At 58.3% G+C, this 54,553-nt stretch carries 66 protein-coding genes and 1 tRNA gene (2 of these 67 cut by a window edge); 44 read left to right on the top strand and 23 right to left on the bottom strand.

Going from position 1 to position 54,553, the window contains the following annotated elements; genetic code table 11:
• The 6 genes in view from FD715_RS16485 to FD715_RS16460 are tightly spaced (at most 1 nt apart) and all read right to left on the bottom strand, a layout consistent with a single transcriptional unit that may run on beyond the window.
• On the bottom strand, positions 1-605 hold the 5' portion of the coding sequence (locus FD715_RS16485) for a fumarate hydratase C-terminal domain-containing protein (RefSeq protein WP_147112219.1). 61 nt of this gene lie to the left of the window's left edge; the window shows 605 of its 666 coding nt (coding positions 1-605); the start codon lies at positions 603-605; its stop codon lies off the left edge, out of view.
• A complete protein-coding gene (locus tag FD715_RS16480; protein ID WP_147112216.1) occupies positions 602-1,558 on the bottom strand; it encodes a fumarate hydratase in 957 nt (318 codons plus the stop codon). Before FD715_RS16480 ends, FD715_RS16485 begins: the two co-directional genes overlap by 4 nt.
• A complete protein-coding gene (locus tag FD715_RS16475; protein ID WP_147112213.1) occupies positions 1,555-3,312 on the bottom strand; it encodes an L-aspartate oxidase in 1,758 nt (585 codons plus the stop codon). Before FD715_RS16475 ends, FD715_RS16480 begins: the two co-directional genes overlap by 4 nt.
• 1 nt (position 3,313) lies before the next feature.
• Positions 3,314-3,664, bottom strand: a complete 351-nt coding sequence (locus FD715_RS16470) for a succinate dehydrogenase (RefSeq protein WP_147112210.1) — start codon at positions 3,662-3,664, stop codon at positions 3,314-3,316.
• Positions 3,661-3,993, bottom strand: coding sequence for a succinate dehydrogenase (locus tag FD715_RS16465; protein WP_147112207.1), 333 nt, complete (start codon positions 3,991-3,993; stop codon positions 3,661-3,663). The genes FD715_RS16470 and FD715_RS16465 overlap by 4 nt, the downstream gene beginning before the upstream one ends.
• Entirely contained in the window at positions 3,993-4,706 is a 714-nt protein-coding gene (locus tag FD715_RS16460) for a succinate dehydrogenase/fumarate reductase iron-sulfur subunit (protein WP_147112204.1), read from the bottom strand. The genes FD715_RS16465 and FD715_RS16460 overlap by 1 nt, the downstream gene beginning before the upstream one ends.
• A gap of 124 nt (positions 4,707-4,830) precedes the next feature.
• On the opposite strand from FD715_RS16460, the gene FD715_RS16455 reads away from it, so the two are divergent.
• On the top strand, positions 4,831-5,658 hold the full coding sequence (locus FD715_RS16455) for a nitroreductase family protein (RefSeq protein WP_147112200.1): 828 nt from the start codon (positions 4,831-4,833) through the stop codon (positions 5,656-5,658).
• Positions 5,659-5,662: 4 nt separating this feature from the next.
• On the opposite strand, the gene FD715_RS16450 is transcribed toward FD715_RS16455, so the two are convergent.
• The 3 genes from FD715_RS16450 to goxA all read right to left on the bottom strand — a co-directional run bounded on the left by FD715_RS16450 (position 5,663) and on the right by goxA (position 9,879).
• Positions 5,663-6,697, bottom strand: a complete 1,035-nt coding sequence (locus tag FD715_RS16450; protein ID WP_147112197.1) for an alcohol dehydrogenase catalytic domain-containing protein — start codon at positions 6,695-6,697, stop codon at positions 5,663-5,665.
• Between the two features lie 75 nt (positions 6,698-6,772).
• Positions 6,773-7,855 carry a glycine oxidase maturase GoxB gene (gene goxB / locus FD715_RS16445; RefSeq protein WP_189799520.1) on the bottom strand — a complete coding sequence of 361 codons (1,083 nt, stop codon included), beginning with the start codon at positions 7,853-7,855 and terminating at the stop codon, positions 6,773-6,775.
• The gene (goxA, locus tag FD715_RS22555) at positions 7,852-9,879 is read right to left on the bottom strand and encodes a CTQ-dependent glycine oxidase GoxA (protein WP_189799519.1); all 2,028 of its coding nucleotides are present in this window, start codon (positions 9,877-9,879) and stop codon (positions 7,852-7,854) included. The genes goxB and goxA overlap by 4 nt, the downstream gene beginning before the upstream one ends.
• A gap of 330 nt (positions 9,880-10,209) precedes the next feature.
• Here goxA and FD715_RS16440 point away from each other — a divergent pair, with 330 nt between their 5' ends.
• From FD715_RS16440 to FD715_RS23070, 4 genes are all read left to right on the top strand, one after another.
• Positions 10,210-11,178 (top strand): site-specific integrase, encoded by a 969-nt coding sequence (locus FD715_RS16440; protein WP_147112191.1) that lies wholly within the window; start codon positions 10,210-10,212, stop codon positions 11,176-11,178.
• A 92-nt stretch (positions 11,179-11,270) separates the two neighbouring features.
• Entirely contained in the window at positions 11,271-11,954 is a 684-nt protein-coding gene (locus FD715_RS16435; protein ID WP_147112186.1) for an IS1595 family transposase, read from the top strand.
• Between the two features lie 342 nt (positions 11,955-12,296).
• The gene (locus FD715_RS16430; protein WP_223274932.1) at positions 12,297-14,756 is read left to right on the top strand and encodes an N-6 DNA methylase; all 2,460 of its coding nucleotides are present in this window, start codon (positions 12,297-12,299) and stop codon (positions 14,754-14,756) included.
• A 9-nt stretch (positions 14,757-14,765) separates the two neighbouring features.
• Positions 14,766-15,029 carry a type II toxin-antitoxin system RelE/ParE family toxin gene (locus FD715_RS23070; protein ID WP_147112180.1) on the top strand — a complete coding sequence of 88 codons (264 nt, stop codon included), beginning with the start codon at positions 14,766-14,768 and terminating at the stop codon, positions 15,027-15,029.
• Positions 15,030-15,269: 240 nt separating this feature from the next.
• Here FD715_RS23070 and FD715_RS16420 read toward each other — a convergent pair whose 3' ends face one another.
• From FD715_RS16420 to FD715_RS16385, 8 genes are all read right to left on the bottom strand, one after another.
• Positions 15,270-15,545, bottom strand: a complete 276-nt coding sequence (locus FD715_RS16420) for a helix-turn-helix domain-containing protein (protein WP_147112177.1) — start codon at positions 15,543-15,545, stop codon at positions 15,270-15,272.
• Complete coding sequence (locus FD715_RS16415; protein ID WP_147112174.1) at positions 15,545-15,868, bottom strand: MazG-like family protein; 324 nt, start codon at positions 15,866-15,868, stop codon at positions 15,545-15,547. The genes FD715_RS16420 and FD715_RS16415 overlap by 1 nt, the downstream gene beginning before the upstream one ends.
• The gene (locus FD715_RS16410) at positions 15,865-16,230 is read right to left on the bottom strand and encodes a hypothetical protein (RefSeq protein WP_147112171.1); all 366 of its coding nucleotides are present in this window, start codon (positions 16,228-16,230) and stop codon (positions 15,865-15,867) included. Before FD715_RS16410 ends, FD715_RS16415 begins: the two co-directional genes overlap by 4 nt.
• Positions 16,230-16,886 (bottom strand): hypothetical protein, encoded by a 657-nt coding sequence (locus tag FD715_RS16405; RefSeq protein WP_147112168.1) that lies wholly within the window; start codon positions 16,884-16,886, stop codon positions 16,230-16,232. The genes FD715_RS16410 and FD715_RS16405 overlap by 1 nt, the downstream gene beginning before the upstream one ends.
• Before the next feature lie 12 nt (positions 16,887-16,898).
• Entirely contained in the window at positions 16,899-17,210 is a 312-nt protein-coding gene (locus FD715_RS16400; RefSeq protein ID WP_147112164.1) for a hypothetical protein, read from the bottom strand.
• A 561-nt stretch (positions 17,211-17,771) separates the two neighbouring features.
• A complete protein-coding gene (locus tag FD715_RS16395; RefSeq protein WP_147112161.1) occupies positions 17,772-18,071 on the bottom strand; it encodes a hypothetical protein in 300 nt (99 codons plus the stop codon).
• A complete protein-coding gene (locus FD715_RS16390) occupies positions 18,068-18,388 on the bottom strand; it encodes a hypothetical protein (protein WP_147112158.1) in 321 nt (106 codons plus the stop codon). Before FD715_RS16390 ends, FD715_RS16395 begins: the two co-directional genes overlap by 4 nt.
• Before the next feature lie 362 nt (positions 18,389-18,750).
• Positions 18,751-19,086: a helix-turn-helix transcriptional regulator gene (locus FD715_RS16385; RefSeq protein ID WP_223274929.1), complete on the bottom strand. Its 336-nt coding sequence runs from the start codon at positions 19,084-19,086 to the stop codon at positions 18,751-18,753.
• A gap of 346 nt (positions 19,087-19,432) precedes the next feature.
• Here FD715_RS16385 and FD715_RS16380 point away from each other — a divergent pair, with 346 nt between their 5' ends.
• Positions 19,433-19,876 (top strand): hypothetical protein, encoded by a 444-nt coding sequence (locus tag FD715_RS16380; RefSeq protein WP_147112155.1) that lies wholly within the window; start codon positions 19,433-19,435, stop codon positions 19,874-19,876.
• A 256-nt stretch (positions 19,877-20,132) separates the two neighbouring features.
• Here FD715_RS16380 and FD715_RS16375 read toward each other — a convergent pair whose 3' ends face one another.
• Together FD715_RS16375 and FD715_RS16370 are read right to left on the bottom strand one after the other, a co-directional pair.
• Entirely contained in the window at positions 20,133-20,618 is a 486-nt protein-coding gene (locus tag FD715_RS16375) for a hypothetical protein (RefSeq protein ID WP_147112152.1), read from the bottom strand.
• A 15-nt stretch (positions 20,619-20,633) separates the two neighbouring features.
• Positions 20,634-20,981 carry a hypothetical protein gene (locus FD715_RS16370; RefSeq protein WP_147112149.1) on the bottom strand — a complete coding sequence of 116 codons (348 nt, stop codon included), beginning with the start codon at positions 20,979-20,981 and terminating at the stop codon, positions 20,634-20,636.
• Positions 20,982-21,232: 251 nt separating this feature from the next.
• On the opposite strand from FD715_RS16370, the gene FD715_RS16365 reads away from it, so the two are divergent.
• The 32 genes from FD715_RS16365 to FD715_RS16210 all read left to right on the top strand — a co-directional run bounded on the left by FD715_RS16365 (position 21,233) and on the right by FD715_RS16210 (position 45,953).
• A complete protein-coding gene (locus FD715_RS16365) occupies positions 21,233-21,754 on the top strand; it encodes a hypothetical protein (protein WP_223274927.1) in 522 nt (173 codons plus the stop codon).
• 44 nt (positions 21,755-21,798) lie between these two features.
• Entirely contained in the window at positions 21,799-22,089 is a 291-nt protein-coding gene (locus tag FD715_RS16360; RefSeq protein WP_147112143.1) for a hypothetical protein, read from the top strand.
• Positions 22,090-23,148 carry a DNA polymerase III subunit beta gene (locus FD715_RS16355; protein ID WP_147112140.1) on the top strand — a complete coding sequence of 353 codons (1,059 nt, stop codon included), beginning with the start codon at positions 22,090-22,092 and terminating at the stop codon, positions 23,146-23,148.
• Positions 23,145-23,801, top strand: coding sequence for a hypothetical protein (locus tag FD715_RS16350; protein ID WP_147112137.1), 657 nt, complete (start codon positions 23,145-23,147; stop codon positions 23,799-23,801). Before FD715_RS16355 ends, FD715_RS16350 begins: the two co-directional genes overlap by 4 nt.
• Positions 23,802-24,024: 223 nt before the next feature.
• Complete coding sequence (locus tag FD715_RS16345) at positions 24,025-24,675, top strand: hypothetical protein (protein WP_147112135.1); 651 nt, start codon at positions 24,025-24,027, stop codon at positions 24,673-24,675.
• A 35-nt stretch (positions 24,676-24,710) separates the two neighbouring features.
• Positions 24,711-25,478 carry a hypothetical protein gene (locus tag FD715_RS16340; RefSeq protein WP_147112132.1) on the top strand — a complete coding sequence of 256 codons (768 nt, stop codon included), beginning with the start codon at positions 24,711-24,713 and terminating at the stop codon, positions 25,476-25,478.
• 77 nt (positions 25,479-25,555) lie between these two features.
• Positions 25,556-25,810: a hypothetical protein gene (locus tag FD715_RS16335; protein WP_147112129.1), complete on the top strand. Its 255-nt coding sequence runs from the start codon at positions 25,556-25,558 to the stop codon at positions 25,808-25,810.
• A 4-nt stretch (positions 25,811-25,814) separates the two neighbouring features.
• Positions 25,815-26,180 (top strand): HNH endonuclease, encoded by a 366-nt coding sequence (locus FD715_RS16330; protein WP_147112126.1) that lies wholly within the window; start codon positions 25,815-25,817, stop codon positions 26,178-26,180.
• A 110-nt stretch (positions 26,181-26,290) separates the two neighbouring features.
• Positions 26,291-26,788 (top strand): hypothetical protein, encoded by a 498-nt coding sequence (locus FD715_RS16325; protein ID WP_147112123.1) that lies wholly within the window; start codon positions 26,291-26,293, stop codon positions 26,786-26,788.
• Positions 26,789-28,516: a terminase TerL endonuclease subunit gene (locus FD715_RS16320; protein ID WP_223274925.1), complete on the top strand. Its 1,728-nt coding sequence runs from the start codon at positions 26,789-26,791 to the stop codon at positions 28,514-28,516. It abuts the gene before it with no gap.
• Positions 28,513-29,748: a phage portal protein gene (locus tag FD715_RS16315; RefSeq protein ID WP_147112120.1), complete on the top strand. Its 1,236-nt coding sequence runs from the start codon at positions 28,513-28,515 to the stop codon at positions 29,746-29,748. Before FD715_RS16320 ends, FD715_RS16315 begins: the two co-directional genes overlap by 4 nt.
• Entirely contained in the window at positions 29,745-30,608 is an 864-nt protein-coding gene (locus FD715_RS16310) for a head maturation protease, ClpP-related (protein WP_147112117.1), read from the top strand. The genes FD715_RS16315 and FD715_RS16310 overlap by 4 nt, the downstream gene beginning before the upstream one ends.
• Positions 30,609-30,629: 21 nt before the next feature.
• A complete protein-coding gene (locus tag FD715_RS16305; RefSeq protein WP_147112114.1) occupies positions 30,630-31,949 on the top strand; it encodes a phage major capsid protein in 1,320 nt (439 codons plus the stop codon).
• Between the two features lie 67 nt (positions 31,950-32,016).
• A complete protein-coding gene (locus FD715_RS16300) occupies positions 32,017-32,628 on the top strand; it encodes a hypothetical protein (protein ID WP_147112111.1) in 612 nt (203 codons plus the stop codon).
• A gap of 65 nt (positions 32,629-32,693) precedes the next feature.
• Positions 32,694-32,972 (top strand): head-tail connector protein, encoded by a 279-nt coding sequence (locus FD715_RS16295; protein WP_147112109.1) that lies wholly within the window; start codon positions 32,694-32,696, stop codon positions 32,970-32,972.
• Positions 32,969-33,316 (top strand): phage head closure protein, encoded by a 348-nt coding sequence (locus FD715_RS16290; RefSeq protein WP_147112106.1) that lies wholly within the window; start codon positions 32,969-32,971, stop codon positions 33,314-33,316. Before FD715_RS16295 ends, FD715_RS16290 begins: the two co-directional genes overlap by 4 nt.
• The gene (locus FD715_RS16285; protein WP_147112103.1) at positions 33,300-33,749 is read left to right on the top strand and encodes an HK97-gp10 family putative phage morphogenesis protein; all 450 of its coding nucleotides are present in this window, start codon (positions 33,300-33,302) and stop codon (positions 33,747-33,749) included. The genes FD715_RS16290 and FD715_RS16285 overlap by 17 nt, the downstream gene beginning before the upstream one ends.
• Positions 33,746-34,153, top strand: a complete 408-nt coding sequence (locus FD715_RS16280) for a DUF3168 domain-containing protein (protein WP_147112099.1) — start codon at positions 33,746-33,748, stop codon at positions 34,151-34,153. Before FD715_RS16285 ends, FD715_RS16280 begins: the two co-directional genes overlap by 4 nt.
• Entirely contained in the window at positions 34,150-34,551 is a 402-nt protein-coding gene (locus tag FD715_RS16275; RefSeq protein ID WP_147112096.1) for a phage tail tube protein, read from the top strand. Before FD715_RS16280 ends, FD715_RS16275 begins: the two co-directional genes overlap by 4 nt.
• 41 nt (positions 34,552-34,592) lie before the next feature.
• Positions 34,593-34,961, top strand: coding sequence for a GTA-gp10 family protein (locus FD715_RS16270; RefSeq protein WP_147112093.1), 369 nt, complete (start codon positions 34,593-34,595; stop codon positions 34,959-34,961).
• Positions 34,962-35,038: 77 nt separating this feature from the next.
• The gene (locus tag FD715_RS16265; protein WP_189799517.1) at positions 35,039-35,281 is read left to right on the top strand and encodes a hypothetical protein; all 243 of its coding nucleotides are present in this window, start codon (positions 35,039-35,041) and stop codon (positions 35,279-35,281) included.
• Positions 35,278-37,377: a phage tail length tape measure family protein gene (locus tag FD715_RS16260; RefSeq protein ID WP_147112088.1), complete on the top strand. Its 2,100-nt coding sequence runs from the start codon at positions 35,278-35,280 to the stop codon at positions 37,375-37,377. Before FD715_RS16265 ends, FD715_RS16260 begins: the two co-directional genes overlap by 4 nt.
• Positions 37,374-37,727, top strand: coding sequence for a phage tail protein (locus FD715_RS16255; RefSeq protein WP_147112086.1), 354 nt, complete (start codon positions 37,374-37,376; stop codon positions 37,725-37,727). Before FD715_RS16260 ends, FD715_RS16255 begins: the two co-directional genes overlap by 4 nt.
• On the top strand, positions 37,727-38,488 hold the full coding sequence (locus FD715_RS16250; RefSeq protein ID WP_147112082.1) for a phage minor tail protein L: 762 nt from the start codon (positions 37,727-37,729) through the stop codon (positions 38,486-38,488). Before FD715_RS16255 ends, FD715_RS16250 begins: the two co-directional genes overlap by 1 nt.
• A 5-nt stretch (positions 38,489-38,493) precedes the next feature.
• The gene (locus FD715_RS16245) at positions 38,494-39,273 is read left to right on the top strand and encodes a C40 family peptidase (protein WP_147112080.1); all 780 of its coding nucleotides are present in this window, start codon (positions 38,494-38,496) and stop codon (positions 39,271-39,273) included.
• 46 nt (positions 39,274-39,319) lie between these two features.
• On the top strand, positions 39,320-39,910 hold the full coding sequence (locus tag FD715_RS16240) for a tail assembly protein (protein WP_147112077.1): 591 nt from the start codon (positions 39,320-39,322) through the stop codon (positions 39,908-39,910).
• Positions 39,907-43,161, top strand: a complete 3,255-nt coding sequence (locus FD715_RS16235) for a host specificity protein J (protein WP_189799516.1) — start codon at positions 39,907-39,909, stop codon at positions 43,159-43,161. The genes FD715_RS16240 and FD715_RS16235 overlap by 4 nt, the downstream gene beginning before the upstream one ends.
• 35 nt (positions 43,162-43,196) lie before the next feature.
• A complete protein-coding gene (locus FD715_RS16230) occupies positions 43,197-43,898 on the top strand; it encodes a hypothetical protein (RefSeq protein ID WP_147112073.1) in 702 nt (233 codons plus the stop codon).
• A 2-nt stretch (positions 43,899-43,900) separates the two neighbouring features.
• Positions 43,901-44,335, top strand: a complete 435-nt coding sequence (locus FD715_RS16225) for a hypothetical protein (protein ID WP_147112071.1) — start codon at positions 43,901-43,903, stop codon at positions 44,333-44,335.
• Between the two features lie 75 nt (positions 44,336-44,410).
• On the top strand, positions 44,411-45,022 hold the full coding sequence (locus FD715_RS16220; RefSeq protein ID WP_147112069.1) for a holin-associated N-acetylmuramidase: 612 nt from the start codon (positions 44,411-44,413) through the stop codon (positions 45,020-45,022).
• Complete coding sequence (locus FD715_RS16215) at positions 45,013-45,606, top strand: holin family protein (RefSeq protein WP_189799515.1); 594 nt, start codon at positions 45,013-45,015, stop codon at positions 45,604-45,606. Before FD715_RS16220 ends, FD715_RS16215 begins: the two co-directional genes overlap by 10 nt.
• A 71-nt stretch (positions 45,607-45,677) precedes the next feature.
• Complete coding sequence (locus tag FD715_RS16210; protein WP_147112066.1) at positions 45,678-45,953, top strand: hypothetical protein; 276 nt, start codon at positions 45,678-45,680, stop codon at positions 45,951-45,953.
• Positions 45,954-46,013: 60 nt separating this feature from the next.
• On the opposite strand, the gene FD715_RS16205 is transcribed toward FD715_RS16210, so the two are convergent.
• Together FD715_RS16205 and FD715_RS23065 are read right to left on the bottom strand one after the other, a co-directional pair.
• Positions 46,014-46,331 (bottom strand): HigA family addiction module antitoxin, encoded by a 318-nt coding sequence (locus FD715_RS16205; RefSeq protein ID WP_147112063.1) that lies wholly within the window; start codon positions 46,329-46,331, stop codon positions 46,014-46,016.
• Positions 46,321-46,611: a type II toxin-antitoxin system RelE/ParE family toxin gene (locus FD715_RS23065; protein WP_147112059.1), complete on the bottom strand. Its 291-nt coding sequence runs from the start codon at positions 46,609-46,611 to the stop codon at positions 46,321-46,323. Before FD715_RS23065 ends, FD715_RS16205 begins: the two co-directional genes overlap by 11 nt.
• A 528-nt stretch (positions 46,612-47,139) precedes the next feature.
• On the opposite strand from FD715_RS23065, the gene FD715_RS16195 reads away from it, so the two are divergent.
• On the top strand, positions 47,140-48,018 hold the full coding sequence (locus FD715_RS16195; protein ID WP_147112056.1) for a hypothetical protein: 879 nt from the start codon (positions 47,140-47,142) through the stop codon (positions 48,016-48,018).
• A 1,182-nt stretch (positions 48,019-49,200) separates the two neighbouring features.
• On the opposite strand, the gene FD715_RS16190 is transcribed toward FD715_RS16195, so the two are convergent.
• Positions 49,201-49,287: transfer RNA gene (locus FD715_RS16190), tRNA-Leu, on the bottom strand.
• Between the two features lie 204 nt (positions 49,288-49,491).
• Here FD715_RS16190 and FD715_RS16185 point away from each other — a divergent pair.
• Complete coding sequence (locus FD715_RS16185; protein WP_147112053.1) at positions 49,492-50,472, top strand: complex I NDUFA9 subunit family protein; 981 nt, start codon at positions 49,492-49,494, stop codon at positions 50,470-50,472.
• Here the strand turns inward: FD715_RS16185 and FD715_RS16180 are convergent.
• Positions 50,469-51,272, bottom strand: coding sequence for an undecaprenyl-diphosphate phosphatase (locus tag FD715_RS16180; RefSeq protein ID WP_147112050.1), 804 nt, complete (start codon positions 51,270-51,272; stop codon positions 50,469-50,471). The two genes, FD715_RS16185 and FD715_RS16180, sit on opposite strands and share 4 nt — an antisense overlap.
• Positions 51,273-51,484: 212 nt before the next feature.
• On the opposite strand from FD715_RS16180, the gene FD715_RS16175 reads away from it, so the two are divergent.
• From FD715_RS16175 to gltB, 4 genes are all read left to right on the top strand, one after another.
• The gene (locus FD715_RS16175; protein ID WP_147112047.1) at positions 51,485-52,924 is read left to right on the top strand and encodes an NAD(P)-dependent oxidoreductase; all 1,440 of its coding nucleotides are present in this window, start codon (positions 51,485-51,487) and stop codon (positions 52,922-52,924) included.
• A gap of 103 nt (positions 52,925-53,027) precedes the next feature.
• A complete protein-coding gene (locus tag FD715_RS16170) occupies positions 53,028-53,465 on the top strand; it encodes a GFA family protein (protein ID WP_147112044.1) in 438 nt (145 codons plus the stop codon).
• Complete coding sequence (locus FD715_RS16165; protein WP_147112041.1) at positions 53,462-54,166, top strand: hypothetical protein; 705 nt, start codon at positions 53,462-53,464, stop codon at positions 54,164-54,166. The genes FD715_RS16170 and FD715_RS16165 overlap by 4 nt, the downstream gene beginning before the upstream one ends.
• On the top strand, positions 54,163-54,553 hold the start of the coding sequence (gltB, locus tag FD715_RS16160) for a glutamate synthase large subunit (RefSeq protein WP_147112038.1). Its footprint extends 4,139 nt past the window's final position; only the first 391 of its 4,530 coding nucleotides appear in the window; it begins with the start codon at positions 54,163-54,165; its stop codon lies beyond the right edge, outside the window. Before FD715_RS16165 ends, gltB begins: the two co-directional genes overlap by 4 nt.

Genomic DNA, 54,553 nt, shown 5'->3' with positions numbered 1-54,553 from the left:
GTCCCCTCGTAAACGCGGGCGACGTTTTCGGCAATCTTGGCGTTCTCACGTTCGAACAGGCAGTCGCCGTTCATGTCCGACGCCACGATGAACGGCCCCATCTTGTTGCATTTGATGACCCACATGGCCTGCGCTAGCCCAAGCTCCTCGTTCCAATGTACGGCTTCGACATTTTCGACCCCGCGGCCCAGCAGAGCGCCGGTGCCATATCCGACGGTGGACAGGTATACGGCACCGTTCGGAACGAAGTATTCCTTGTAGTCTTTCGAGGACATCCCGCCTTTGCCCACAATCAGCTTGGCCCCGGTCTTGGCCATCCATTCGGGCAGCCACTTGGCAAAGCGGAAAGACGCCGTGGCGGTGACGGCCCCCATGTCAAAGCTGCCGTCGGGATTGATCCGCGCCGCAGGCGAGCAGTGGAAGTTGGCGGCCGACTGGCTGGGCAATTCCATGGGAATGTTCGCCTTGTCCTCAAGCGCGCGCATGTAGACGCCCTCGCGCGCCGTATACATGAGGCCTTCGAGGTAGACGACATCGCCTAGGCGCAGATCGGCAATGGCGTCGTCCGTCGGTGTCGTCGACAGGCGAACTTCGCGAGGGCTCATTCTGCGGCCTCCTTCTGTGGTTCCCATTCGACCGTCTCGCGGCGCTGGTAATCGGTGAACCAGTCCGGGTCCGTACGGTGTTCGACCCGTCCGTCGGCGTGGATGCGCGCGACGGCGCGTCGGGAGGAGAGACAGAAGGCGTGGACCGACATGGGCATGCCGCCAGTGTGGCAATACCCGACCTCGATATTGCAGTCGATCACCATATTCTTGCCCACAAACCCCATGGCACCCATGCCGATGGAGTTGCCCAGTTCCTTGAATTCATCCTCCATCTCGGCAATCCGCGGGTCCGAGTTGCGGCTGCCTACTGTGCGCAGGATGGATGCTCGTTTGCCCAGGCACATGCAGATGTCCTTGGACCCGCCGAGTCCAATGCCGATGATCGCAGGCTGACAGGCTAGGCCACGCTTGCCGAAGGCCATGAGCGTGTCGAGGTAGAACCGCTTGATCCCTTCCATCCCGTCCGATGGGAAGAGCATGCGGTAATCGGTACCAAAAAGACCGCCCTTGTGTACCGTGATCAAGTCGATCCATTCGCCTTCCGGTTCAAACCCGTACTCGATCTCGGGCGCGCCGATGCCCACGTTGTTGTCGTGATCCGTGCGCCAAAGCGGGTGTACGCGGTTGGGGCGTAGGGGTACGCCGTTGGTGGCGTTTGCGGTGGCACGGCGTAGGGCGGCTTCGAGCGCGACCATGCCCCCCTCGACCCGCGCCTCGTTCCCCATTTTGACGAACCAGCGCGGCACGCCGGTGTCGCCGCACATGGCGCGGCGGTCTTCCTTTGCCGCTTCGTAATTGTCGAGCATGGCCTTGAGGACGAAGGAGGACAGGTCACCGTCTTCGGTCGCGGCCGCGTGTTTCAGGCCGTCGAGGTAGTCCTGCGGGATCTCGATAGCCGCCTTGTCCATGAGGGTTTCGGCGGTGGATTGGATGAGGGAGATGGGGATCATTGCGCGGCCACCAGAGTTTCGGGTTCGCCTTCCGGCAGGATCGTTTCGCCGGGACGGACGATTGTGAATTGGACGGGTTCGCGGGTCACGTTGACTTTTCCGTGGTCGAGCGTTGCGACTGTGTAGTCGCTGTTCTCCAGCCCACCATCTTCGGGGAAGTCCTCGCGATAGTGCGCCCCGCGTGAGTTTTCGCGGGCGATCCCAGCTTTGGTGATCACTTCGGAGATGTCGCAGAGCGAGCGGAGGTTCAACCAGTCGTGCCAGGTGAGGTTGAAGGCGAGGTTGCTGGCTTCGACGCCAATGTCCATCAGCGCATCTGACACGTGCGCGATGCCCTCCAGGCCGCGTTTCATACCGGCCTCGGTTCGCATCACGCCCACCTCTTCCCACATTAAATCCTGCAGCTGTTTGCGCAGCGGCAAGATCAGGTCCGGTTTGCGGGTCAGGGGATATGTGGCGCGTTCGAATTCGGCGGCCAGCACGTCTTCGTCCGGGTCGTGTCGCGTCATGTGCGCCACGTCGCGCCCCATCGTGTCGCCTGCGATGCCGCCATAGACGGTGGAGTTCGCAACGCCGTTACCGCCAAGTCGGTTAGAGCCATGCGCGCCGCCTGCATCCTCACCAGCGACATAGAGCCCTTCCATCGCGGTGCGCGTGTCCACATCGACCACCACACCGCCCATGAAGTAATGGGCGGTCGGCACCACCTCGACCTTTCCCGCGGCCAGATCAAACCCGCTGTCGGCGCAGCGTTTGACCATGCCCTTGAATTTCTCCGCCACCCATTCGGGGCCGAGATGGGACATGGAGATGAACACGCCCTCCTGGTCCGGATTGTTGTTCTTGCGCATCTCGGCATAGATGCCGCGGCTGACGACATCGCGTGTGGCGCGCTCACCCTTGCCGTCATAATCGAACATGAAGCGCTGACCGGCCTGGTTGATCAGCTGTCCGCCTGCGCCGCGCAAGCCTTCCTCGAGCACGGTTCCGGTCATCCGCGTATGGTCGCCCGCCAGCAGGCCGGTAGGGTGGAACTGTACCATCTCCATATCGCGCAGTTGCAAGCCAGCCCGCAGCGCCATGGCGAGGCCGTCCATCGTCTTGTCGCCCGACGGCGTGTGGTATTTGTACATTGTCGGGCCGCCGCCCGTCGCCATCAGGACCGTCTTGGCCCGGACCAAGCGGAAACCACCAGTGCGCATGTCGATCATCAGAACCCCGGCAAGGGCGCTGCGATCTTTGGTCGGGATCAAGCCGACGGCGCGGTGTTCCTGCAGTTTCTCGACGCCGCTCGCCAGCACCTTTTCCATTAGGCGGTTGATGATCTCGATTCCGGTCAGGTCACCCTTGTGAACCGTGCGATCCGCTGTCTGGCCCGCGAAGGCCTTTTGGTGCAGTGAGCCGTCGGGGTTGCGGTCAAAGAAGCAACCGACCTCGTTTTCTAGCTCGCGGATGCGCACAACGGCCTGTTCGCACAGCCGCCACGCCATGTCCTGGTTGGGCAACCATTTGCCGCCTTGGATCGTGTCCATGAAGTGTCGCTCGACCGTATCGCCGCCACCCAGCGCGACGTTGTAGCCGCCCTGAACCATGCGCGTGCAGCCGCATTTGCCGATCAGTCCCTTGACGGCGATGGTGATCTTGGTGCCCGCAGGCGCAGTCTGTTTGGCGTGCAGCGCTGCGAACAGCCCTGCGCCCCCGGTGCCGAGGATCAGGATGTCGGTGTCGTGGCGTTCGATGTCTGAAAGCTTCATGTCATACCGCCTGCATCAGAAATAGCGTGGCAATCAGGAAAGACAGGGCCGTTGCGCCTGCGGCCAGAGTCTTTTGCGGGGGCGTCCACGGCAGCCATTCCAGCGCCATCAGCCGGAGCCCGCCAAACATGTGGACGGCGAGCAGGAACACGAGGCCGAACTCGGCCAGTTTGACGGCGCCGATCTCGGTAAAGGCAAGGAAGCCGTCGAGCCGCGCCGGGTCCGTCAGCGCCAGCGACAGGATCCAAAAGTGGAACGGCAGGAACAGCGCAAGGCCCAGACCCGACAGCCGATGCAGGATGTAGGCGAGCCACAAGGGATGCGCGCGGGATGTGATGCCGGCCGTTCTCATGCGAATGTCACGGCCCAGACGGCGCGTGCCCCAAGTGCAAACAGTCCGACGCCCACGACCCACATGAAAGCTTCGAGCGCGGCACCCTTCAAACCGCCCCATTCATGCGCGACGGTGCGCAGGCCGATGGCACCGTGGATCGACACCGCCACGACAAACAGGCCGTAGAACAGGAACCAGGCCATGGATCCTTGGGTGCGGCCCAGAATTTCGGCGGCGCTCAGGCCCCCTTGGATCGCGTAGATCATCGTCGCGAGATGGCCGAGGACCAGCGGAGCCATCAAGAGCGCGGTGATCCGTTGCAGCATGTAAAGGCGCAGGCTCAACATCAGCGGCCCCTTCTGAAGAACGACTTGGCCGTTTCCCGTTTCAGGCCCGCGATGGCGGACATCGGGTCTAGCTCATTGGGGCAGTAGGTGGTGCACGACCCCATCGAGTGGCAGTTGTGGCAGCCGCCCGAGCCAGAGACGGCATCAAGGATGGCAAGCCGCCCATCGTCCTTTGCGTCGTTCAGCAGGGTCCAGGCGCGTTGCAGAGCGGCAGGGCCGAGGTAATCGGGGTTGCCTGCGACCGTGTCGCACGCGGCATAGCAGACCGAGCAATTGATGCATTCGATCCCGGCATTCGCCTCGACCCGCGCCGCGCTTGTTTCATCGACGGCGGCGATCGGATCGTCACGGGTTAGAGTGCCGTGGTGCACGCCCTCTGCCCCCACCCATTTGTCAAAGAATGGGTCCATGTCGACCACCAGATCCTTGACCACCGGCAGATTGCGCAAGGGGCCGATGTGAACTGCGCCGTCCTGAACAACTTTCGAGACATGTGTCCTGCAGGTCCAGCGCGGCACGCCGTTGACCATCATCGCACAGCTGCCGCACATGCCGACACGGCACGCAAAACGGTAGCTGAGTGTCGGGTCCGCGTTCTGCTGAACCCACGAGACTACATCAAGCACGGTTTGATTGTCATGTCCGGGTACATCGAACGTATCCGGTCCGGGTGCACCGCGGTCAATGGTCACCGAGAGCGTCTTCGAAGTCATACTGCGCGTGGTCTTTCATGCGGATGTAAGTTGATGCAGAGTATAACGGACAGGATTTCTTAAGAAATACGAATTTCCATGAAGGTTTCTGTCAGTTTTTCTTACGAAAGGCGCGACGTCCACCATGAGCCAAACTGATCTTACCCAAGCCTTCGCAGCGCGCTATTCGGACGCGCCAGCAGCATGCGCCGATGGCGCGGCGCTTTTGCAGTCCATGGCGGCGCGTGGATCGTGCCGTGCTTTTGAAGACCGGGCCGTACCGCAAGATGTTTTGGACAGCCTGTGCGCCATCGCCATGGCATCGCCGACCAAAAGCGATTTGCAGCAACGGGATATCGTCATGCTGAGGTCGCCGGACCAGCGCCAACGGCTGGCAGCGCTTGTGGCCGGGCAAGCCTGGGTGGCGCAGGCGCCGATGCTGCTGGTGTTTTGCGGGAACAATAGGCGGCAGCGTCTGCTGCACGATTGGCACGAGGTTCCCTTTGCCAATGATCATCTGGATGCACTCATCAATGCCGCCGCAGATGCCGCGATTGCCTTGGGTGCTTTCGCCACGGCGGCAGAGGCGATGGGTCTGGGATGTTGCCCGATCAGCGCTGTGCGCAACGATGCAGGGGCCGTATCCGACCTGTTGGGTCTGCCTGATCATGTGTTTCCCTTTGCCGGTCTGGCCTTGGGGTATCCTGCGGCCCCGGTGACCTTATCCAAGCGGTTGCCGCTGGGCGTCACGTGCCATGTCGACCGATACAAAGAGGAAGAACTGCGCGCGGCGGTCGAGGCATACGATAAGGATCGCGCGGCCACGCAGCCTTATGGCAAGCAGCGGTTTGTGGATCGGTTCGGGCAGGCTGACACCTATGGCTGGTCCGACGACAAGGTCCGCCAGTACAGCGCACCCGAACGGGCAGAGTTTGGTGCTTTCATCCGCAAGCGGGGCTTTTGCCTGGACTGAGCGCTCAGTTCTGCAGATCGGTAATGACGGCCGTGCCCGGTGGTGTTGGCCCGTGCATCGCGCGCAGTTCCGCGCTTGCCCCGGACAGAGGCACCTCGCGAGCGACCATCGGGTTCAGGTCAACATCCCCCCTTTCAATCATCTCAAGCAGCGTTGGATACTTCCACGCGGGCATTCCCCGGGTGCCGAAGAAAGACAGCTGCTTAGTATAGATGCCGCGCATGTTGATCTCCATCATGCCGGACCCGGCCGGCATGCCAACGTGGACGTGACGGCCTAGTATGCGCAGGCAGTCGATGGAGGCGTTTGTGGTCGCCGCGATCCCCAACGCCTCGACCGAGACATGGGCACCGCCGCCGGTGATGTTGCGGATGGCATCGGCGGCATCGGTGGTGGTCGCATTGACGGCGGCGTCGGCGCCAAGGCCGGTGGCGTGGGCCAGCTTTTCATCGACCACGTCCACCACGACGACCCGCGCGCCCAGCATCTTTGCCAAAAGAAGCGTGGCAAGTCCGATACCTCCGGTTCCATGGACGGCAACCCATTCACCCGCCCTGACATTGGCCCGGTCGGTCAGCGCATGCCAGGCCGTGGTCACGCGGCAACCCAGACCCGCTGCCAATGCGGGCGACATGGTGTCGGGCAGGTGGACCAGATTGTGGTCAAAGGGCACCGCCACATATTCCGCATAGGCGCCCGGCGCGCCAAAGCCTGGCACGACCTGATGTGCGCAGGTGTTGGACACACCCGTGTGGCAGGCGGGACAATCCCCGCAGGACAGGATGAAAGGCGCAATCAGCCTGTCGCCAATCTTGTGCTTGGCACGTTTTCCGGTTGCGACGACCGTGCCGCAATATTCGTGCCCCAGGACCGACCCGTGCTGCACCTTGGGATGTTCGCCGGTCCACCCATGATAGTCCGACCGGCACACGCCACAGGCGGCAACCTCGAGCACGACGCCGTTGTCCGGGCAATTGGGATCGGCAACGGTTTCGATAGACAAGTCTTTGCTGAACGCGCGCACCACGGCTGCTTTCATGGGCTCCCCTCCCTTATCCGGCCTTGATCGCAGATGTACGCGTGCGTTGTCGAAACGCAAAGCGATTTGGGTGGCTTAACCGGCGGGCTGTGCTGCGGGGGTGTGCGCAGTTGCATGCCGCCGCGCCCAGAAGGGACTGTTCGGCCAACGGGTTTCCCGCGCGTAGACAGCGCTACGGGCCGAGAGGTAATCCCGCACGCCCTTCGCCACGCTGTCTGCGTATTCCTGCATCTTCTGTCGGTCGCGCGCGATAAAGGCATCGGTGGCCGCGATGGCAGACCACAACGCCGTTGTCATCCCGTGCGACGACAGCGGGTCAAAGGCTGCGGCAGCGTCCCCGATTGCGACCCATCCCGGACCGATGGCAGGGGCGATCCAGGTACTGTTGGTGGTCAACCGTGCAGGGCGCGATAACATGCGGTATCCGTGCTCGGTCAGGTATGTGGCGATCGCTGTCGTCCTGTGCGCGTGCGATTCCAACTCTGCATTGTCAAAGCTGGACAGGTCCGTGTCGGTGTAAAAGTTCAGAACGACCTGGCCATTGGCAAGCAGTGACATGTACCACCATCCGCGTTCCTCCGCCTCGATCAACGTGACCGGGCGAGGTGCGGTTGTTTCCGTGGTTTTGAACAGCGCGTATTGGCACCCCAACTTGTCCGCTTGAAAGCGGGTCGCGTGTTTTGAGGCCACCACGGCGGTGCGCCCCGTCGCATCAAAGACAAAGCGTGCGGTCACCGGATCGCTGTTGGTCCCGATGTGCCAAGTGTCTTCGTGGATGCGTACATCTCTCACCGTTTCGTAGGTTCGTCGCGCGCCGGTCTGGATGGCAAGCGCGGTCAGGGCATCCTCAAACGCGCTGCGGTCCAGCACTGTCGGCGGCCCTTCAAGCTGCACAATCGCATTGCGTTCGATCAACAGATGGCTGCCCCAGGCGGAATATGTGCTGTGCGCGTGGCGGTGCACCTGGGACTGCAGGATCGCGTCGGATCCAAGCGCCTTGAGCAACGGCAAGGCGGCAGCGCTCAGGTGTTCGCCTGGTTTGAAACCGTCGCCTTGCGGCGGGGCGATCCAAAGTGGTTGCAGTCCCGCCTGTGCAAGCCGCAGGGCGGCGGTCGCCCCGGCGATACCGCCGCCAAGGACCGCGACATCATGGATCAATTCGGCAGCATCCCCTGACCCGGGTTCCAATCGAACCGGGTTTCCATGTTGTCGGCATGCTGCATTTCGACAAATACATCGCCGTCCGGCGCGGGCATGCGTACGACGAAGCCCATGCGCTGCCACACCGAAATCATGTTGGTGATGCCGTCCCAATAGCTGGAATTCGCGTGGTAGCCGATACCTGCGACGCCGCGGGACCAGTTCACGCGGCTGGACAAGAACTTGGCCCGTTCTTCTTCCGAAAGACTCTCATCCAGCGCTGCGGTGTAATAGGGTTCCGGCAGGACGTCGATGGGCAGCAGGGCGGGCCACCAGACGGCGGTTGGGTAGTTCTGCTGCATCAGCACCTGCTGACAACTGAACGCATCGCATTGCCAGGGCAGCCCCATCCAGCGCGTCAGATCGCCCGCCATTTGGGGACCAATCGGTGGCGGGCTGTCCCCGAAACCGCCAAAGGCCACTTCGGGCGTCAGAAGCCGCCCAAGATCCTGGTTCAGGCTGGGTCGGTCACCATGGGCGATGCGAAACGGCTCTGCCGTGTCATCGTAGTTGCGCGCATACATCTCCTTGAGGCGCAGGTAATAGGTCAGCTCAACGCCCGGATGAAATGCGCCGCCGGAGCACGGTTCAAGCGCGGCTTGCGTCAATGCGCCCGGTTGCAACTCAAGCGGAATGTCGTCAAAGCTCTGGTAGTCTGACGTCGGATCTTCGGCCACTTGTCCGGTATAGTCATCCACGAATTCACCCGCCGCCCAGGCACGCAGATATTCGTATTGCAGCTTGGGAAACTGGAACCACTGCAGCGGGCTGCCATCGTAGTTCACGCCATCGCCCAGCATGTACGGAATCTTGAGCCGTTCTTCGAGATAGGCGGTGTCGCTGAGGTTGTAAGGATCTCGGAACAGGTCGAAAATCTGCGCACGGAACGCCTGGTTCTCGGGGCCCGGATCGGCAAGCTGGGCGACGTAGGCCGGGTCGCCCAGATCGCCGATGGCCATCCATCCCTGCCGGAGGTTGGCCGCCTGCGTCACCCATTCCATCAGCGCGATGCGGCGGAAGGTCGGGTAGATGTAGTGCATGAAGGACAGCGGCAATTCGGGCATCTGCGACCACCCTTCCTGCACGTTCATGTCCTCAATCACGTCATATAGCGTGCTGATGGGTGGAATTTCCGGTGCGAAATTCGGCCCGACGCACGCCACCCATGCGGGCTCAGCCTCGAGCGTTTGGTCGCCGACCCGAACGCGGGCGGTCACCGGCCCGTCACACCAATCGTCGTGCCAGGCGTTGTTGTCTGCAAAGCTGGTGATCGGCGCGTTGCTGGGCGAATTCGACACGCCATCGGGGGGTACAACCAAAAGGCGCCCGGCATCGTCGGTGCGGACCTGCCCCAAGCCCACCTGGATCGCGTCGGGTTGACCACCCCAGAATGTCCCCTCGAACCTGTAGGATGGATCGGTGCCGCCTGAGTTGACGTCGCGCCCCGAAATTTCGAGAGCGCCGCCGTCAATGATCAGGTTTTCCTCACGATCCGCATTCGAGACGAAGTACTGGTTGCGTTTCTGCGACGGCAGGCCGGGGGCCAGGTCGCCATTGTCCAGCGGGTTGTTGAAGCCGTACCAATTGGCCTTGGTGTTGGCCAAATGCACGCCCCAAGTGATGTCATCGCCCGTGACCTCGCCAATGATGTTGTCCTCGGCGTCAAAGGCGTAAACGCGAAAACGCTGCACCTGTTTTTTCACCATTTCCAGGCCGTCCTTGAACGCGCCATCCTCGGGCATCGGCGGCAAACCGGGCACTTCTGGTGCGTAGAACCATTTTTGCGACCCACCGACCCGGCAGATGCCAAGCGCCGGGTAAATGCGCACCTTGGCCACCGCTGCATCTGATGCCGCTTGGGTATAGGCATTTTTCGGATCTATGTTTGCGCGTGCAGGCCATGGGGCGCCGGCAATGAGTGCGGCACTGGAGGCCATGCCAAGAAAGGCACGGCGCGACGACGAGGGAGCTTGGGAAGACATACTTGGGACCTGAAATGACTGCGGCTATATACGCCACCGTCTATTCATGCGCATAAAAAATCAACCACAAGGTGTGGGATGTGGCCTGTGGAACCCCAGACCGCTTGCCGTGATAACGGGCGTGGAACGCCTGATGGTCGCGTTTATCAGACGTGCGATGTCAGGGAATTGGTGCCCAGAAGAGGCAACCCCAAAAAGCACACAAACGCACAAAAAACCCTATAAAACAAAGGCAAAAACGGCAGACTAGCCAACCTGTGCCATGAGAACGGAGGGTAAACAAATACAGGTTTTTGACACTGAATTACGAACGAATTACGAATCCGCCACATGGCGACCTTCCGAAAACTCCCCTCGGGCAAGTGGCAGGCCCAAATTGCCCGCAACGGTATCCGCAAGTCCGCCACGCGGGCAACAAAACGCGAAGCCCAGGACTGGGCCGCACGGCAAGAGTATCTTGCGACGAACGCTGAACCTCCCAAATCACAAGTAACCGTCAAGGATGCCTTCGACCGGTATGCACGAGAAGAATCGCCCAAACGCCGTGGTGAGCGGTGGGAGATCGTGCGCCTGGAATGTTTGTCATCAGATGCGATTGCCGAAAAGCGACTTGCTGAACTGGAACCTGCGGACCTCGCGGACTGGCGAGATCGGCGTGGAAAAGAGGTCGCACCAGGCACCGTACGGCGCGAGATGAACTTAATTTCGTCCGTGCTGACTACGGCGCGGCGCGAATGGGGTTTGATCGAGCACAACCCGATGTCCGACATTCGCAAGCCAACACCGCCTCCGCCGCGCGACCGGCGTGTTTCTTCGGATGAGATTGATCAACTTATGCAGGCTAGTGGCGTGGATCTAAACACCGCGACGGCGCGAGCGGTTCATGCGTTTCGATTTGCGGTAGAAACGGCTATGCGCGCTGGTGAGATTGTCGGGCTTACCGACGAAACCGTAGACCGAGACAAGCGCGTTGCATCCCTGCCCAAAACTAAGAACGGGGCAGCGCGCCAGGTCCCGCTATCAACTGCCGCCGTCGCGTTGCTGGATGAATTGCCCGAAACCGATGGGCCATTGTTCGGACTGACAAGCCAGCAGCTCGACGCCTTGTTTCGCAAGGTTCGCGACAAATCCGAGATTGAAAACCTTCGCTTCCACGACAGTAGGCATGAAGCCATCACCCGTCTTGCCAGGAAACTGGACGTTCTCAGCCTAGCGAGAACCGTGGGGCACAAGGACGTGAAGATGCTGATGATCTATTACAACGAAACAGCCGAAGAGCTCGCCCAAAGGCTCGGTTGAGATAAACCGCGTGCTGTCATCGAAGCATCCGTTCTGGTTTATGCACTTTACAAAGGTAATTGCTTGGCCTACCTTTCGAGAAGGGAACTGATATGAACTTGATTTCATTGCTGAAAACGAATGATGCGAAAGCGCGGGCGATGCTTGAAGAGATACGTTGGCCCAACGGTCCAGTGTGCCCTCATTGCGCTCATGATGATAGAATCCATCCGATTACTGGAAAGTCGGCTCGAAACGGCCTCTATGAGTGTGGCGAGTGTAGCAAGCAGTTTACTGTTACGGTTGGAACCGTCATGCACAACAGTCGCCTTCCTCTTGTGAAGTGGATTGCCGCTTTCTACATGATCTGCTCCGATAAGAAGGGTGTATCCGCTGCGCAGCTGCAGCGCGATCTTAATCTGGGTTCCTATAGAACTGCGTGGCACATGGCTCATCGCATTCGCGCTGCAATGCAGGAAGAGCCCTTGAGCGGATTGCTCTCCGGCGCTGTTGTAGTGGACGAGGCTTATGTCGGCGGAAAGCCGCGGCCGGGGGAGCCGAAGTCCAAACGGACCAATAAGCGAGGACGCGGAACGAACAAAACGTCAGCACTCGCCATGTTGGAGTGCAGCGGTCGCGCACGGTCTGGGCCGGTAGAGCGCTTCGACGCCAAAACGCAGAAAAGTGCGGTCATAAACAGTGTCCATGCCGCATCAGTAATCTTTACAGATGAGCGGAATTCCTACACCGGACTTGGGGAGTCGTTCCCGAACGGGCATAAGACGACAAAGCACTAAAAAGGTAAGTACGTTAAGGGTGATGCAAGCACTATCACGATAGAAAGCTACTTTGCACTGTTGAAGCGCGGTGTATGCGGAACCTTGAACACTAGGAAGATGACGGACGGTGAGGCAGCATTGATGGCGATTTCCGGGCTTGCGGGTAAGCGGCTTCCGTACAACGTGCTACTCACCGCCGCATCGGGAGGATAGACAATGGCAGGTTCCGCGCTGGTCCGCCGCTCCGAGCGTCGAGCGGAGCGGCTGCTTGATGATCTTCTATCGTCTCAAGGATGGGATGAACGCAGCCCCCCGCGAGGAAACCTTTACCTTCAGCACGAGTATCGAGATAATCATGACTTGGCAGAAGCCTTGCAAGGAGCAAGTAAGAGCGGAGCCGGTGCGGGCGTACCAGAAGCGATTCTTGTTGATCCCGATGTCGCCACACCGCTCGTCGTCATTGAAGCCAAGGCTTCGGAAGATGACTTAGCTCAGGCAATCATAGAGGCCGAGGGTTATGGCGCTGCTTTGGTGGCGGCGGGGTACAGGCCCTTGGCGGTGGGTCTCGCCGGGACAGAAGCGGACGCGTTCGGTCTACGTGTTTCAAAGTGGGATGACGATGCACGAGGGTGGGTGCCAGTCACTTATGAGGGGCATCCGATCGATTGGATTCCGAACGAGACGGATGTCCGTCGGATCACGGCGCGCGGCGGCCCGGCTGACATACGACCGACTCCGCCGCCAGCAGAAGTGCTGGCCGAGAAGGCTGACGATATCAACCGGCTGTTGCGCGAAGCGGATATCAAGGATGAGTTCCGCCCTACAGCGGTAGCGGCCTTCATGCTCGCCTTGTGGCACTCGCGTGGTGAGCTAAGGCGCGACCCCAAATATGTGCTGAAGGACGTGAATGAGGCGTGCGGCGAAGCATTCGCAAAAGCCGGGAAGCTGTCGCTGTCCAAGTCGATCACAGTGGACGCTGCGAACCTGAAGCTGCGTCAAAAAGCGGGGCGCATCCTTACAATCCTGGAACGGCTAAATGTTACTGTCCTCACGGCGGAGCATGACTATCTCGGGCAACTTTACGAGACCTTCTTCCGCTATACCGGCGGGAACACTATCGGCCAGTACTTTACACCGCGCCATGTAGCTCGAATGATGGTCGACGCTTGCGAGGCCGGTAGCAACGATGTGGTAGCGGATCTTGCGTGCGGGACTGGCGGCTTTTTTGTCGCCTACATGAGCCGTCTCGTTGAGGTGGAGCATCTCCCGCGGACCCGTATGGTCGAGGTCATCCAGGAGAACATTCTAGGCTTTGAAGCGGAGCCCAGCACAGCGGCTTTGTGCGTTGCCAATATGATCCTCCGCGGCGACGGTTCTACAAAGATTAGACAGGCAGACTCTTTGGGTCGGGTGCCGGATTTTCCGGAAGGAATGGCATCTATCGCTCTTATGAATCCGCCTTTTCCACACAAGAACACCGACACGCCAGTCGAACGGTTTATCGAACGGGGTCTAGAGTCGCTGCGGGATGGTGGGAAGATGGCTGTGGTTGTGCCTGCAAGCCTATTGTCGAAGGGGGGCAAGGCTGCAAAGTGGCGCGCGTCAATCCTTAAGAAGCACACTTTGACGGCGGTCTGTCAGCTTCCAGACGAGCTGTTCCAACCGTTCGCGTCTGTGACAACATCTATCATTTTCTTGGAGAAGGGACGGGCGCACAACCCAGCCCGCAAGACTGCGTTCGTGAGACTACACCATGACGGCCTTGTCCTTCGAAAGAGCGTGCGCGTTCACCGAAATAGCGAGCCGAATCAGATACCTGCCGCATTGGACGCGATTGCTAACAAGACAGAGACTGCGGGGTTCAGTGCGGCTGCGAGCGTGTCAGGCGAAGACGAATGGTCTGCTGGCGCCTACATCGCGTCGGCTGTGCCTGAAGATGACGAGCTTCGTTATGCGGTTGACGTACAGCTTCGTCGGCTGGCTTCATTTTATACTCGGTATGCTGCCGAGATTGTGGCGCAACGGGAGGCGATAGATGCTGGAGACATTGTGCTTCAACCATATCGCGAGATGCTGACGCCAATACGCATCTCGAATGCGGCGAAGTTGCCGTCAAACAAAGGAACGATTGGAGGAACCTTCGACATTTACTACGGGTTGAAAGAACTTCATTCGCGCGAAGGTATTGCCCCGGGGCGGACGCTAATAATCTCTCCAACCGAGAACTACAACGGGACATACGGCTGGCTTGAGTTCCCGGTTGCAGCAAATCCAAGCTTTGTGACAGTCGCCCAAACCGGGTCTATTGGCGAGGCGTTCGTCCAATTGGAGCCATGTGCTGTCAACGATGATTGCCTAGTTTTGCTGCCCAAAGACGATGGTATTCCAGACTTGGTAACATTGGTCCTGACCGCCGCAACGCTTCATGCGGAAAAATGGCGTTTTAACTACGGACGAAAGCTCACTCCATCAAGAATAGCGCATTTTAGAATGCCAACTTCACGGGGTTTGGAGAATTGGGTTGCCGACAGACTAGACGATATGATGGACGTTGTTTCTGCGAGCCTAACCCCATACCAAAAAGCCGTTCAGGAGGAAAAAGATATGGGAAAAAGCAACAACGGTCGCCTATCAATGTATGGCTTTGATCCAAAGGATGCGCTTCGTGCATTTATGCAAGTTGATCCCGAGGCGGTGAAGCGTCGGGAAAACCAGATGCGTGAAAACCGCAGCGAAGATGATATCGACGCGGAGGACGCCCATGTCGCTATGGATGAACCACGCACCAAATCGCTGAGCGAAATTCGCAAGAAATCATGAAGGCTGAGCGTGGAGTATCAAGTTGTATTTCGGCGGTCCGCAGAGAAAGCTCTAAATGGCATCCCAGAGCGCGATAGGAACCGACTGCTTGACAAAATCGAAATGCTTGAGGCCGATCCATATCCGAGCGGATCACGGAAGCTGAGGGGTTATGAAGGGCTATGGCGGATTAGGTCAGGAAACTATCGTGTAGTTTACACAGAACCAGATAACGAAGGCACAATTGACGTAGTAAAAGTCGGCCATCGAAGGGTGGTCTACAATCTCCATTGATCTCTTGTAAATTGCATAATTCCGTTCAGTTTCTGCCCCGTTTGCGGCCATGACCTGTCCTTTATTCGTGGTCTGATTTGACGCCGTCATCGCGCAAGGTCTGCGCGAGTTGTTCTGCGCGTTCGGAAACCCACTCAAGATGACTGAGAGTTTCGAAAGCTGGGCGCGATGTGTCGCCAAACAGTTGATCTAGCTTTTGGCCGATTTGTCCGCGAGGATTGTTCATCGTTTGACCTTACGTCAGTTGTTTGATTGTTCCAGCACGCACGATCTGGCTATCAGGATGTTCTTGCCCTCGCGGCGGGTGTCGAAGTGGCCCGCGCGCACCTTCCGGCGGATCGTGTCGGGTGTCAGGCGCAGGTAAGTCGCAGCTTCCTTAACGGTCAGCCACTCCGGCATTTGCTCTTTCCGCTGTGCCTCGACCACTTGCGTCAGCGTCTGCACTTGGGTGGCGAGACCGACCATCATTTTCTTGATTTCGGCAATGTCCTCGGACGTGGCGATTTCGATACCCATTACATGATGACCGTCTTAAGGCCGTACTTCGCGGACGTTGCGTTGAATTTGGTCTTGGCAGAGTGGCCCAGCTCGATCCCCAATTCGTCCGCGAGCAGATCCAAGGCAACGATCAGATCACCTATTTCGTCGGCGATGTCTTCCTTGGTGGCTGTGTTGCCGTGAATCCCGCGTTCAGCGCGCAAAAACTTCTTTATGGCCTCTGATAGTTCACCAGCTTCACCAGCAACCTCAAGTGCGCGGAAAGCCAAGTCAGTTTTTTCGTTTCCCGGCCATTCGTTTTGGCGGGCTCGATTTGCCCTGCGGAGGTCTACAAATCTCACTGTTCTGCTCCTTCCAAAAGGTGATTGAAATCCATCTGCCCCGACTTCGTGCGCCGGGTTATCGCGGCGTTCCTCTGCCGGTGTGGCGCATCCCATTTGTTGTGGCAGCGTTGGCAGAGGGCGCGGCAACGGTCGGGATCGGCGTGGCGTTCGTCGTGATCCATGTGTGCAATGGTCAGCACCACATTCCCGCCCGTCTCAGGGTGCGGTTGCTTGTTATACGCGCGGCAATCGGGGTGTTGTGGTGTGCCCTCACACCGGTTTGCCGCACGAAACAGGATGAATGCCCGAAAGGCTTTCCATTCCTTTGAATAGATCGATCCGCCGGGATAGTTCTTGGCTTTCTCTGGGTTGATCGGCATCACGCGGCCTCCGCGAGATGCTGAAAGGCATGTACGCTCCACTGTTCGGCCATGGCTTTCGCCATGCCTGGAAAGAACTTGCTTCGCACCTTCCACCGGTTCGCGCCGGGGCTGGCCTTTGCTACTGTGTCGCGGGCCGTGGTTCCATCAAGCGAGCCGGTGGGGCAAAGCGGTGGCAGGTTGCGCAGCCAAAAGCACGTGCGCTTGCGTTCGTTGTCGGGGCCGTTCGCGTCATCCCCGAATTGCCAAGGCTGGACCGTCTGCGCGGGCGGCTGGTAGTTTTCAATGCGGGCTTTAGCGTGCTTGTGCATGACGGGGTTCTCCACCGCCACGCATGGGATGTGTTGGACGTTCCAGACGGCGGAAAACAGTTTTGCGCCTTCATCCAGTTCGGCCCACATATCCTCTAGGGTGCGGCCCGGTGGGGCTTGGGACAGCCAACGCACACCGCTGTTGCACAGACGTGTGCAAGGCGGGTGCATGACGGCCATCAAGTCCCAATCGGCCCGCATAACGGTTCTCACATCATCCTGGATGTGACGGTTGGTCGGTGTGTCCGGTGGCAGGATGTCGCAAGACCATGCGTCATGTCCGAGGGCCAAGAAAGCGTCCCGGACAATCCCGCTTGTTTCGCAACCTATGAGAACCTTTGCCATGGGTCGGGTCCGTCAGTTCGCAAGTTGATCGCGCAGACGCTCGAGCTGGTCGATCGCGGCAGCGATAAGCGCGCCAGCACGGACCAGATCTTCGCGGGGAGTTTCGGGATTCCAATCAGAAGCGTCGAAACCGAAGAATGGTGGCGGGTCGAGCACCACGGGAGTTTCTGACCCACACATCAAGGAACTAGCCGCCGACATGGCATAAGCGCTTGCAGAGCCAGCCAAGGCACCCGGCCCGTGCTGGTCATCATGATTTGACGTCCAGCCTTTAACTTCAATTTGACGGCGGCGCTCTGCGGCGATTGCGTCAATGCCTGACATGAATGGAGCCCTTTCTATTGTTGGCTGGGGGTGTGGCCGGTCCACGCACCGAATTCCGTGCCCAGGCGTTAGAGGGGGGCGAGCAATTGCCCGCCCTGGTTCAGTTGTCTGCGACTGGTGATTTTGCAGATTATGCACAGGCGTTCTATGGCCGCAGATGGGTTGAACACCGGGACGTGGAACGCGCTACGCAAGGCGTCTTCTTTTGGTGTAAGGAGCGGCTTCACTGATCTGAGCCCTTATCAACGCGCACCCAAGCGTCGATCTGCCTGGATATGCGCCCAATCACGCCAGCACCGGGTGTCCCAGCGCGGCCGCGCCACTTCCGCCATATCATCAACATCTGATAAAGCTGAGCGCCGCGATTACGTGCCATGGTCCACCACCGTATCCTGCACTCAGCCGAGCAAAACCGAGCGTGACGTGATTTGGCCTGCTTTGGGAGGGCTGCATGGCAGTAGTCACAGAAGCCGGGCCGCAGCGCAGGTAGGCGTTCTGCGTCCCCGTAGGGCGTGACACGGCCCCTTTGCGGCTCTTGGCGCGTTTCTGTGCTTGCATGAGTCATGCGATTGTCTGCTCGGCTTCCTTGTCGCCGTCCTCGGTAGGAAGGCTGCGCAAGATGTTGCGAGCGGCGCGCTGCCAATTGTCTGGCAGGTGCTGGATGTCATCGGAAATGGCAGCGACACCGAAAAGCGAAACTTCGTACAGCACCGGGCTGTAACGGCTGCGGTCCTGTGGAATGGTCCAAACGCCATTGTTCTCGCACAAATTTTGTAGCGCCAACAGTCGATGATCGGGATTGCAGTCGCTAAGGAAAGTGAGCGCGAACTCGATACGTGGAATATTCAGCGAGGACGTCATGTGGCACGGCCCTTTAGATACAAAAGGACTTCTGCTGTGCGTTCCTCCAAAGTCGCTATGCGAACGTTGGCTTCAGCTAGTTCATCACATGCGTGTTGGGTCAGCCCTTCAATTCGTTCCATTGCGTCCAGATCTGCTCCAGTAGCTGGTCGGGCCGGATCAAGGCGTGCGGCAGCCCGGAGAGCCAAGAGTTCGCCGCAGATGTCCGGAAGCACCATGACCAACATTGATTGGAATTCTTGCGAGATGACGCCGCGGTGCCAGTCCGGTTCGCCCTTGGCCAGCAAGCGAAGCGTGTCGCTGGTGACGACTTCCACGGGAGCGAGCGGGCCCGTGTAACGAGGAAAGACTGCGGATGTACGGTCGTCTGGCACTGTCACCTCCGTTGTGCTTTCGACCAACCACTAGTTCACAAAATATGGACTTGCAACATAAATATCCATTATTTATGGATCACACGATCACGAAAGACCTAGCCTTGCACCGCATAATTCAAGGAATCCGGCTACCGCTTAACCTGCGATGTACCCTGCCAAATGGCTGAAATTATCATTTTGATTATTTTTTGCAGGTGTGGACAGCATGGGGCCTTCCCACAATTTCTACCTAGGAGGGAATCACATGCGAACACCGTTCGCCTACAGACTAGCGAGGATTGCGGCAAGGCTTAGGATAAGCCTTAACCTTGTTTTCGATCCCATTCACTTTCTGCGCGTTCAAGTGCTGGGAAGAGCCTCTGCTGAACGTCGGCAGGAAGCTGAGCGAAATCGCCGTTCATGATGAAGTTAAAGTCGATCCTATGCGCGCGGTACAGATACTTCATCACGTCTCGGTTCGGGAACTGAAGACCCTTCTCAATGTTATTGTAAGTGGTCTTTGAGAGGCCGCAGGCTTTGGCAAACTTCAGTTGCTGTTCAAAGCCGCTGGCATAGCGCGCAGCCTTAACGCGAATTGCGCTTGCCTCTACTCCCATGTCGCCCTGGCGGGCAAGGCGTTCTCGATCTTCAATGTCCATGGAACAGTTCTACGCCCTATCCAGAAAAAATGAACCGGAATCCAGATGGACCTAGGCAGTCCAGAAAAAATGGATTACCAGCGGTCTCCATGAGACAAGCATCTGAGGTCTGTGACGAACTTGGTCGACGGCGAATGGCTGTCGGTTTGGGTGTCGGAGTGACGACCATTAGCAACGCAGCATCTTCGGGTGTCTTTCCTGCGAGGTGGTATGCAGTAGTGAAGGACATGTGTCTCAAAGACGGTATTGAATGTCCGGATAGCTTATTCAACTTCATCAAACCTTCTGACTCACTGAACAACAAAGATACGAACTCGGTCATCTTACCTATCGGCGAGGATGTGGCATGACCGATCGCGACGGCACGCGCATCTTTTATGTTGTCGCCGACCAGGCTGGCACAATTCCGGGCGCTGCTGAAACAGAACTCTTGTCCGCACAATTGGGCCGATTGGAACCAAAGTCCGAACAAATGGGCCGTTTGGAAAATGTGTCCGCACAAATGTCCGTTGGCATTCCACATGCCAAGCAGAATGCGCTTTCTGGTCGAGGTGAGTCGGCGCCGAGTTATGACCCACACCGTGTTCACCGTGAATTTCCTGACCGCTGGCAGGCTTATATCCGAGCCAATTACCGCGACTTGAACCACGTACAGTTGGTTTTTGGCGTTTCAGAACGCACCGCGCGCAAGTGGTGGAAGGGCGAAACTGGCGCAAACGGTGGGCACGTTGCCATCGCGGTCAATGAGCATCCTGTGGCCGCGCCACGCATGCTGTTCGCGGCGGAGTGACGGTGATGGCGGGCGCCAATTTTTTTTCCTGGGACCGGACAAAAGTCCGCGCTTTTGTCCGCGTCGCTATGGGCTGCGTACAGCACCGAAGCTGTGTCCGCGCGCGGCTGGACCTGACTGGAGGAATGGCAACCGTAGCGCACTGTGCGAATGCATTCGAATTCGAGGCGATTGCATGATCGGTCAGAGGTACAAAGCATCTCATTACAGCGTGCCGACACCGGTACTCCGCTTGCCGCGCAGTGGCAACGTAGTTTCATTGCAGAGCTTTGAACGCTTCAGCCTGCTGTTCCGCGCAGAACTTCTGCATAACAAAATCGCTGCTCCAGTCCGCCGCGCATTTCGTGTTGATCTGACTGGCAACATCCGGGCTGAGACCTTCGGTTGTATCCGCAATTGTCGAGAACGCGTCGATCTGTTGCTTGGTGCAGAATGCAATCATCACCCAATCGTTGGTCCAATCTGCCCGGCACTTGTCGAATGCTTCTGCGGGCATGCGCTGTGCAGTCGATGTGCTCCAAGCATCGGTTGCCTCGCTATGCGCCTTTACCGCTTGGTCGCGACAGAACTTTTGCATAGCGAAGTCTGCACTCCAATCCGCCGCGCACTTTGCGGCAACAGCTTGTTCGTCAAAGGCGTGGGCTGCGACCGTGCTTCCGACAAGGGCGCTCGCTATCCAGGCAAGTCTCATTCTGCGTTTCCTTCCAAGCTTTGTGATGATCTGTCCGTCAGCGTGGTTCACATGAGGAAAAGCTTTTTACTCCTGAGTGTAGCCGCGCAGTATATCAATCGCGGTCTTGTCCGGTGTTGCGGCGCAGTCCGTTCGAAGGCGCATCAATACGGTTTCGTGTTCGCCACGTATTCCAGGATGCGCGCTTTCAAAACCAAGAAGATGACCCCAAGCCATGGCCTGTTGAGCCAAAACACCGACCAGCGTCAGAATTGGCACATCTTCGGGCGGAGCTGCGTCCATAAGCGCAACGGTTTCAGTGCAAGGCGCGGTCCAAAAGATCGTTTGAACCTCGTGGTTCTGAATTCCATCAATCTTGGCTGCAGCAACGCCGGTCGCACCAAAAAGCCAGACAAGAAGCGCAAGTCGTTTCATCACAGTTTCCCCAGAGTGTTTCAACCTTGGGTCGAAACTAGTCGTGCGCTTTGCGTAGAGTCCAGCGTGGTCGCGGTATGAGCGGGCAAAACAAATCCAGCGCAGTCATGCAGCAGCGGCACGAACCGGCTGACAGCTTGGACTATTTCCCGACGCCGCCCTGGGCAACGCGCGCGCTATGCGAGCGCCTCTCGTTGTTTTCGCCGCTGCACCTGATGCACGCATGGGAACCAGCCTGCGGCGAAGGTCATATGGCGCGACCACTTGGAGAGTATTTCGCCCAAGTTCGCGCGACGGACATCCACGATTACTCCGGCACCTATCGCGCGCAAAACGGCATTTGTAACTTCCTGAACCCGGCGGAGTGGCCGCAGGATCTGCGCGGTAAACCCGAGCGCGCCCCTGACTGGATTGTCACAAACCCACCGTTCCGACGTGGCGAGGAATTCGTAAGCACCGCAACTGCGGTGGCGCGCAGCGGTGTCGCTGTGCTGGTCCGCACGTCCTTTTTGGAGGGCAAGCGGCGCTACAAGTCGCTGTTTGAACCGAAGCCGCCCACTATGGTTCTTCAATTTGTTGAGCGCGTGCCGATGGTTAAGGGGCGGCTGCAAAAGACGGCCTCTACCGCAACAAGCTATTGCTGGATTGTTTGGAGCGCCAAAATTCGGCAGCGAACACAGTTTCAGTGGATAGCGCCTTGCCGCAGTCGGCTGGAACGTCCCGAAGACTATTCAGAAGACAAGGAAAGCCCAGATCAATCGCCGCTTTGGTAGCGGCGCAATGCGCCCCTGCGCGCCAAAAACAGAGGAAAGAGCAGATGTTCAAGCAGATCGAAGGTGACAACGTCCTTTTGCAGACCGGAGGCGTTTACAAGGTGTGCCAGCTCTACACGAACCGTGTAGGTCAATTGTTCGCCGGATACTCCGGTGGTTATGTCAGGCTCAAGGCCAACGGCTCCACTTCGAAAGACCGCCTGAACATCGAGATGTTGGAAACCGAATTGGAGCTTTGCCAAGACAAACTTGGTCGGCTTGGCACTTCCAGCATGCCCGACGCAAAGCCGCTGCAAGAAACACAGCGCAACGGATTACTCCTTGAGGCAACGTGAATGCGGTTCGATGTCGAAATATCGGACCTGACGCCCGCCGTGCAATTTGCTGCGTCGGTTGTTGCCCGGCGCAGCACGTCGCCCATTATGGAAAGCATCCGGATCGAGGCTTCTGACAATGCCCTGGTCCTTTCTGGCTCAGATCATGACGTGCACACTCGGGCGCGCTGTGAAGCCGCTGTTTTCCAGTCGGGATCGCTGTGCGTGCACGCCAACGACTTGCTGCAACTACTCAAACATTTGGGCGACGAGGCGGTTAAGTTTGAAGCGATAGAAGACGGGGAGTTTCCCTTGCTTCGCATACAGGCTGGTGGCACCAGTGTTGATTTTCCGACGCTGGCCTCTGAGCACTTTCCCCGCGCCGAAAAGCCGGACCAAGAAACGGAAATCATCGGCGGCGCAGCCGCGTTTTTGCAATGTGCTTCATTTGCCAACGAAGACGACAGCCGCACTGCGCTGCATGGTGTAGCGTTCGCGAACGGGCTGGCCTTCGGGACAGACGGATACATGTTCTTCGGCTGTCCGTGCGAGAACGAAGCAAACAAGATCGTACCTGCATCCGCGTCATCGGTTGTGAAGCGGCTCAACGGAGGACGGTTCTTTTTGTCCTCGCAGGCGTGGCGGCTCGAAACAGCGAACTTTTCTGCAATCGGTCGTTTGATTGATGCGGAGCCGGTAGATATCGGCAACCTTGTTGGCGGTTATGGGGATGCCTTTACGTCCGTCGATGCGGACGGCCTGCTGCATGCCGTTAAAACGGTTACTTTCGGGCGCGCCCGCGTTGCGTATTTTGAGGCAAAGGACGACTGTTATTCCGTCCAGGGCGATGGCTTTGAAGGGCGGCACATCAGCGGTGGCGCGCGTGTGCCCGCGCAAGGTGAACCACGCAGCATGGTCCTTGCCACAAAGTATGTTCTGCCCGCGCTAAGCGCACTGGCGGGTCGCGTGGTGGACGTTTCGACAGATGGAAACGGGGTTCGATTTGCCAGCGATGGCACGTTCGCGATGGTCATGCCGATACGCGATAGTCGGCATGCTTTGAGCGCGGGGCCGTCATGACACCTTCATCCGCGAACTTTCATGTTTTCGATGCGTCAGACCTGCCAGACTATCCGATTTCAGCGGAAAGCCGGTTGGACTCGCATTACTTCATGCAATTCAACCACGACCGGTATGATCGCAGTGGGTTCCGGCGGAAAGCGTATCGTGATCCCGAAGTCGGCTTTTTCGGGATGGAACTGTTCTTCAAGTCTCATGGCGAAACGCCGTTGGGCACTTTGCCGTCTGACGATGATGGGCTTGCTTTCCTATTGGGATTACCTTTGGAGCGGTGGCTTTCGCTGAAAGGGCGTTCGTTCAATCCGCTTTACAACTGGTCGCCTGTCCGCTGCGACAACGGCGAAATCAGGTTGGCGCACCCGGTAGTGCAAGAGGTGATGGAGGCCGCCCTGCGCGGCCATCAGGAGCATAAGGCCAGCAACGAAAACAAGGCGGTCTATGCGCGGCGCAAGCGACTTGTTGACGTCCTGCGGGACTGCGGGTGCTCAGACGAGCTTTGCTCCGATGAATTTGCCGTCGGCTGGTTGGACGAATGGCTGCTTGAGCATCATCCGGGACAAAGGCGGATGCCGCAAATCCAGCATTCAGTTTCGCGAGCACTGCGTGCGGCTGCTCACGAGGGCATTTTGGGGCGGAAACGGGGCGGGCACTGAAATCATTGAATAAATCGGGCCGTTTGTGTCTGGAACAAAACAGAACGTTTCCGAACAGAACGGAACAGTTCCAGACATAAGAGAGGAAATGAAATGAGAAGAGAGAATAAGACATTTCGTTCCGCTTCAAATTCGACGGCTGAACCTGTGGATAAGTTGGGATTGCCGAGAAGAGTGATCGCAAGCCCAAACAGTAGGACTCAAAAATCGAGAGGTGCAGAGCATGGCAAAGCAGGGATTGGACGATCAAGCTAACGACAGCGCTGAAAAACCTGAAGGAAAGCGCGCCCGTGTGAGGCGGTTGTTGCTTGATCCATTGGCGCAGGATGGCTTCCGCAAGCCAGCCAAGATCAGCGACGATGATTTTAAGAAGGCGCTTGGCCGGTTGGCAGATGCGCTCGCCTACATGTCCGATCAAAGCCTTGAGGTTATGTACGATATGATGCGCTCCAAGGGGCAAGGTAAAGGGCGTGATGTCTGGCCTCCTCGCGCGACTTTCTATGCGATCGCAGAGATGGTTGAGCCTTGTCCGCTCGAAAAGGTGCCAAGCTTACGCGGCTGGTTTCGGTCAAATGCTGGGCCGGTTGCGGTCGAGACTGACACGTTGATTGAGGTTTTGGCCTACATCCAGACGCATAAGAAACCCCCGATGAGTGAAGGCGCGCGCAGGCAGATCCATCATGATGCGCGGGAGAGGCGGCGCTTTGTCGAGGCCGCGCGGCGTCACGTAGCGGAGGGAACGGCGACAAAGGATGAGCGGGCCAAGTTGTCCTGGCTTGAGGCGCGTCACACCGTGGCACTGCGGTTCGTTGAGGAGGGCAATGAGATGCGCAGGGATGACGGTCAGGTCCACGATGGCGAGGTGAGGGTGTGAGCAATGAACGGGGTTGCTTTGCACGTGACGACGCTATGAACGATTTGCCGCGTCTGAAAAACGTGTCACGACCAGAAAACTGGTGTGATGAAAAGGATGGAGAGTGGCGCGCACCCGTTGATTGGGACGCTTTGCGCAAGAGCTACTCGAAGCTCCCACCAAGAGGAGCGCCAGATGAACGAAAGCATCGCTCCCTCAGCGTCCAAGCGACTTTGGAATGGGCGTTTGCTGACGAGGGGGCGAGTTTGGACTACGGGGACTTGTCTATCGGTGGTGGCCTGGCCGATAGCTGTGCGCGTTTGATGCAGCAAGGCAATTTGGGGGGCGTTCGCATCGACACGTCACCGGGGCGCTCTCTTCCAGCGGATGGCGCGCAGGCCGTGGCTTGCGCAGTGGCTGCTACGTTTGCAGATCGAGGGCAGGCGGTGGAAATTGCGCGATTTGCCAAGGCGCGGCGGTGTCCTGACTGGGGCGAAGGGCGACGGCTGGAAGTTGTGCCTAAAAGGTGGGAGCCGGGAAGGGAGGGCCGACAGTCAATTGTCCTTTCCAGTTGGCAGCATCTGAAGACAAGAGGCGGCGTGCAGCGTTGCCGCGTAAGCGTGTGCCCGGTGCGGATTGCAAATGATGCGTCTACAATCGGTGAGCTGCGGCGAAACTACAACAGTTGGCGCATGGCACTTTTGTGGTTGCGTCCCGCACTTCAAGCTCTTGATCTGAAATGGATTTCCGTAACCGATGAATTGCCACCGCAGAGACCGTGGGCAGGTTCTGCAAGAAAGTCGTTGACCAAGGGGTCCAGCTAAAGCTAGACAAAGTGCCAACACACCAAATGCGCCCGCAGGTATAACAACCTGACGGGCGTTTTCTTTTGGAGCACATCATGGACATCGGACGTATCGAAGGTGCGACCCGCGTTTGCGGTAAGTCGCAGGGTTTCCTTGGCCTGCCTCTGCGTGACGGCGAGCGCTTTTGCGATGTGGCTGGCGGTCTCGTCCCGACGATGACAACAGCGTGGTTCCCGACGCCTTCCGAGCTTGCGGCGATCAATGCGGGCGCAGCCATCCATGTCTCGATTGATGGCCGTATGCCAGCGCCGATGATGCTGAGCGTTGGTCCGGTGCCTGAAACCGACTGATTGCATGGGCAAGCTGAGTGCACCGCCGCCGCGACTTGGAACTTTACCGTCGCGGATTGGTCGAGCGCCAGCGTCCGAGATTGAACGTTCAAGGCAGCGGGATCGTGAGAAGCCGTGGCGTGCGTGGTATAAGACGGCACGTTGGCAAAAGCTGCGGGCGAAGGTGTTAAAGCGCGATGGCTACATCTGCCAGAAAACTGGCATCGCATTGGTTGGAAAGTACCCGGCACCGAACAGCGCAACCGTTGACCATGTGATCCCGCATCGTGGCGATCCGGCACTGTTCTGGGATGAGAACAATCTCGAAGCCGTGAGCAAGAAGTACCACGACACTGTCAAACAGAGCTTGGAGCGCAGAGGTCACGGCTGACCGCTGCGCCAGTCATCATCTGAAAACTTCAAAGGGGGGGGGGTGGGTCGAAAGCTGCCATAGGCCGCTCCGCTAGACCCGCACCCCACGCACTCGGAGAATTTTTTTCTGTGAACCCGAAATTTGACCTTCTGGGCGACCCCATACCTGAGAACCACGGGGAACCCGGTGCCAATGGTCACATTGCGACCAAGGAAAACGTCAAGAAAGTCAAACTGTTACTTGTGTCGGGTTTTGAGAAGAAAGACATCGCCGCCGAGTTGGGAATTTCAGTCCCGACTTTGAACAAGCATTATTTTCGTTCTGGCCTAAAGGGCGTGAAGGCTGCGCGCAAGAAGGCGCTGGCTGAAGAGAAGGCCGCAAACCTCCTGCGGCTCGACCAGGCAGCAAGCAAGGGCAACGTAACTGCAATTCGCGAACTCAACTCGATCCTTGCAGCGGAAGCGATGAAGGATCTTGCCCGTGAGGTCGCGGGCGATGAAACAGGAGAAACAAAACCCAAACCCGCGCCGTCATCTGCGCCGCGCGGCAAGAAACAACAACAGGCGGACGCAGCGGTGCGGGCTATTGCTGGGAACCCGCTGTTGGACCCCAAGAGCGTGCATTAAATGGCTATGCTCGCGCCGACGCAGTTTGACGACTGGTCAACGGCGGTTCCCGATTGGGCCGATCGCATCATGCACGGCAAATCGATCTTCCCGAAGCTGCCGTTGTACGACGCGTACGCGGAAAAAGCGCTCAAGATCTTCAAGGGGTTGCGGAACCCTGATCTTGATGGCTTCCCGACCTTCGGCGAGATCTGCGACGAATGGGTGTTCAACCTGGTTCGAGTAGTTTTTGGCAGCTACGATCCGGAGCTTAAGAAGCGCTACCTTCGCGAGTTCTTCGTCATGATCCCGAAGAAGAACGGGAAAACGGCGATTGCGGCAGCGATCATCCTGACAGCTTGCATCCTGAACATGAGCCCATCGGCCTTGTTTATTCTTGTGGCTCCGTCGATTGATCTGGCGCGGAATGCGTTCGACACCATCTGCGGCATCATCGAGCGCACGGCGAGCATACGACCGCTGTTTTCGGAACCAACCACCAGCACCAAAACGGTGCGCAATCTGAACCCGGACATTCCGTCCAAGATCCAAATCAAGGCGGCTGATACCGACATCGTGACGGGGCTCAAAAACGCGACGGTCCTGATTGATGAAACCCACGTGTTTGCAAAGAAGGCAGACGCAAAGGGCATCTTTACCGAAATCCGAGGCGCGCTTTCGCATCCGCAAAACAAACACTTTCTGTTGCAGATCACCACGCAGTCGAAAAAGCCACCGGTTGGTGTTTATCGCTCTGAGTTGCAGACCGCTCGCCGCGTCCGCGATGGCAAACTGAAGCGCCCAATGCTGGCGTTGATCTACGAACTCCCCGTCGAGGCGGTGAAGGACGGTGGTTGGAAAGATGAAGACACATGGCACCTAGTCAATCCTCACATGGGGCGCAGCGTAGATTTAGACTATCTGCGCGACGAGGTGCAGAAGGCCGAGGACGAGGGTGAAGAAAGCTTAGCTCTTGTCGCTAGCCAGCACTTTAACGTCGAGATCGGCACGGGGCAGGGCGATGATGGTTGGTCTGCGCAACAGCACTGGGACAAGGCCACAATTGTCCTGACGCTGGAAGACCTGCTGGAACGGGTCGAGGTTTGCACCATTGGCGTTGACGGTGGTGGCGATGACGACCTTTGTGGCTTGGTTGTGTTGGGCAAGGAGAAACTCACCGGTGCCTATCTTGCCTGGTGCAAAGCTTGGGCGCAGCCAGAAGTCTTGAAGCGCCGCAAGTCGATTGCACCGGCGCTCGAAACATTCGAGCAAGATGGACATCTTGTTGTGTGCGCTGCGGATCGCCCCTTCCAGCATGTCGAAGAAGTGGTCGATCTGGTTCTTGAAGTCCAAGCAACGGGAAAGCTTGGAAAGGAATACTCCGTTGGTCTCGACAAAGCGGGCCTGCCGGAGCTGCAAACCGAACTAGAAAAAGCTGGCATTGTTGAGCCTTTGCTTACCCGCGTTCCGCAGGGTTGGGAGTTACAGGCCGCCATCAAGTCGATCCCGTTGCGTTTGAAGGCGCGTTTGATGTTGCACGGCGGTCAGCCCGTGTTTGCATGGTCGATCGCGAATGCACGCGTCTCAATACGTGGCTCAAACAGCTACATCGAAAAGGAGGTCGCAGGTGCGGCGAAAATTGACGTCGTGATTGGCCTCTTGAATGCGCACATGCTTTTGTCGCGCAATCCGGAACCGTCTGGGGGTGGACTGGACGACTTTCTCTTGAATCCGGTGATGGTCGCATGATCCTGAAAGCTGTTTCGCGCGGGCTGCATAGCGTCGCCAATTTGATGTCGGGCGAGAGCGGCTGGATCGACGCCACGAACGCTGAGCCGCTTTCGCAATACGGGACAACGTCGAAGGCTGGAACGGTGGTCAGTGGTGAGACGGCAATGTGTCTGTCCGCCGTTTGGGACGCGGTGCGCAAAACGAGTGGCGTCATCGGATCAACGCCACTTGCGCAATTCCAACGGGATGACAGCGGCAACCCGTCTCCGGTCGAGGATGACTTGCACAGCATTCTGACTTTGCAGCCTGCGCCGGGCATTACGCCAAGCCAGTTCTGGACGGGTCAGGTTGTGCAGATGCTTTTGCGGGGCAATGCCTATAATGAGCGTCTTGAGGTCGGTCGAAATCGTCGGCTGGTAGGCTTGCGGCCAATGTTCAATGTCACGCCAAAGCGCCAAGCGGACGGAACGTTTCGGTATCAGATAATCGATCGCGGGAAGCGATACGAAATGCCTGCCGATAAGGTGTTTCACCTGCGCGGCTTTGGTGCGGGCGACGGCTTAGGCATGTCTGCGATCAAGTACGGCACGCAGTCGATTGGCGCGGCGATTGCTGCGGACCAGTCGGCGGCGACGGTGTTCGCGAACTCTATGATGGTCGCGGGGGTGCTGTCGTCGGACTCGGCGCTGACCGCCGAGCAGCGCGCGCAGTTACAGGAGCTTTTGGAGCAATTCATCGGCTCCAGCAAAGCTGGCAAAACTCTCGTTTTGGAATCCGGTCTGAAATGGGATGCGGTTCAGCTCAACCCCGAAGACGCCCAGTTGCTGGAGACAAGGCGGTTCTCGGTCGAAGACGTTTGCCGATGGTTTGGCGTCCCGCCCGTTGTCATCGGGCACACCTCAAGTGGTCAAACCATGTTTGGGGCTGGCGTCGAGCAAGTCATGCTGAGCTGGCAGAAATTGGGCATTGGTCCGCTTTATCGGGCGATTGAGGATCAGATCAGGATGGATCTGATCGCCCCGCAGCATCGCGCGCGTCGCAGCTTCCGCTTTGACCGCCAATGGATGTTGGCAATGGACAGCGCCGCCTTGGGTGACTTCCTGCTGAAGCTTCGCATGGGTGGGTACATCAGCGGTGATGAAGGGCGATCCGAATGGCTTGGGATGTCGCGGCGCGGAGGCGATGCGGATGATCTGATCGTCAGCAGTGCGATGTCGCCCGTTGATATGCTTGGAAAGGAAAAGACATGACAATTCGCGATTTGCCGAAGGCTGACCTTTCGACCAAACCGGGCGCCAACGCCGATTTGACGGTTGAGGCTCTGGACCGCTGGAACCCGAGCTTAAGTGTTTCCGCCGAGAACAACGGAGAAAACTCGATCTCTGTTCTCGACCCGATTGGGGGTGGGTTCTTCTATGAGGGAGTCACGGCCAAACGCGTGGCAGCGGCATTGCGCAACATCGGTGAAGGTCCGGTCACAGTGAACGTGAACAGCCCTGGTGGCGACTTCTTTGAAGGGCTGGCAATCTACAATCTGCTGCGTGAGCATCCCGGCGAAGTGACGGTCAAAGTGCTGGGCATTGCCGCGTCTGCCGCATCAGCAATCGCTATGGCAGGAGATGAAATCCTGATTGCCCGCGCTGGTTTCTTCATGATCCACAACACGCAAGTCTGCGCATGCGGTGATCGCAATGCGCTTGCGGATGTAGCGACGTGGTTGGAACCCTTCGATGCTGCATTGTCGGACATTTACGCGGCGCGGACGGGTATTGATGCCGCCGAAATCGCACCGATGCTCGACAGGGAAACATGGATCGGTGGTGCAAGGGCTGTCCAAGACGGCTTTGCCGATGATTTGCTGCCATCCGATTACGTTGCCACGGAGCAATCCGGCGACGAACCCACAGACGCCAAGCGCGCAACAGCCAAAATGGATGTGCTCATGGCGAAACTTCAGATTCCAAGGTCTGAGCGGCGGTCCATGATCGCCGCAATGAAGGAGGGCACGCCCGGCGCTGCCCCGGCCAGTACGCCAAGCGCTGCTGGAACAGGCAAGCAAGACGCTGCCTTGATGGCGGGCCTAGGCGGCCTGTTGGCGAAACTCTCGTAACCAATCTCCCAAGAGGAAATCATGACAAAAATGATGAAAGCCGCGGTGCCCTTCGCGGTCCTTACAGCTATGGCAAATGTTCCGGCTGCGGTAATGTCTGAAGTGACGGCAGAGGGCGGCACCAACCCCGAACAGATGATCACGGCTTTGACGAAGAAAGTCGATGACATGGCCGGGCCGATCAAGGCCACGGCGGAAAAGGCGCTGGACGAGGTTAAGAACTTCGGCAAGGTCACCGAAGAAACGAAGGCGAACGCTGACAAGGCGCTTGCCGATATCACGGCGACAACGAAAGCTGTGGAAGAGTTGAAGGCGTCAATTGCGGGTATCGACGCCAAGATGCTGGATGTTTCACAGCAGCTCGCTGCTGGGGGCGGAGGCGGTTCGGGCGGTCAGGTCATGACGCTTGGCCAAGCAGTCGCCGCAGAGGATGAAAAGATTGCATCGTTTGTCGGAAACTCCTGCAACGGCAACCTGCTGATCCGGGTCGAAAACGCGATCACCACAGCGGGTGGTTCTGCTGGCGGTTTGATTTCTGCGCCGGAAGAGACAGAGCCGGTTCGCCTCGCGCGTCGCACCTTGCGCATCTGGCAACTGCTCGCCCAGGGCCGCACAGGGCAGGACATGGTCCACTATCGCCGCCAGGTGCTGCGGAACAATGCGGCAGCGATGGTGGCTGAGGGGGGCGTCATCCCGCCTTCGGAATATGGCTACGACAAGGATACAGCGCCGGTCAAAAAAATCGCGCACATCACCAACATCAGCGAAGAGGCGATGGCGGATGCAGACCAACTGCAAACCGAAATCGACAGCGAACTGCGTTACGGCTTGGATCTGGAACGCGAAATGCAGATCCTTGCAGGGGATGGTGCTGGCGAGAACCTGGACGGATTGGTGCCTAACGCAACAGCGTTTGTTGCTGCGGCCGGGTTGCCAAACCAGACGCGGATTGACCGCTTGCGTCTGGCGCTTCTGCAACTGACGCTTCAGGACTACATGGGGACGTCTATCGTCCTGAACCCGACAGATTGGGCCGCGATTGATCTGCTCAAGGACACGCAGAGCCGGTACATCTACGGGAACCCCGGCGTCATGTCCTCACCGATGTTGTGGGGCAAGACGGTCGTAGAAAGCAATTCCATGGCTGCTGGCGAATGGTTGGTCGGCGATCTGGAAATGGCAGCAACGATGTACCGCCGGAAAGATGTCGAGGTTCTGATCTCCAGCGAGCACGGAACCAACTTTGTCGAAGGTATGCTGACCATGAAGGGGACGGAACGTCTCGCGCTCGCCATCAAGCGCGCGCTGGCGATGGTCACTGGTGATTTCACCTTCGCTTAACCTTCGATCAATCTGAAACCGTAGCCCGTGACCCTTTGGTTGCGGGCTTTTTACTGGGAAGCTCCAAATGGCAACGAAACACCTCAGAATGCTTGGTTCGCGTCACACAGCTATCGGCACACTCCGTCGCGGAGTGATCTACCCGCTTGATGATGCGGATCACCGCGTCGCTAAGGTCATCAAGAACTTGACCGACAAAGGCACCAAGAAGGCACCCAAAGTTCCAGCCGCCGAACTCCTGACAAAGAGGCAGTTCGAAGAAGCACGAGAAGCCGTGGAGTCGCTCGAACCAAAACCGGAAGCAATCGACACCAAAGACCAAGCCCTGCGTGGTCAAGACGAGGCTCGGAACGAACTGGCGCAGGCCAAAAAGACGATGGCGGAGATGACCAAGGGGTTAGAAGCCGCGCAAGCTTCGCTCAAACAGCACGAAGAAATGCTGGTTGAGGTCCGTCGTGAGCGCGATGACATGGCATCAAAGCTTTCAGACGTCACCGCGCGCGCGGACGCAGCCGATGCCAAGCTTTCCTTGGCCTTGAAGGATCTGGAGGACGCGGCGACCGAGGTCGGAAAGGCGGACGAACGTGCCGACAACCTGGAAGCTTCCTTGGCTGATGCGACTGCGGAAAACACTCGGTTGAAATCAGAAGCTGCCAAAAAGTCAAAGCAGAGCGGCTAAATCGACAGGCCGCGTTGGGCCATCGCGGCCTGTCTTTCGAATTCGGATAAAGGGGAAAGGCAGTCATGCTGACGGTGTCAGACATCAAGCCACATCTCGGGATTATCGATCCCAACGATAACGACGACGATGCGCTGATAGCGGACTACCTTGACGCAGCAAAAGCGCGGATCGCACAACACACCCGTCGTGACCTCGACGCGGACTTTGCGCCTGACTTCCCGGACGATCTGTTGCAAGCACAACGATTGTTGGCGGCCCACTACTTCAACGACCGTGAGGGCGACGGTGCGCTCCCAGTAGGTGTGCGTTCATTGCTCGAAGCGTTCCGGGTATACTCATGATCCGCCTGGGTGAGCTGGACCGCAAAGCAATTTTCTATCACGAGGTGGAAACCGGTCGGAACGCTAAGAACGAGCCTGTTACAAGACGCGAGGAGCTTACGCGCGCGCGTGCAAGGCGTCGGGACGTATCCGATGCGGAGCGCTTTCAGGCGGGGCGTCAGGATGCGGCGCTCGTGTCTCGGTTTGTGGTTTTGTCTCGAACAGCTACGCGGCGCATCCGCGAACACATGGAGTTTCGTTGTGATGGCCTGCTTTGGCAGGTGCAGGGCATGAAGCAGGTAGACCTTGGTCGCAACCGCTTCTTGGAAATCACGGCGGTGAGCGTCAATGAAAATCTCGTTTAAGGTGGACGGGTTCAAAGACATTGAACGTGTCTTGATGAACCTGCCCAAAGCGACGGCCAAAGCGAGCGTGCGGCGTGTCCTTAAGAAAGGTGCGCAACCCATTGCTGATGCTGGGCAAGCCAACGCTCCCGAAGACGAGGGTGATCTGAAAGAGAGCTATGGGGTGGGCACCCGCCTAACCAAACGGCAGCGCAAAATCTCGAAGAAGGAAAGCGAGGTCGAAGTGTATGTCGGGCCGGGCGAAAAGGCGGCGGCGCAGGCGGTTCAAACCGAATTCGGCAACGTCCACCAGGCGCCACAACCGCACCTACGCCCGGCTTGGGACGCGCAGAAACTCAACGCCCTGACGATCATCCGCAAAGAGTTGTGGGCTGACGTTCAAAAGACGGTTGAGCGGTATCGAAAACGGCAAGCGAAGAAGGGCAAGCGATGAAAGACGCGCTGACGGCCATGTTTCTGGCCGATGCACGTTTGAATGCGCTGGTCCAAGGTCGCGTTCATTGGGGCAAACAACCGGCGCAGGTTGAAGGGCGTCCGTATCTGAACCTGACGGTAATCTCTGACCCGCGCACCTATCACATGAAAGGCCGCTCGGCGTTGAGGCGCACACGGGTTCAGGTCGATGCCTGGGCGGCGCTTTACGATGATGCGGACGCGGCGGAGACGGCCATTTCCGCGCTTGATGAAGCGTCAGCAACCGTCCGCGACGGCATCAGATTTCAAGGCATATTCGTCGCCGGTTCGCGCGACGTGACAGACGAAGGCGTTGATGGCGAGACACTGTTTCGCGCCAGCGTCGATTTGGACATCCATTGGAACGAGGAGACAAACCAATGACTGATGCAATCATTGGCAATGATTCAGAATTCTTGCGCGGCACGACCAGTGTCGGCGAAGTGATTGAGATTGGCCCACCGTCGCTGAGCCGTGACACGGTCGATGCAACGCATATGAAGTCGCCGGGTCGCTGGCGTGAATTCATCGCCGCGCTGAAGGATGGCGGCGAAGTCACTGTCGTGATCCAGTCGCCGCCCGCAAGCTCGGCCTTTCAAGCGATGATCGCGGACTTCAACAATGACGACGCCGAGGAATACACAATCCGATTTCCCGATGGGTCCACCTGGGCGATCAACGCGTTCATCACGGGTTTGGAAACGGATCCGCCCATGGATGACAGGGTCACGTCCACCGCGACGTTCAAGATCACGGGCGAGCCGGTCTTTGCCGTCGTCTGACGCATACGGTGCGCAAAAGTTTTACAGATCGGAGTAAGAGCATGACAAACCGAACACGCGGGCTGTTCGACATCAAAGTCGATGACACGACCTACAAGCTGCAATTCACAACCAACGCCATGGCGGAACTGGAAGACGCAGCCAACAAGGGCTTTCCGGAGTTCCTTGGCCATTTGGAGAAAAGCACTGAAAACGGCACCCTGCGTGTCGGTGATGTGCGCTTGCTCTTTTGGGCCGGATTGAAGGAGCATCAGCCTGACATCACCGTGGTGAAGGCCGGGCAGATCGTTCAGGATATTGGCGGCGTCGAGGCCGCCATGGAAAAGCTGGGTGAAGCGATCACTGCTGCAATGCCCGAAGCGAAAGCGGGGGACGCTGACAGCGAGGGAAAGCCCGAAGCGGCGGCCTAGACTGGCCGTCATACATCGAAGTCTGGATCGAGGCGGGCCAGGATCCCGCCTCCTTTTGGTCTATGACACTCCGCGAGGTGTCGATTGTCCTGACAGGTGCTGCACGGCGTATCGAACGTGAGCAGCTATTCAACGACCAGTTGGCCTACAAAACGGCTGAATTGGTGATGATCGGCTATCACAAGCCCAAGAAATTCCCACCATTTCGCAAGGTCGCGTCGAGCAAAAAGCGGCGAAAGGCCAAGCGTCAGACGTGGCAGCAACAGAAAGAAATCGCCATGATGTTTAACGCAGCCTTCGGTGGCAAGGTGACGGAATGAGCGCGTCTGTCATTGGCGCGCTGCGCGCTGTTCTTGGCCTCGACAGCGCATCCTTCAATGACGGCGCTGATGCTGCCGAGAAACGCCTGGCGAGGCTGCGCAAGTCCATGCAGCGCAGCGGGCGTCTGTTGAGCCAAGCAGGCCAGCGCATGACGGCTGGCCTGTCGCTGCCATTGATTGGGTTGGCCTATAAATCTGTCGATGCCCAGAAAGCGCAGGAGCGCGCTATCGCGTCTGTAGATGCTGCTCTGGAAAGCATGGGGCACGGCGCGGGGTTCACGCGGCAGGAATTGGAGGGCATGGCGTCTGCCTTGCAGGACGCATCCCTTTATGGCGACGAAGACATCCTGTCGCGGGTAACGGCCAATTTGCTGACCTTCGGCAATGTTTCGGGCGACGTATTCACACGCGCGCAGGGACTGGCGGTGGATCTGTCGGCGCGTTTGGGTCAGGATCTGCAATCGTCCACGATCCTAGTTGGTAAAGCGTTGAACGACCCCATCAAGGGTTTGTCTGCTCTGACCCGCGTTGGTGTGTCCTTTACCGAACAGCAAAAGGAACAGATCAAGGCGATGGCCGAGGCCGGAAACGTGGCCGGTGCGCAGACCATGATCCTGAACGAACTGGAAAAGCAGTACAAAGGGCAAGCGCTTGCCCTCGCGCAGACGGATAGCGGTCGCATCACACAAGCGTGGAACGCCATTGGGGACGCGACGGAGCGTGTGGGCGCGATCATCTTGCCCATCGTCGCGGAGTTCGCTGACCGCATTAAAGGGCTCGCGGAGCGGTTTCAGGGCCTGTCGCCCGAAACACAGCGCTTTGTCGTGGTCGGTGGCGCACTTGCCGCCGCGATTGGCCCGGCTGTCACCGCGCTTGGTTTGATGATGGTCGCGGTTGCGCCTATGGCCGGTGCAATTGCCGCCGTTGTGTCGCCCTTGGGGTTGATGGCTGCGGGCATCACGGCGGGGGCTGTTGCGATCTACCAGAATTGGGACAGCTTGAAGACTGACTTTCCGGCGATCACGGGTGCCATAGAGGCTGGGCTGTCAGGATTGAAGGCCGGGTTCCAGCGCTTTGCCGACGCGGCGGTCGTTATCTTGCAGGGCATCAAGGACGGGTTTCGCCTACTGGCCACTGGCGTTGAAGCGCTTTTGAACGGCGATTTTAGGACCGCGTTGCAGGTCGGTGTCGATATCATCCGGAACTTCGGTCAGATGATCATTGACGCGCTCGGTGCGCTTGTCGGGGACATCGCGCAAGCCGCGATGGATCTGGGTCGCAACATCGTTGATGGCCTGAAGGCTGGTATCCAAGAAAAGTGGCAGGACATCAGAGCCTACATTCAGGAGCTTGCGATGCAGTTGCCTGAATGGATCCGAAAGCCCCTCGGTATAAACTCGCCGTCTCGTGTGTTTGCGGAAATTGGTGGTTTTTTGATGGACGGGCTTGCTCAAGGTATTGAGCGCGGTTCGGCTGGCGTTCTGGCGGCTATGGGATCTGTGACGAGTTCCTTGTCCCGAACCAATCTCACGGACGTTGCAGACTCTGCTCAGAAGTCTTTCGCCGGGCTTGGCAAGACTGCGGGTGATGTCGCTGGTCGTATGGGCCGGATGTTCGGCGCGGGTGTGAGGGGCGCTCGGTCCCTCAAGGATGCGCTGAACAGCGCCTTACAAAGTCTCAGCAGGCTTCTCTTGGAACAAGCAAAGGCTGGACTGACGGACGCGCTCGGCGGTGGCTTGGGTGGGAAGCTGGTTGGCGGTTTCTTGGGGGGCCTGATGGGCTTTCAGAACGGCGGTTCCTTCGAAGTCGGCGGCGTTGGCGGCATCGACAGTCAGATCGTCGCCTTCAGGGCGTCGCCGGATGAAACCGTACACGTGACCAAGCCTGGCCAAGGTCTTTCAGGCGGCGGCGGATTTGTTTGGCATGGCGATCTCAACATCCAGTCAGCAAGTGATCAGCCTCAAGAGGTCGCCGCCGAGACGGTGGAGGCGCTGCGCGGCATGATCGGCCACGTTGTCGATGATCGTTTGACGCAAAGCACGCGGGCGAACGGCATGATGGATCTTCTCTACGAGAAAAAGGGAGGCATCGGATGATCCCTTCCTTTCTTGATGATGTGCCCCAGCCTGTGGTGAAGGGCTATTCCCGAAAGAAGAGGGCGGGTGTGCGGCGCGCTGAGTTCGAAGGCGGCTATAGCCAAAGGTCAGGAACTGGCCCGAACGCCGTCATCGCATCGGTGCGTCTGCAATGGGTGCAGGCAAACGCGCCCATTGACGCTATAGATGACTTCCTGGAAGCGCGCGCAGGCAAAGAGGTGTTTTACTATCGACTGCCTGACGACAGTGTTGATCGGCTTTGGACATGCGCTGAATGGGACGTGAACCCTAAAGGCCCGAATGCCAAGGAACTGACCGCCACCCTGCAGCAAGAGTTCGACGTCGTCTGATGCATCAGTTTGAAGATCCGATGCGCCGCGAGTTGGAAGGTTTCGCGATCGATGATGTCGTGGAGCTGTTCACCGTCGATGCGCGCATGATCGGCGGAGATGTTTACCGATTTGCGCCGACATCGGTTCCGGGCGCTGCCGACGCACGGGTCCAACCGGTCTTTGGCGGTGAAACATACGCGGTCATTCCATTCGAATCCGAGGGCTGGGAATGGTCCGCAGGTGGGACGCTCCCGCAACCCACAGTGCGCTTTCTGATGGCGCGAGAAGACGGCGACCAAGTATCGGTCGCGGCCTTCCTGCTGTCGATGGTGGAAGCCTACGATGATCTTCTGGGTGCGCAGGTTCATCGCCTGCAAACGCTGCGGAAGTTCTTGGACGACGGGTCAGAACCTAACCCGCAAGCGCATATGGGTGTCGAGATCTACACGGTCACCCAAAAGACGAAACAGACGCCGGACATGATTGAGTTTCGTCTCAGTTCGGCCCTCGATCTTGAAGACGTGGTTCTGCCGCGCCGTCAGGTATTGAACTATTGCCAGTGGGCCTATCGGCGGGCGCGGTCGGATGGCAGCTTCGATTACTCCAATGCGACATGCCCCTATGTGGGCATGTCGTATTTCGACGCCACGGGCAATCCGGTTTCTGACCCAAGGCAGGATCGATGCAGGCGCCAGTTGAGCGACTGCAAGCTGCGCTTTGGCCAGCACGCAAAACTGCCCTTTGGCGGGTTTCCCGGCGCAGGCAAGTTTAGAGGATAGCGGAGATGTTCCACCCTGAGTTTTACCGTCAGCCCGGCGGTGTGTTTTCGCATGAGGTGATCGCGGATGCGTCTGCCCATGCCGTGGAATGCGCGCCACACGAAGCTTGCGGGTTGGTGCGTGATGGCCGGTACGTGCCTTGCAGGAATGTCGCCGCAGATCCTGCCGTCGCATTCGAGATTTCTCCCGTGACGATGGGCAAGGCGTTCAAGGTCGGTGATCTGGAAGCGGTCATTCACTCGCATCCTGATGGGCCATGGTGGCCGTCACAGGCTGACATGGCAGGCCAGATCGAAACGGGCTTGCCTTGGGCCATTCTGGTGCCTGGTGAAGACACTGCGGAGTTTGCCTGCCAATGGGGTGGAGCGCGTCCGCCAGTATTTCATCACGGGCTGCACGTGCCGCGCGCGTTCCTGCATGGCGTGAGCGACTGCTATTCGTTGGTGAAGGACTATTACGCCGAAGCGCGTGGAATGTCGCTCGCCGAGTTTCCCCGCGATTGGGAATGGTGGGTAAAGCCAGAAACCGACGGCGGCCTGTATCTGGACAACTTGGAAGCCCAAGGGTTTGAGGTCATTTCGACCGCGCCGCATGAGTATGCGGCGCTGGCCAAGCCCGGTGATGCCTACCTCATGTCCGTTCGATCCAAGGTGCCCAACCATGCGGGCATCTACCTTGGTGAAGGTCTGTTGCTGGAACACATTCACGGCAACCTGTCACATCGCGAGCCAATTGCACGCAAGCTGAAACACATCACCCATTGGCTAAGGCCAAAGGCGCTCTGAGGGCGGTTTCGATGGTTCAGCCAACTCACCGAAACGAGCATAAATAATGATCCGCACAGTCTACCTGCACGGGGCCTTGGGAGAAGCCTTTGGCCTCGAATTCCGCTTGGCGATCGACAGCCCGGCGGAGGCCGTTCGCGCGCTCTGTACTATGGTTGATGGCTTTGAAGCGCATATGCGTGACCGCTACTACCAGGTGTTTCGCGGTGCGGAGATCGACGGGCGGGACCAGACCCCGCAGGAACTGCATGTGGTCTTCGCAGACGATGAAACAGAACTGCATATCGTGCCGCGCGCGATTGGAGCCAAGCGGCGCGGGCTTGGCAAGATCATTCTGGGATCTGTGCTGATCGCCGCGTCATTTCTCATTCCTGGCTCTACACAGTTTCTGACTGCCGTGTCTGATTTTGCAGCACGGACTGGTGTGGCACTCGCGCTTGGCGGCGTGTCCCAGATGCTGGCCCCAACCCCATCGAGGGCAAACTACGAAGAACGCGAGCAGCCAAAATCGCAACTCTTTGGCAGCGCCGTAAACGTCACCGCGCCGGGTGTCGCTGTGCCTGTGTTGGTCGGCGAATGCGAGGTTGGCTCCGTGGTCGTATCCGCCGCCATCCATGTCGAGGACCGGATCGGATGAACAAACCGCTTCGAGGTGCAAAGGGTGGGGGTAAGGGCGGCTCACAGCAGCAGCGCACGCCCTATGAGGCCCCCGACAACCTGCTTACGGACGCCACGGCGATGGTGCTGGACGTGGTGTCCGAAGGCGAGATCGAAGGCTGGGCAGATCCTGACTATCCGGCCAAGTGCGTCTATTTCGATGACACGCCGCTTCAGAACCCGGATGGCACCTTCAACTTTTCCGGGGTGCGGTTTGAACTGCGCACAGGCACACCGGATCAAGAGCCTGTGCCCGGTTTTGCCGCTGTCGAAAACGAGGTCGGCGTTGGTGTCGAGGTCAAGCAATCCCAGCCTGTCTCTCGCAGCATCACAGCAGAAGATGTCGATGCCATCCGGGTCAAGGTGGGCGTGAGCCAGTTGACCTTTCTCAACAAGGACAATGGTGATTTGACCGGCGCGACGGTGGATTTCTCGATCGATCTGCAAGCCGGGAATGCGGGCTGGAATACCATTGCGGATTTGCGTCTAAGCGGCAAAACCACGTCCGGTTATCAGCGCGCCTACCGGGTGGAACTGCCGCCCGTGCGGCCCGTCACGGTGCGCGTGCGCCGCCGCACACCGGACCAGACGGTAAGCAACATCTCCGATGATCTGTTCTTCGTGTCCTACACGGAAATCATCGACGCCAAGTTGTCCTACCCAAACACCGCCTATGTCGCGCTTGCGGTTCCTGCGCAGGCTTTCGGTGGCCGCATTCCGCGCCGATCCTATCGCCTGAAGGGCATGAAGTGCTGGGTGCCCAGCAACTATGATCCGGTCACCCGAACCTACGATGAGACGACGATTTGGGATGGCACGTTTAAGTACGTTTATTCCAACAACCCGGCGTTCTTCACCTACACGGTGTTTCTGGAAAATCGTTGGGGGCTGGGGGAGCGCATTGCGCCTGAACTCGTAGACAAGTGGCGGATCTACCAGATCGGCAAGTATTGCGATGAAAACGTGCCAGACGGTCGAGGTGGGGTCGAGCCGCGCTTCACCATGAACGGGCCGATGAACACCCGTGAGGCGGCATATCAGGTCATCACCCAACTTTCATCGGCATGGCGTGGGGTGACCTATTGGGGCGCGGGTGCCGTGGTGCCGGTGCAGGATGCACCCGCCGATCCGGTCAAGCTGGTGACCAATGCCAACGTGGTCGATGGCGCGTTCAACTACGCGGGCTCGGACCTATCGGCGCGCAAGACAGCTGTTGTGGCCAGTCTCCGCGATCCGGAGGATCACTACAGGCTCAAGGCGGGCATCGTCTATGAAGATCACGATGCGATCCAGCGGTACGGTCGACGGCAGTCAGACATCAATTTGCCCTACACAACATCGCGGGGCGAAGGATTGCGCGCTGCAAAATGGCTGGTCGATACGGACACAACCCAGCGTGACACGGTGACCTATCAAGCGGGCTATGACCACGCTGCCCTGCGCCCCGGCGACCGTATCCTGATTGCCGATAAACACCGCATGGGCTTTCGCATGGGGGGGCGGGTTCTATCGATCACGGCAGATCGGCGGTCGCTGACGATCGATGATCCTGTGACGCTTCAGGCGGCAGAGACCTACAGGCTGCTGCTGGCCAATGATGTGGGCGACTTTGTAGAGGCGTCTCTTATTGCGGGGCAGGACGGGGTGGTGACAGATCTGGCCGTGACGGCGCCGCTTCCGGCCAACATCCGGCCCGGTACCGTGTTCATCATGACCGCATCGAACCTTGCGCCGCGCCTTTTCCGCGTGCTGTCCAACAGGCCCAAAAAGCACCTCTTCGGCATTATCGCCCTTGAGGATGACCCGAACAAGTTTGCCCGCATCGAGCAGGGCATTCGAGTGGACGACACAGCGCCCTACATCTTGCCGTCGCTAGGACGTCCGTCTGTCACGCGCGCGCTCGACGTGCGCACGTGGTTCCGAGCGAGTCCAACGGGGCTGGTGGCCACGATCAGTTGGCAAAGCCCCATCACGGGTGCCGCCTTGTCGTATCGGGTTGCCTTCACGGATGCCGACGGACAGCGCCGGATCCTGCCCGACACACCAATGCAGTCGGTCGATATCGCGCTAGAAGGGACACAGGAAGGGCCATATCGCGTCGAGGTCGCTGCGGTGAATACTGCGACAGGGGTTGCGTCCGACTTTGTGCCCAAGTTGTTCCGTCTGTCTGCTGACCTGATCTATCCGGCAGATGTGACCGGACTGCGGATCAAGGTGATCGGGGACTATGCCCAGCTCACATGGGACGCAGGCGGGCCATCGGTCGCACACTACCACGTGCGCCACTTGGCGACGGGTTCCGGGGATGGCTGGCAGCAGGCCGTTGACGTTGAAGTTGATGTGCCAGGCCGGTCTGTGACCGTCCCGTCGCTGCCGGGGCGCTTCCTGGTCAAGGCGGTATCGGTGTTTGGCACCGCGAGCCGCAACGCCGTGTCCGTCGAGAACACCAGCATGTCGCTGCAACATTTCAACGTGGTGAAAACCATCACGGAGGCCCCGCACTGGCCCGGTTTGAAATCGCCAGGCATGGCAGCCGTATCCGGATCGCTTGGGCTCTATTCCGATGCGCCGATCCAAACCTGGTCAAACCTGCAGGACGTCCGGCGGATCGGGTTTGAGGGCGGCGCGGTCTCGGCAGGAGAATATCTCGTTTCCGAACAGGTCGATCTGACCGACGTCTACACCTCACGTCTGTCGGCGCAGTTGCAAGCCTTCGGGTACCTAGTGGATGATGCGATGGCGGGGTGGTCCAGCCTGTCGATTCTCGACAATCTGACACGTGTGGATGATGACGCCTGGTCTGTGCGCCTTCAGGTCAGCGTGACGTCCGAGGATCCAAGCGACCCGGCGGCCACCTGGTCGGACTGGGCTGACTTCTACGTGGGCGACTACGTTGCCCGTGGCTTCCGGTTCCGGCTTTTGATGAACAGCAACGATCCGGTTGTCAGCATCCGCATCAATGCGTTGTCCTTGCTGATCGACATGCCAGACAGGATTGAGGCCGGGGATGATGTCGAGTGTCCGCCAACAGGTGTCTACGTTGCCTTCCTGCCGCCGTTTAGGGAACGGCCAGCCATCGCAGTGGACGGGCAGGAGCTGCCATCTGGCGCGCGCTCGATCCGCACACAGGTGACGCGCGAGGGCTTTCACCAGCGATTTGTCGATCCGTCTGGGACAGGGGTCGCCTGTTCCTTCGACTGGGTGGCCAAGGGATATGGCCGCGTGCAGTAGCGCGGCCCGATTTTGCAAACAGAGGAGGGGCCAAGATGGCTCAATATGATTTCGGGGTCATCGATCCCGAAGCGACAAACGGTGCGCAACTCGCAGAGTTGCTGGGATTGTTTCGGGACGCGCTGAACTCTGGGCATGGCGGGGTGGCCCGTCCCCCTTACGCGGTCGCTGGGACGGTGTGGATCGATACGTCGGCCCCAAACTGGCGCGTGATGCTGTTTGATGGGTCAGCCGACATCTTCCTCTTTGAGATCGACGTCGCAGCGGGTGAGCGGGTGTCTGACAGCCCGAAGATATTTCGGGTGCTGCATCAGGAATCGCCCACCACTCGGGGTGGAGCGTCTGGTAACGATGTAGCCGTACAACGAAAGCTTAACGTCGTTGATGTGAACGATGTTCCCGGTGCTTCATTGCAGGCTTCGACATGTACATTGCCCGCCGGGACTTATGATGTTTTTGGATCGTCCATCAGCGCCGGGACCCTGCAGTCACAAGTTTCACTGCGTGACGCGGCATCAGGAATCGATCTGGTCTACGGATTGTCTGTCGAAAGCAGCGGTATCTACCTGTCCACGGCTACAAGCCTGGTGGTCGGTCGTTTTACACTCTCCGCACAGGGAGCGGTCCAGATGTGGCACGTATCAAACGTGTCGAATAACAACGGTTTGGGCGAACCGGTCGGCTACGCGGGATGGCCGAACATCTACGCGCAACTCGAATTCCGAAAGGTGGCCTGATCATGTCCGTGGTTCAAATTGAAAACGGCGTCGTCGTATGCGCTTGGCGCGATGTGGCAACACTGGCCGAACACCAGGCCAAGTATCCCGACCTCGTGGGGGACTTCATGGAAGCCGATGCGATCCCCGGCATGGAACTGGTCGATGGTGCCTTCGTTGCTCCCGACAGCCCTGTCGCGCCGCGTCATGCGGGAACATGGGCGGAGTTCATGGCGCTCTTTTCCATCGCCGAACGGCGCGCCATCAAAACAGAGGAGATGGGCGACATCGATCTGGCCCTTCTCTTTGACGAACTGCGTGCCGCCAGCACAATCTCCTTGGGCGACGCACGCATCGATGCCGCGCTTGCTGATCTGGTGACTGCTGGCGCCCTGACGCAGGCGCGTAAGGACGAGATCATAAGCGCGGATTTCAACGCGCTACCTGCCGCCAGTTAGGTCGCAGGCCGACCGGCTCACAGCTTCACGACATCCTTCAACAGCATGGGGCACCCGGAAACGGGTGAATGACACATGACGTCTGTACGAGAGATTGCCTCTGAAATCCTCCGGCGCGAGGGCGGGTTCGTCAACGACCCGGATGACCCTGGGGGCGCGACCAACTTTGGCGTGACCATCCACACGATGCGACGGCTCGGGCTAGACCTCGACCGCGACGGAGATGTTGACGTGCGCGATGTGCGCCTGCTGACGCGCGACCAGGCCATAGACATCTTCATAACGCACTACTTTGAACGCCCGCGCATCGCCGAGCTGCCGGCCGCGCTGCACGCCACTGTGTTCGACATGTACGTGAATGCCGGTGGTAACGCGATCAAGATCCTGCAACGGCTTCTGGCTGAGTTCCAAGAGCCGGTGTCGGTCGATGGGGCGCTTGGACCGCAAACGATTGGTGCCACAGGGCGCGTCTTTGCAAAGGCGGGCGACCACCTCGTCGATGCCTACGGGATCGCGCGGCGGAACTACTACTTCCGCATCGCCGACAACCGCCCTGCAAGTCGCAAGTTCGCGCGCACAAGGGCAGGGGGTAAGGGCGGCTGGATCAAGCGCGCCGAAGAGTTCATCTCGCCCCGGTTCCACATGACCGGCGCACAATTCCAAGAGAGGGTTTCCGCATGGGGATGATTACACATTTGATGGCGCTGCTGTTTGGTGAGCGCAATATCGTCAAGGACACGGTTGAGGTCTTCCGCGAGAATGCCGAAGGCGGCGCGGTGCGCGCGCACGAGGTGCAGATGCAAGCCATGATTCAGTTCGGATCGGAGTTCGCGCACCAGCGCCGCGGCCTCTTCGATCGGTTTGTGGATGCCTTAAACCGCATTCCGCGCCCTGCCATGGCCATCGGTGTCTTGGCGCTGTTTGTCTCGGCTATGACGTCGCCCATTTGGTTCTCTGAGCGCATGCAGGGCCTTGCCCTCGTACCGGAGCCGCTGTGGTGGCTCCTGGGCGTTGTCGTGTCGTTCTACTTCGGTGCGCGGCATCAGGCCAAGGCGCAGGACTTCCAGCGCGAGATTGCCAGCCGCATCTCGGCGGTGCCGGATGTCATCAGCAACATCGAGGACTTGCGGGCGTTGGACCGCGACCCCGCACCGACCGAGCGGACGCCGGGTGTGGCGCATACCGGCACCGACGCCAAGCTTGAAATCGCAGCGACGAACACATCCACGGGCAACGCGGCCCTGGATGAATGGAAGGCCAACCAAGCCTGATCCTTTGATACGAAACGCGGGTAAGAGGCTGCCCAACGAGTGGTGGTGACAAAATATGAGGCAGGGGTGCAATGAGTGAGGATCTAAAGTGGGTGATCGGGATTGCGATGACGATCACGCTGTTTTTCGGAACAGCGCTGATCGGTGCGTTTAGAAACCTGTCAAACAAGATAACTGCGCGCACGGCCGCACTTCATGATCGCATCGACGATGTGAAGGAAAAGTACGTCCGCCGAGATGACTTGGACGGTCATATAAAACGCTTGGATAGTCGAGTGCAGGAGATCCGCGACGAAATGCGGGAGAACCATCGGCAAGTAATCGATGCGATCACGCGCGACAAGTAGAGACGATAAATGCTGTTCGGGCAGTAGAGGCGGTTGTGGCTGGCCCCGTAGGGCCAGCCATTAAGCTACAGCGCCATTGTTCCAATCTATGGGCTGAACCTTTGGGGGCTCTTGTTGCTCTCGCTCCCAAAGATCATACTGCATTTGTAGAGAAAGCCAGAACCGCGCACCGTTTTGCAGTGCTTTTCCTAGCCTGACAGCCATATCAGTAGAGATGCCCGCTTGTTCATTGAGCAGCTTAGAAATCGACTGTCGATGGACACCCAAATGCTTGGCGAACGTGGCAGCGTTCATGTCCAAAGCGGGCAGGATATCTTCCCGCAAATATTCCCCCGGATGAGGTGGCTTAAAAGCGAGTGCTCCCGTTTCACTTGCCATGATAGTCCTCAAGGTTGACGTCTTGCGGCCCTTCCTCGGACCACTTGTACGTTATTCTCCAGTTTTTTGACACTGTGACTGAGTAAGTGTCGCTCCGATTCTCCTTAAGCTTATGCCATCCATATGAAGGCATATTTAGTTCATCTGGCCCAACTGCGACATCAAGGGCGTTAAGTATGCGCTTGACCCGACCAATCCAGTCACTCCGAATCCTGCTAGCGTCGCCTTTTTCCCAAAAGCGACGCAGTTTTTTGCATTTGATGTTTTTGCAATCGAGCATTCTAGACAGTTGATCTAATTAGAACTTAGAGTCAACTGTCACGTGACAGTTTACAGAAACGATTCGGACAAGCAAGAACTTTATGATGCTTGCTGTAGATATCCTTTCGGCTGGCGCACTGTAGGCGAACTCATCGCTTTACATGACACCGGCTTAGCTTACGTGCCGAAATCGGTGCGGCGGCTGTGTTCCAGCCACGCAGCATCGTTGGCGTATTGGTAGAGGAACTGCGGCGGCACGCAGTGGTGCTAGCTTTCCTCAATTCGGGGAGGTTCGAAACGTAGCCATCGGCTGTACCGCACTGAAAGGCCGTTCCGTCCCGCCGATAGGCCGTGTAAGCGCTCACGACAAGAAAGTGTCCGTTGGGGTTGCGCGCTGATATTGGCACTCAGAGTACGACGGATCCGGAGCGAGCCCAAAGAACCCGATGCGGCGGGTGCTAAGTATCATAGTAAAGCACGCAAAGCGGACTTGACAAGAAGCCCTCAGCTATTGACACCGGCGAAACACTTCTGGGTGCAATGTGGCATGAATGATAGACCAACAGGGCAACGCTTTAGCCTAACCTACATATCGCAAGGCGACCCGTTAGAAGATAGCGATACGATGCGCTATCGCTTGGCCAAGCTGCTTGGGAAGGACAAGTATCAGCCGCGAAAGCCACAGATGAAATATGGACGGAGAACCAGCGGTTTTATGGCTAATCCGTCTGCCCTTCCGGCGTTGTTAGAAGAAGAAATTGGCACCCAATTCAGAACAACCGTGAACGGCAGAATCCAGTCAAGCTGGGTACACTTTTTGCGCAAAATACCCCCGACCAAGGTTTTAGACACAATCACAGTTGCTTACAGAGGGATGGTGGAGGCTAGCCGACAGGGCGATTTTATCGAACAAGCTAATCGGATACTTCGAGAGGAAAACATAGCTTATGAAATTGACGTCGAAGGCGGAGTTCATCCCGTTATTGACAGAGCTTATGCGGCCCAAAAGCAAGCGGCGATCCTGGGAATGTCTGAGCCTCGATACGCTTTGTCTCTTGCGCGTATCAATGAGGTAGATGGTGCGCTCATGGCGTCGCCCCCGAACTATGTGCAAGCGATCCGTTCGGTCTTTGGGGCAAACGAAAACCTCTTCAAGCTGATGTTTGATGCGCATCGTTTGGACCAGCGGAGTGCAAACGATAAAATAGGTCGTCTGCTGCAAGCAAACTATGCAAGTCATCCCTCTATGCAGAGGTCGAGCGCACAAATTTTGAGATCGTTCGGGGGGTGGATCGATGCCGCGCACCACTACCGCCACGAAGAAGGAGCAGAAGAGCCTAGCCAACCCGCTCAGGAACTCGCTATCGTGCTGATTTCACAAGGCTTGTCTTTTGTTCGCTGGCTTGTGGCGATCGACAAATTCTAGAGTCTAAGCGATGGAACCGTAGGCAGCTTCGGTCTGGATGCGGTCATTGATTTATCAAATGCGAGCGGCAGTTTTGTCCCGTTCGTGGTTACGCAAGTGCTATCAAACAGTGTCAGTTTGATCACGTAAGGATTTCTTCACCAATTGCGTCGCATTTCAGATGCTAGCCTTAACGTACATGGAAGCAATGACCTGCGCTCTTGCAGCCACCCATGCTAACTTGGCGTTTTTCGAATTGGAGAACTAGATGGGGTTCTGGAAAACTGTGCTGGCTGTCTTTGTCGGCGTCCTTCTGTATAACGTCGCTGACAACGTGGTGATGAATATGTCAGAACACTTCATGTAACAAGAAGGAGAAAAGGGCAAAAACGATGGCTGACGTACTGCAATACTCACTGGCGATGTTCGAGCTGCTGGATTGAACAGGCTTACGTGATGGACGTATCTTCGGTCACACAGGGAACGAATGTGTTAACTGCCATATTGGTTGGAGCAGCTGGTGGCCTTGGGGCGGCTATAGGAGCGGCTTGCATCTTGTGGTTGGCACAACAGGTGAGGGATTGCCGCGATACGCGACGTATTTGGCGCTGGCTTAGTGACACCACAAGACCCTCACCTGAGGCAGTGCATGATCTCAGAACTACAAAGGCTATAGCCAGTTGGACAAATCTGACGGAAGAACGGGTGCGCGATTTGTGCTCCAGATCGCCAAAGATCTATCTTTCCACCGGCCATCGCGGCGATGATGGTGTTTGGGGGCTGAGCGAACGCCGCGGGAAAAACTCAGAGGAACCGTGATAGAAATTACACTCGTTCGAAATTGATTGCTCTGAAGATGTGAGGTCTTTTGAACCAATAACTATGCAGACCCAATCCGCTCGACACAGACCTTAGTGTGCTGGCTCAAAACTGGGCATCTGTAGCTGAATCTGAAAGCTAAGGTTCTATGTCCGATCACAAATGCCCCCTAGCGCGCGTTTGGCCGATCTAGTTCCTAACACGGTTCAATCGCCCCTTCGCGAGTCGTTTGTGTATTTGAGACTCGATCGACATCGTACAAGTTTCAGAGAACAGACCACGAGCATTCTGGGGGCGCATTGAAGGTGCACTCAGCACGGTTTGGTGATCTGTTACGAAGGCTTTACGATATTCTCAGGTAAGTGTCTGATAAAGAGTGTTTTTTGGTGCCCAGAAGAGGACTCGAACCTCCACGTCCATACGGACACTAGCACCTGAAGCTAGCGCGTCTACCAATTCCGCCATCTGGGCACGGGTTGGTGGAGCGTCGTTTAAGGGCGGGGACAGGGGGTGTCAATCCGATTCTCGGGTCCGGGCGCGTTGAAAGTGCGGGAGCCTCTGGCGGGGATTTTTTGAAGCAGAGAAAAGGGACAAGGCCCGCGCCAAATTGGCGTCTTGTCTGTGGGCCGGGCCGGGGATAGACCACCGGGCGAAGCTGTGCGCGAGGAGCGAGCGATGTCCAAGCTGGTCACGATCTATGGTGGGTCCGGTTTTGTCGGGCGGTATATTGCCCGACGCATGGCCAAGGCCGGGTGGCGCGTGCGCGTCGCCGTACGCCGCCCGAACGAAGCAATCTTTGTGAAACCCTATGGCGTTGTGGGACAGGTTGAGCCGGTTCTGTGCAACATCCGTGATGATGCGTCTGTCGCGCAGGTCATGACAGGTGCGGACGCCGTGGTGAACTGCGTGGGTATCCTGGCCAAGCAGGGCAAGAACACCTTTGCCTCAGTCCAGTCCGAAGGTGCAGAGCGCATTGCCCGCATCGCGGTGGAGCAGGGCATCGAAAAAATGGTGCAAGTGTCCGCCATCGGCGCGGATGCAGAAAGCGAAAGCGACTACGCGCGCACCAAGGCTGAGGGCGAGGCGGCTGTACTGGAACATATGCCGGGTGCGGTGATTTTGCGTCCCTCCATCGTGTTCGGGCCCGAAGACCAATTCTTTAACCGCTTTGCTTCCATGTCCCGTCTGGGCCCCGTGCTGCCTGTGGTGGGTGCCGGCACCCGCTTTCAGCCGGTCTATGTCGATGATGTCGCGAAGGCGGCGGAAACGGCGTTGGTTGGGTCGGTCGAGGCGGGTGTGTACGAGTTGGGCGGCCCTGACGTCTGCACGTTCCGCGCGCTGATGGACCTCATGTTGGACGTGATCCGCCGCCGGCGGGCGGTGGTCAACATCCCCTTTTGGTTGGCGTCGATTATGGGCTTTGGGTTTGACACGCTGAATGCCCTGACACTGGGGCTGATCCCGGCACAGATCACGCGCGACCAGGTGCGCAACCTGCGCAAGGACAACGTCGTGGCCGATGATGCGCGGGGCTTTGAAGCGCTGGGCATCAAGCCGGTCGCGATGTCGTCGGTGCTGCCGGAATATCTGTGGCGCTTCCGCCCGTCGGGTCAGTATGACGCCATCAAGGAAAGCGCCAGGAACCTGCGGACCTAGCTGTAGGCCCAGATCAGCAGGCCGATGCCGAGGATGACGCGGTAAATCACGTACGGCGTGAAGCTGACACTTTTTAGCAGGCGCATCATCAAAACCAGCGCACCTAGGGCTGCGAGGAAGGCGAAGGCGGCGGCGATGGTTGCGTCGCGCATCACGGCCCAGTTTGCTTGCCCGATCACGTCGACACTGAGCACGGCGCCCGAGGCGAGGATGACAGGGATCGACATCAGCATCGACAGTTTGGCTGCGCCCTCGCGTTCGTAGCCTAGTGCGCGCGCGGCCGTGATCGTGATTCCGGAACGTGATGTGCCGGGGATCAGGGCGAGGCATTGGGCAAGGCCCATCAGACCGGCGTGTTTGATGGTCCAACGGTCGGCCGTTCGGTCGGTAGGGCCGCGTGTGTCGGCCCAGTAGAGGACGAGGCCGAAGATCAGCATGGTCCAGCCAATGACGGCGGCGCTGCGCATGGCCTCATCCAACCCAGTCAGCTTGATGGCGATGCCCACGATCAGGGCGGGAATCGTTGCAGTGACAAGGCACAGGGCGAGGAACGCGCCCTGGGTGTCGATCTTGCGTTGAACAAGGCGCGTCAGGCCGTGCGCGGCCACGCGCACGTCGGTCCAGAAGTAGAGAATGACGGCCAGCAACGTGCCGACATGGACGGCAACATCAATTGCCAACCCTTGATCTGGTGTGCCTGTGAGTGTCGGCAACAAGATCAGGTGGCCGGACGAGGAAACTGGCAGAAACTCGGTCACGCCCTGAATGATTGCCACTATCAGGAGTTGAAAAAGAGTCATGTCATGTCCGAGATTGTGATACGCTCACGTTACAAGCCTTTGATTCTGAACGTAAAGCAAGAATATAGGTCCGAATCGGATATATATTTTGCTGCCGCGCGGCATTTTCGCGCCACTTGCGTGTCAGAAAAAGCAAAATATGTCATACATGCTGACTTTTAATTCGTTACAAGATGCAATAAACGGCGCGGACTGACTTTGGAGGGAAAGCCTTGGCCGAACAACCGATGCTAAAATTCGTGAAAATCGACCGCGACATGCCTGAAAAGCGTGACGCGGATGTACGCCGTGAAGATTTCCGCGAGATTTATGCCGAGTACGCCGATGCCAAGGCGAAGGAGCAGGCGAGCCGCTGTTCGCAATGTGGCGTGCCCTATTGCCAGTCGCATTGCCCGCTGCACAACAACATCCCCGACTGGCTGAAGCTGACGGCAGAGGGGCGTTTGCGCGAAGCCTATGAGGTCAGCCAGGCGACCAACACATTCCCCGAGATTTGCGGTCGCATCTGCCCGCAGGACCGGCTGTGCGAGGGCAATTGCGTGATCGAACAGTCGGGCCACGGTACTGTCACCATTGGCTCGGTCGAGAAATACATCACCGACACCGCATGGGAAGAAGGCTGGGTGCAGCCCATCGCCCCGGTAGCGGAGCGCGCGGAAAGCGTCGGCATCATCGGCGCAGGTCCCGGTGGTCTGGCTGCTGCGGACGTGCTGCGCCGTGCGGGTGTGCAGGTCACTGTCTATGACCGCTATGATCGCGCGGGCGGGTTGATGACCTATGGCATACCCGGCTTCAAGCTGGAGAAGGACGTGGTCATGCGCCGCAACGACCAACTTGAGCAGGGTGGTGTGAAATTCGTGCTGAACTGCGATGTGGATGCAGACATCTTTGCTTCTATCCGGGCCGAGCATGACGCAGTGATCATCGCAACGGGCGTCTATAAAAGCCGTGATCTTTCAATGCCTAACGGAGATGTGGCCGGGATCGAAAAGGCGATTGATTTCCTGACTGCGTCCAACCGCAAGAGTTTTGGTGATGAAGTCGCAGACTTCGACAGTGGTCGCCTGAGTGCCGAAGGCAAGCGGGTCGTTGTCATCGGCGGCGGCGACACGGCGATGGACTGTGTGCGGACGTCGATCCGGCAGGGTGCGACGTCGGTCAAGTGCCTGTACCGCCGGGACCGCGCCAACATGCCGGGTTCGCAACGCGAGGTGCAGAACGCCGAGGAAGAAGGCGTGGTGTTCGAGTGGTTGAGCGCACCCAAAGGGTTCACCACCGATGGCGACAGCGTGGCTGGCGTTATGGTGCAGAAGATGCGCTTGGGCGCGCCCGATGCGACTGGTCGCCAAGCGCCGGAGGTGATCGAGGGTGCTGACTATGTCGAGGACGCCGATCTCGTCATCAAGGCGCTGGGCTTTGAGCCCGAAGATCTGCCCAAGCTGTGGGACACCGATGATCTGGACGTGACCCGTTGGGGCACGATCAAGGCCGAGTTCACTACCGGAAAGACGGCGGTCGACGGGGTCTATGCGGTGGGTGACATCGTGCGCGGTGCGTCGCTGGTGGTGTGGGCTATTCGCGATGGCCGTGATTGCGCCGAGGCCATTCTGGAGAAATTCTCCGCTGGCGAAACGGTGATGGCGGCCGAATAAGCCCCGAAATCGGCGGTACACCAAGTGTGCACAGACCGTGCACCGCTGTGTCAGACAACGATTGTGAGTGGGTCAGCACGGCTGACAGATATTGGAGAGCGTGATGGAGAAGAAAGGAGGATGCTTGTGCGGAGCCGTGCGCTTTGTCGCGCGCAACGTGCCGTCCACTTTTGGCATCTGTCATTGTCCGTCCTGCCGCCGTTGGACCGGATCGGCCTTGTTCGAGGTTAGCGTAAAGACTGATGACCTGACTTGGAGCGGAACTGAGCATATCGCGATTCGTCAAACCAGTGATTGGGCTGAGCGGGCGTGGTGCCGGGAGTGTGGCAGCGCCTTGTATTTTCGCCAGACCAAAGAGGGCGAGTGGTTTGGCGGGACGGACCTGCCGATTGGCCTGTTTGATGATCCAGATGGCTTCATCTTGACCCACGAGATCTTTGTTGATCACGTGCCGGATGGCATCTGCTTGAAAGACAACGGTCAAAAGCGGCTGACCCGCGCCGAGGTTGTCGCGCTGAACCCGGATGTGGCCACGATATGAGCCGCCTTGCCATCATAACTGCCGTGCTGATCGCGGGTGACGTGCAGGCGCAGGATGATCCGCTTGTGTTCACCCCGCCGCCGGGCTGTGTGGGTGATCTGACGATTCAGCAGCGCAGTTGCGAGGTTACGCATATTTACAATTGCGCTGCCGACACGGCGGGCGAGCGGTGGAACATCACCTTTGATGAATACGGCCCCCGCTACATGGGCAAGGTCGACCGGGAAACGCAGTGGCTGGAAAGCTATGACCTTTTCCCGACGCAACGTTATGTGCTGGTGCAGCCCTCGGATGATCCGTTGAACCTGACCGAGCTGATGGAGACGGGGACCGATTCCTACGACTTCCAGCAGCGCGGGCAGGATGATGTGCAACGCTTTGTCGGCTATGACCGGATCGTGTCCGAGGATGTCGTCATCGACGGTGAGACGCTGCTTCAGACCGAGTTTTCCATGCGTCGTGAAAGCACCAAAGAAGGTGATTTCACGATGACGGGTACAGAATATGTTCTGCCCCGCTTGCGCCACTTCATCTCCGGTACGTACCGGATCAACCGCGATGGCGCGATCGAGGAGTGGGACCTGTCCCCCGTCGACTTCATCTATCCGGGTGAGCCCGGATTTTTCGCCACGACACCCCTATACGAATGCGAGCCGACGCTGGCGCGTTACGCAAGCCCGACGAAAGGAACCGACCAATGACCAAATATGATGCTGACTGGGTTCGCCGCGAGGAAGCCAAGCGCACGTTTATGGCCGAAAACGGTCTCTATTCCGAGGCCGAAGAGCATTCGTCCTGCGGCGTGGGTCTTGTTGTGTCCGTGGACGGGTCGAAAAGCCGGGCTGTTGTCGAGAACGGGATCAAAGCGCTGAAGGCCATCTGGCACCGGGGTGCTGTGGATGCGGATGGCAAGACCGGCGACGGCGCGGGCATTCATGTGCAGATCCCGGTCGAGTTTTTCTATGACCAGATCGAGCGCACCGGCCACACGCCGAACCGTGATCAGATGGTCGCAGTGGGCCAGGTGTTTCTGCCCCGCACCGACTTTGGCGCGCAGGAAACCTGCCGGACCATCGTGGAAACCGAAG

Origin of the sequence: Tateyamaria sp. syn59 (assembly GCF_007995245.1) — a bacterium.
Lineage (GTDB): Bacteria > Pseudomonadota > Alphaproteobacteria > Rhodobacterales > Rhodobacteraceae > Tateyamaria.
Note: the sequence above shows the minus strand (reverse complement) of the source record. Positions and strands in the feature narration are given on the sequence as shown.

Bases quoted from the DNA above. Each gene is read 5' to 3' on its own strand.
- FD715_RS16340 (WP_147112132.1), top strand. From the start codon at position 24,711: ATGAACGATTTGCCGCGTCTGAAAAACGTGTCACGACCAGAAAACTGG.
- FD715_RS16270 (WP_147112093.1), top strand. From the start codon at position 34,593: ATGACAAACCGAACACGCGGGCTGTTCGACATCAAAGTCGATGACACG.
- FD715_RS16290 (WP_147112106.1), top strand. From the start codon at position 32,969: ATGATCCGCCTGGGTGAGCTGGACCGCAAAGCAATTTTCTATCACGAG.
- FD715_RS16300 (WP_147112111.1), top strand. From the start codon at position 32,017: ATGGCAACGAAACACCTCAGAATGCTTGGTTCGCGTCACACAGCTATC.
- FD715_RS16235 (WP_189799516.1), top strand. From the start codon at position 39,907: ATGAACAAACCGCTTCGAGGTGCAAAGGGTGGGGGTAAGGGCGGCTCA.
- FD715_RS16280 (WP_147112099.1), top strand. From the start codon at position 33,746: ATGAAAGACGCGCTGACGGCCATGTTTCTGGCCGATGCACGTTTGAAT.
- FD715_RS16475 (WP_147112213.1), bottom strand. From the start codon at position 3,312: ATGAAGCTTTCAGACATCGAACGCCACGACACCGACATCCTGATCCTC.
- FD715_RS16385 (WP_223274929.1), bottom strand. From the start codon at position 19,086: ATGGACATTGAAGATCGAGAACGCCTTGCCCGCCAGGGCGACATGGGA.
- FD715_RS16320 (WP_223274925.1), top strand. From the start codon at position 26,789: ATGGCTATGCTCGCGCCGACGCAGTTTGACGACTGGTCAACGGCGGTT.
- FD715_RS16295 (WP_147112109.1), top strand. From the start codon at position 32,694: ATGCTGACGGTGTCAGACATCAAGCCACATCTCGGGATTATCGATCCC.
- FD715_RS16255 (WP_147112086.1), top strand. From the start codon at position 37,374: ATGATCCCTTCCTTTCTTGATGATGTGCCCCAGCCTGTGGTGAAGGGC.
- FD715_RS16215 (WP_189799515.1), top strand. From the start codon at position 45,013: ATGGGGATGATTACACATTTGATGGCGCTGCTGTTTGGTGAGCGCAAT.
- FD715_RS16470 (WP_147112210.1), bottom strand. From the start codon at position 3,664: ATGAGAACGGCCGGCATCACATCCCGCGCGCATCCCTTGTGGCTCGCC.
- FD715_RS16350 (WP_147112137.1), top strand. From the start codon at position 23,145: ATGACACCTTCATCCGCGAACTTTCATGTTTTCGATGCGTCAGACCTG.
- FD715_RS16220 (WP_147112069.1), top strand. From the start codon at position 44,411: ATGACGTCTGTACGAGAGATTGCCTCTGAAATCCTCCGGCGCGAGGGC.
- FD715_RS16180 (WP_147112050.1), bottom strand. From the start codon at position 51,272: ATGACTCTTTTTCAACTCCTGATAGTGGCAATCATTCAGGGCGTGACC.
- FD715_RS16355 (WP_147112140.1), top strand. From the start codon at position 22,090: ATGCGGTTCGATGTCGAAATATCGGACCTGACGCCCGCCGTGCAATTT.
- FD715_RS16405 (WP_147112168.1), bottom strand. From the start codon at position 16,886: ATGGCAAAGGTTCTCATAGGTTGCGAAACAAGCGGGATTGTCCGGGAC.
- FD715_RS16245 (WP_147112080.1), top strand. From the start codon at position 38,494: ATGTTCCACCCTGAGTTTTACCGTCAGCCCGGCGGTGTGTTTTCGCAT.
- FD715_RS16370 (WP_147112149.1), bottom strand. From the start codon at position 20,981: ATGAAACGACTTGCGCTTCTTGTCTGGCTTTTTGGTGCGACCGGCGTT.
- FD715_RS16330 (WP_147112126.1), top strand. From the start codon at position 25,815: ATGGGCAAGCTGAGTGCACCGCCGCCGCGACTTGGAACTTTACCGTCG.
- FD715_RS16230 (WP_147112073.1), top strand. From the start codon at position 43,197: ATGGCTCAATATGATTTCGGGGTCATCGATCCCGAAGCGACAAACGGT.
- FD715_RS16170 (WP_147112044.1), top strand. From the start codon at position 53,028: ATGGAGAAGAAAGGAGGATGCTTGTGCGGAGCCGTGCGCTTTGTCGCG.
- FD715_RS16440 (WP_147112191.1), top strand. From the start codon at position 10,210: ATGGCGACCTTCCGAAAACTCCCCTCGGGCAAGTGGCAGGCCCAAATT.
- FD715_RS16225 (WP_147112071.1), top strand. From the start codon at position 43,901: ATGTCCGTGGTTCAAATTGAAAACGGCGTCGTCGTATGCGCTTGGCGC.
- FD715_RS16310 (WP_147112117.1), top strand. From the start codon at position 29,745: ATGACAATTCGCGATTTGCCGAAGGCTGACCTTTCGACCAAACCGGGC.
- FD715_RS16460 (WP_147112204.1), bottom strand. From the start codon at position 4,706: ATGACTTCGAAGACGCTCTCGGTGACCATTGACCGCGGTGCACCCGGA.
- FD715_RS16480 (WP_147112216.1), bottom strand. From the start codon at position 1,558: ATGATCCCCATCTCCCTCATCCAATCCACCGCCGAAACCCTCATGGAC.
- FD715_RS16410 (WP_147112171.1), bottom strand. From the start codon at position 16,230: ATGCCGATCAACCCAGAGAAAGCCAAGAACTATCCCGGCGGATCGATC.
- FD715_RS16380 (WP_147112155.1), top strand. From the start codon at position 19,433: ATGACCGATCGCGACGGCACGCGCATCTTTTATGTTGTCGCCGACCAG.
- FD715_RS16250 (WP_147112082.1), top strand. From the start codon at position 37,727: ATGCATCAGTTTGAAGATCCGATGCGCCGCGAGTTGGAAGGTTTCGCG.
- FD715_RS16205 (WP_147112063.1), bottom strand. From the start codon at position 46,331: ATGGCAAGTGAAACGGGAGCACTCGCTTTTAAGCCACCTCATCCGGGG.
- FD715_RS16275 (WP_147112096.1), top strand. From the start codon at position 34,150: ATGACTGATGCAATCATTGGCAATGATTCAGAATTCTTGCGCGGCACG.
- FD715_RS16395 (WP_147112161.1), bottom strand. From the start codon at position 18,071: ATGACGTCCTCGCTGAATATTCCACGTATCGAGTTCGCGCTCACTTTC.
- FD715_RS16210 (WP_147112066.1), top strand. From the start codon at position 45,678: ATGAGTGAGGATCTAAAGTGGGTGATCGGGATTGCGATGACGATCACG.
- FD715_RS16165 (WP_147112041.1), top strand. From the start codon at position 53,462: ATGAGCCGCCTTGCCATCATAACTGCCGTGCTGATCGCGGGTGACGTG.
- FD715_RS16400 (WP_147112164.1), bottom strand. From the start codon at position 17,210: ATGTCAGGCATTGACGCAATCGCCGCAGAGCGCCGCCGTCAAATTGAA.
- FD715_RS16195 (WP_147112056.1), top strand. From the start codon at position 47,140: ATGAATGATAGACCAACAGGGCAACGCTTTAGCCTAACCTACATATCG.
- FD715_RS16345 (WP_147112135.1), top strand. From the start codon at position 24,025: ATGGCAAAGCAGGGATTGGACGATCAAGCTAACGACAGCGCTGAAAAA.
- FD715_RS16260 (WP_147112088.1), top strand. From the start codon at position 35,278: ATGAGCGCGTCTGTCATTGGCGCGCTGCGCGCTGTTCTTGGCCTCGAC.
- FD715_RS16420 (WP_147112177.1), bottom strand. From the start codon at position 15,545: ATGGGTATCGAAATCGCCACGTCCGAGGACATTGCCGAAATCAAGAAA.
- FD715_RS16455 (WP_147112200.1), top strand. From the start codon at position 4,831: ATGAGCCAAACTGATCTTACCCAAGCCTTCGCAGCGCGCTATTCGGAC.
- FD715_RS16435 (WP_147112186.1), top strand. From the start codon at position 11,271: ATGAACTTGATTTCATTGCTGAAAACGAATGATGCGAAAGCGCGGGCG.
- FD715_RS16285 (WP_147112103.1), top strand. From the start codon at position 33,300: ATGAAAATCTCGTTTAAGGTGGACGGGTTCAAAGACATTGAACGTGTC.
- FD715_RS16450 (WP_147112197.1), bottom strand. From the start codon at position 6,697: ATGAAAGCAGCCGTGGTGCGCGCGTTCAGCAAAGACTTGTCTATCGAA.
- FD715_RS16360 (WP_147112143.1), top strand. From the start codon at position 21,799: ATGTTCAAGCAGATCGAAGGTGACAACGTCCTTTTGCAGACCGGAGGC.
- FD715_RS16335 (WP_147112129.1), top strand. From the start codon at position 25,556: ATGGACATCGGACGTATCGAAGGTGCGACCCGCGTTTGCGGTAAGTCG.
- FD715_RS16465 (WP_147112207.1), bottom strand. From the start codon at position 3,993: ATGTTGAGCCTGCGCCTTTACATGCTGCAACGGATCACCGCGCTCTTG.
- FD715_RS16185 (WP_147112053.1), top strand. From the start codon at position 49,492: ATGTCCAAGCTGGTCACGATCTATGGTGGGTCCGGTTTTGTCGGGCGG.
- FD715_RS16305 (WP_147112114.1), top strand. From the start codon at position 30,630: ATGACAAAAATGATGAAAGCCGCGGTGCCCTTCGCGGTCCTTACAGCT.
- FD715_RS16365 (WP_223274927.1), top strand. From the start codon at position 21,233: ATGGCGCGACCACTTGGAGAGTATTTCGCCCAAGTTCGCGCGACGGAC.
- goxA (WP_189799519.1), bottom strand. From the start codon at position 9,879: ATGTCTTCCCAAGCTCCCTCGTCGTCGCGCCGTGCCTTTCTTGGCATG.
- FD715_RS16315 (WP_147112120.1), top strand. From the start codon at position 28,513: ATGATCCTGAAAGCTGTTTCGCGCGGGCTGCATAGCGTCGCCAATTTG.
- FD715_RS16240 (WP_147112077.1), top strand. From the start codon at position 39,320: ATGATCCGCACAGTCTACCTGCACGGGGCCTTGGGAGAAGCCTTTGGC.
- FD715_RS23065 (WP_147112059.1), bottom strand. From the start codon at position 46,611: ATGCTCGATTGCAAAAACATCAAATGCAAAAAACTGCGTCGCTTTTGG.